Source organism: Idiomarina baltica OS145 (assembly GCF_000152885.1).
GTDB lineage: Bacteria > Pseudomonadota > Gammaproteobacteria > Enterobacterales > Alteromonadaceae > Idiomarina > Idiomarina baltica.
This window is the reverse complement of sequence record NZ_CH672408.1, coordinates 107,543-165,213: the sequence shown is the minus strand read 5'-3', so window position 1 is coordinate 165,213 and position 57,671 is coordinate 107,543. Positions and strand designations below refer to the sequence as shown.

Here is a 57,671-nt window from a genome sequence, read left to right as displayed (position 1 = left end):
TTGACCACCAATCGGGTTAGCAGAGCCGTGTAGTAGCTGTGCCATCGTGGTACCACCAGCAAGCGAACGATAAATATGAATATCATCAGAATTTATCACATCACCAATGCGTACTTCTGAAGTCACTGCTTCTGAACCTTCGTTCACCCCTTGGTCGATGGCAATGTGCGAATGTTCGTCAATGATACCCGGGGTTAGATGCATACCGGTGCCATCGATTTCACGAACACCACTTGGCGTGCTGAGGTTTTTGCCGATTGCAGCAAAGTTGCCGTCACGAACCAACACATCGGTATTTTCTAATATGCCTTGATCGGTTGCGGTCCAGACAGTTGCATTTTTAATTAATACATCTTCACGCTCTGGTAGGCCTTTTTGCCCATAGGCAACGTTCGGGAACGTTAATTCGCTGACGAACGTCGGCTCTGCTTGTTCTGCGGCCTGTTCATCTTTGTTCGTTGCTTGATAGTTCAACGCTAACCGTTGTTCGCTACCGCTTGGCGCCACAGCCACTAACTCAGCTGCATTCTGCGCTGTCTGCATCAACTTAAAGCGCCACGTACCTGACTCACCGGCGACATCCAGATCAGCCACAAAAGATAGTTGATCAATGCCGGAATCAAGATGACGTAACTGACTACTCTGATCGCCTAACTTAACGTCGCCCGAGAAGCTTGGTTGTGCCGTCACGCTCAGCGTTAACGAGTTACCTGACCAGTCAGTCGTATATTCACCCGCGAAATCCACTTGTTCACGAGGAATCAAATCAATTTCTTGACCTTGTGTCCAAACCGATTGGATCACGCCGTCTTTGAACAAATCACCTTTAGCCATAACAAAGTCGGCCATGTAGCCTTGTTGCAGCTTACCTGCTTTATCTTCGATTCCCGCGATTTTGGCAGGGATGGTAGTCAGTGCGGCTAAGGCTTGGCGTTCGGTTAAGCCGTTTTCCATGGCTTTCTTTACATTAGGCCAAAATTGATCGGCTTTATCTAAACCGTACAGCGTTAATGCAAAGTCAACGCCTGCGTTGGCGAGCATACCGGGGTTAGCAGGTGCGCGTTCCCAGTGCCGGAGTTTCGCAAGATCAACATCAAGGTAAGCATCTACGCCTGAGACGTCTGGGGCTGCGGGGAAGTTGACCGGCACAATTAGATCAGCATCCGTTGCTTTCACTTGTTCTAAACGCGCATATTCGTAGCCTGAGGCTAGGTAGATCGCAGGCACATTAAATTGATCAAATACTTTATCAGCGCGTAATAGCGATTTTTCATCTTCTATTTTGAAAACGATACCGGTTTGCTCAATGTCCTTTAATGCATCAAGTGCCGCATTAAATTCGACCGGTCCGTTATATGCTTCCTTACCGTAGGCTTTTTCGTACCACTGTGCGTCTGATAGCGTTTGTCGTATGAGCGCAATACTCCCCATTAACGAAGTGGGATATTGTTGTTGCGACGTTCCCTTATCGAACGAGCCAAATTGACGCGTCGAGGGTTGGTAGATCGTCTCATTCGCAATTTTGTCAGCTAACGAAACGGTGGCTCCGTAACCTTGCAAAATACCATCTAAACGTGCTGTTTGAACGCTAGTGAAGCCGCTAGCTATCCATTTTTTAGCCGCATCGGGCGTGTTTTCGAACGTTGTGTACCAGTGCTGCTGCGCGTGGATGGCGTCGTTGGCTGCGTTGCCACCTTCACGGTGGTTGTTGTAAATGGGCGTTTCAGACCAATCTGGTTGAGACGCTTGCTCAACACCATAATCGGTGTAAGCATCGATGAAGCCTGGATAGATATGATATCCCGTACCATCAATCACTTTTGCGCCTGCTGGTACTTTACCGTTCTTAGCGACAGAAACGATCTTACCGTTATTGATCACTAAGGTCGCATTAACAATAGATTGCCCAGGCTCCGTGGTAATGGTGGCATTCTGAATAGCAACGAGCGATGGTGTATTGTCGCGCATGCCATTGACGCGTGTCGTTTGATCGGCACTCACGGACGTTGCGAAAACGCTCGTAACCGCCAAAGCCAACGCGCTCAGCTGGTGCTTCGCATTCATGGTTGTTCCCCAGTAGTTATTATTTTCATGTAAAGAGTTAGACAAAATTGTAAATTAAAGCGTATGTAACATACGTAACAAGACATAACAGATAGAATGTGCAATATTATCGTTAAATAATCTAGCGCAGAGGATATAAAAATGAAAAATACAACAGTTTCAGCTGTATTGGCTGGTGTCATGTGTTTAGGCGTGTCGACTTTCGCACATGCGGACAAACATGCATTCAACGATGCTGAGTCAGCGGTGAAATACCGTCAAAGTGCATTGTCCATTATGCGAGATAACTTTGCCGCAATGGCCGCGATGGTGAAGGGTGAAGAGCAATACGATGCCGCAGTGTTTAGCAACCGCGCTAGCGACTTCGCTCGCCTGACTCATATCCCATGGGATGGTTTTGCTGTTGAAGGCGCAATGCCTGGTGACGATACCGATGCATTACCGGCTATTTGGGACAATTGGGAAGATTTTGAGTCGCGCGCAAATCAACTCATCACAGATGCGGATAGCCTCGTTGACGCAGCCGCTTCGGGCTCGATGGATGAGATTAAGCCTGCATTTATGGCCGCGGCGAAAAACTGTAAAGGTTGCCACGACCAATATAAAGATTAAGTTGTTGCGGGTGATGCTGTTAAAGCAGCATCACCAATATAAACCAAACCGCAAGCGCGATTACCAAGCCTTGCCAACCCGATTTTAGTCTCGGCACTTGACTAGCCGTGTATCGATACCCGGTAATCATGGCTGCCAGCAGCCGGTAGCCGAGTATGCGATAAAGTAAAATCGCCAAAATATGTAATGCTACCAACCCCAAAATGACGTTAAATTGCGTTTTATGCCAGTCGGTCAAAAAGTCCGCTACATCAGGCGATACCCAGTCATTGAGTGGACCGGAAAACAGTATTCCATCAGTCGCAAAAAGTCCGGTGCCTATTTGAATCATCAATATCAGCAACAATAGTAAAACCGAATAAGCGCCTGCTGGGCTATGTGTATTGCCTGACTCATAGCGTTTGCTAAATAGCGCACCTAAATGACTCAGAACCCGTTTGGGTGAGGTGACAAACGCGCTAAAACGAACGTTTTCACTACCGAAAAAACCCCAACCAACACGGGTGATTAATAGAGCTGCAAGGGCAATCGCAATATCCTGATGCAGATCCATTCGTCCTTCTTCACCGGTCCACCACAGCCCAGCAACGGCCGCGACCATTAACCAATGATAAATACGGATGAAACTATCCCAGATTTTTATGCGCTGAAACTTCTCGTTCACAGATTATCTCCTGACTAGGCAAATCTTACGTTCAGTGCTAGGGTAAAACGAAATGCTCAAGAACGGTAGTATCATAAGGACGTATATCATGAATATCTTAATTGCTGATGATGACTTTATCAGCACGGAAGTATTAAAGGCGATGCTGGCACAGTATGCGGGAACACTATATCACGCCGAGAATGGTGCTCAGGCTTTGCAAGTGGCGCAACAAAACACGATTGATATTTTCTTTATCGACTACGAAATGCCGGACATGAATGGCGATGAAGTCGCGCGACGTCTACGCGCAGAACCTCACTACACCGAAACACCGATTATTGCCATCACCAGTCATCAAAGTGCGACTGAAATGGAAGCCTGCCGAGATGCAGGAATGGACGCAACACTGCATAAACCTGCTTCTCCAGACGCACTTGCCGAACTGATGAGTCAATATCAAGTTAGCCGGTAGCCGCCCCTCTAAAGCGCTGGTCATCCGATAACTGGACGAGCGCTTCACTTTCTTGCAGAAACTGTTCTGCAAACTCGCCAAAATACCCATTCACTTGTTGAAATGTTTCGACGAAGTTCGCTTTGTCACCCCGCTCTAACACATCCAAAGTATGTTGAAAACGCGCTAAATAACGTTTGATAACATCGAATTGTTCAGGATGGGACTGAATGATATCAGCATACAAATCGGCATTTTGGGCAAAGAGACGTCCAACCATCATTAATTCCATCCGATAAATCGGCGAACTTAATTGTAAAAGCTGCGCTATGTCCGCCTGTTCTTCGGCCATATGTGCACCGTACACAAAGGTGCTCAAATGCCGCATCACTTGAATCCAGCCCATACTCGAATCATGTGCCTGAGAGTCAACCCACTCTACATGTGCACCCCAATTAGTGAATTGCGCGATAAGCCACTGGTACGCTTCCGCTTTACGTCCCTCACATGCAACCACAAGCTGTTTAGCGAGGTTAGGTACTGAGGGACCAAACATCGGATGCAGTCCTACGACAGGACCTTCATGTTGCGCTAACATCTGCTGCAGAGGTTGATGCTTAATACTGGTTAAATCAGCTAAGACACAGTCATCGGGTAACTTAGGAAGTTCGCTGATAACCTGTGCTGTGATATTAACCGGCACAGCGATAACAACCAGTTGGGGGTGATGCTCGGTAATATCACTCAATGCATCACCTTTATCAATCACTTTGACCGTGTAACCGGTTTGTTTAAACAAACGACAAAACAGCGTGCCTAGACGACCACGTCCACCGACAATAACGACTCGTCGTTCCAAATCAGACGAGGTAGGTGTCGCTTGCGCGGTTTGTGTACGATAGGACTCACGAATAATACGGCGCAATACATCCTCGATTAGATCGGGGCTGAGTTCCATCTGCTCAGCTTGCTGACGCCGCGCAGAAATCATCTGCTGTTCACGTTCAGGAACATAGAGCGGTGCTTGAAGGTGCCGTTTCACATCACCCACTTGTTTAGTTAACTCAGAGCGTTGCTTGATTAACTCAATCAATTGGGAGTCGGTGTTATCAATCGCTTGACGCAATTGTTCTAGTTGCTGCTTAGCATCGTTATTCATGCGCGTTTCTCACTTCCCCGGCTACGACTTTATAATACGCTGGTATGCGACCTGTATTGCTTGCATCTCGCTCACTGATCCCCCTTTATCGGGATGGCATTGATGTACCCGCTTGCGATACTGGCGTTTGACTTCGCTCATATCCGAAGTGGGCGCTAGCTCAAGCTGTTGCCAGGCTTCATCAAGTGCCATACTTTGACGCTTAGGCGTCGAACCAGTCATACGAGACCAAAAATCATTTAATAGTTGTTCCACATCCTGTTGTGTTGTTTCAGTAAAGTTGGACCAATCTAAGTAATAGTCCGCTAGCGGATCGTTTGCTTTCAAAGAAGTCATGCCGCCGGCTTTATCTAAGTTCGTCGAGCTTGGCCTTGCTTGTATTTCGAGCGTGTGAATCTCGAGAGCCGTATGTCCGAACCATTCTTGGCGAATCAAATACAGGCAATGAAACAGAATAAAGTGCGTTTCGAATAGTGCCTGAGTATCTGACAGTGCTTGACCGTCAAAAATAACGTAAGGCTCGGCTTTGAGCGCTTGGATTAACTCGTACTCGGTCCAACGTGACTGTTTATTAAGCAGTTCTTCTAACGCTGCTTTTAGTATTTGAATCGATGCTTGCATGGAACCAGTCTAGCACAAACAAAAAAAAGCCCGGCAACTGAATTGCCGGGCTTTTTCTGCATCGAATGCTGCTTACAGCTTCTCGCGGATACGTGCAGACTTGCCCGAACGCTCGCGTAGATAGTAAAGCTTCGCACGACGTACTGCACCACGACGCTTAACAGTGATGCTGTCGACCAGTGGGCTGTGCGTTTGGAAAGTACGCTCTACGCCTTCACCGCTAGATACTTTACGAACGGTGAATGCAGAGTGCAAACCACGGTTACGAACACGGATAACAACGCCTTCAAACGCCTGAAGACGCTCACGGTTACCCTCAACTACTTTTACATTTACACTAACCGTATCGCCTGGAGCGAATGCCGGTAAATCTTTCTTCATTTGCTCTTCTTCAAGAGCCTTAATGATGTTCTGGCTTACTTTTGCCATGGTATATCTCCTTTCCTAGATAAACTGTACGTTAGTCTTCGGACTCTTGTTGTTGAATAAACTCATTCAGCAACTGTTCCTGCTCGTCAGTCAGAGCTAGGCGATTAATTAACTCTTTGCGTTGCAACCAGGTTTTACCCAGAGCTTGTTGCAAGCGCCACTGTCGAATTTTTTCGTGGTTCCCGCTCAAAAGAACAGTCGGAACCTGCTGACCATTATAAGTCTCGGGCCGCGTGTAATGTGGGCAATCCAGTAACCCATTGGCGAACGAATCTTCGGCTGCCGAATCTTGGTGACCGAGGACACCAGGTACCATTCGAGCCACCGCATCGATAAGCACCATTGCTGGTAACTCACCGCCACTGAGAACGTAATCACCTATTGACCATTCTGCATCGACATATTGGTCAATCACACGCTGATCAATGCCTTCATAACGACCAGCGATCAGTATCATGCGATCATTTTGCGCTAATTGCGTCACGCCACCATGATCAAGTGTTTGCCCTTGCGGTGATAAGTAGATAACCGGTGTATCTTCACCCAACGCGGCTTTAGCTGCATTAATCGCATCGACTAAAGGTTGCACCATCATTAACATCCCGGGACCACCGCCGTATGGGCGATCATCAACCGTGCGATGTTTATCATGAGTAAAATCGCGTGGGTTCCATACCGAAACCGTTAGCAAATCTTCCTTGATAGCCCGACGTGTCACACCATGTTCAGTGATCGCCGAAAACATATCTGGAAACAAACTAATGACACCAATGTGCATTGTTTGCCTCAAAAATCTGCGGGCCAGTCCACCTGAATTTGCTGCTTCTCGTTGTCCACGTCCAGTACATACTGGCTTTGCACAAACGGAATCAGTCGCTCAGACTTTCCAAACGCATCATTTGAGTTTGCCGTCACGACCAATACATCATTGGCTGCGGTCGGCATGATTTGCTCTACTACACCCATATCGTAGCCTTGCTTATTTACCACACGTAATCCGATAAGATCACGCCAGTAAAATTCGTCATCAGCTAACTCAGGCAATTTCTCTGCGTTAATGCAAATGCTCAAACCGGTTTTTGTCGCTGCTAATTCGCGGTCGTTGATGCCTTCTAACTGAGCAATAAGCCCGTTGTTATGACGACGCCACTGAACCACATTAATGACTTCTTCCGTCGTTTGGCGAGCTGCATTCCCCTGCAGAGTCCAAGGGGTATAATCAAAGATATCTTCAGGGTTCTCTGTAAATGACTGAATTTTCAACCATCCTTTGACACCGTAGACGGCACCGATGTGGCCCACGACTAATGCGTCTGATGTTTGTTTCGTCATTACTTCGCTCCCTAATGCCTAGTTAATTACGCCGCTGCGCGCGCGTCTTTAACCAAACGTGCAACACGCTCAGAAAGCGATGCACCTTGAGATACCCAGTGTTCGATACGATCTAAGTCAACACGAAGGCGCTCTTCTTGACCACGAGCTACCGGGTTAAAGAAGCCTACGTTCTCGATGAAACGACCGTCGCGAGCGTTGCGACTGTCTGCGACTACCATTTGGTAGAAGGGGCGTTTTTTAGCGCCACCACGTTGTAAACGAATGGTTACCATTGCGTTCCTCAATTTTTCTGTGTAAATGTAAAACGTAATTGCTATAAACAGCAAAGCCCTCCGATAGGTTCGGAAGGCTCGGCAATTCTACTGATTTTTACAACAAATGCAAGCTTATCGGGCGATAAAGGCGAGGTTGGGATTAACGGCCTCCAAACATCCCAGGCGGTAGTTTGCCGCCCATGCCACGCATCATTTTTTGCATGCCACCACCTTTCATCTTCTTCATCATTTTTTGCATTTGCTGAAATTGTTTCAACAGCTTGTTGACGTCTTGCACTTGGGTGCCAGAACCCGCCGCAATTCGACGCTTGCGCGATCCCTTGATGACGTCTGGATGTTGACGCTCTTTAGGTGTCATCGAGTTAATGATGGCTTCCATGCGTAGGGTCATTTTGTCATCCATTTGCCCCTTGATTTGGTCGGTCATTTTGCCCATACCGGGCATTTTTGACATCAACCCCATCATTCCGCCCATTTCACGCATCTGAGCTAACTGATCACGAAAGTCTTCCAGCGAAAACTGACCCTTCTTCATAACCTTGCGAGCAACCTTTTCGGCTTTCTCGCGGTCAACTTTTTGCTCGACCTCTTCCACCAGCGACAAGATGTCGCCCATACCAAGAATACGCGACGCTACACGGTCTGGGTGGAACGGTTCAAGGGCATCGGTCTTTTCGCCAACACCTAAAAACTTGATGGGCTTACCCGTTATATGACGAATCGATAACGCAGCACCACCCCGCGCATCACCGTCGGTTTTGGTCAAGATAACCCCGGTCAATGGCAGTGCTTCGTTAAATGCTTTCGCCGTATTCGCAGCGTCTTGACCTGTCATTGAGTCAACAACGAAGAGTGTCTCAACCGGCTTGATCTCGGTGTGCAGGTGTTGAATTTCCTGCATCATATCTTCGTCGATCGTTAAGCGACCGGCAGTATCCACGAGCACCACATCAACAAACTGCTTTTTAGCTTCCGCAATCGCGCCTTGAGCAATTTCAACCGGGCTCTGTGCTGTTGTCGATGGGAAAAACGATACATCCACTTGTTCGGCCAAGGTCTCGAGCTGTTTAATCGCCGCCGGACGATAGATGTCCGCACTGACCACCATGACTTTTTTCTTCTGGCGCTCTTTAAGGTATTTTGCCAACTTACCAACTGATGTTGTTTTACCCGCACCTTGCAAACCCGCCATCAAAATCACCGCAGGCGGTTGCGTGCTTAAATCAAGCGGTACGTTAGCTTCGCCCATCGCGGCTTCAAGCTCTGATTGGACGATTTTAACAAACACTTGGCCTGGCGTTAGGCTCTTGTTGACCTCGGTGCCTACCGCACGCTCTTTTACTTTGCCAATAAATTCCTTCACGACAGGCAAGGCAACGTCAGCCTCAAGTAACGCCATACGCACTTCGCGCAACGTTGACTTGATATTGTCTTCTGTCAGACGACCTTTGCCGCCAATGCTTCGCAACGTCTGGGTGAGACGTTCGCTTAAATTCTCAAACATAACCGCGATCTCTTCTGTTGTCGCAAAACGAGCTAATTTATATTATGGGGATAGTATATCTGAAAACCAACAAAGTTTCGCCCTTAGAGCGCTTGGGTTTAATTAATCAAGGGCGTATACTCATTCGTACTTTAGTTAAACTAGGGAAGCAACCGCAGTGCTTATTTCCGCATTACTCAGTGCGACACTCGTGCTTTATGTCGCCAGTGCGCTATTTATGCTGCAACAGGTTTTCAGACCACGTTCTCCGCTCACTATCGTTAGTTGGGTATCAGCTATTTTGGCATTAATCTGCCATGGCGGCTTAATTTACATGCGCTTAGCCAGCGATGAATTCGATCACCTAAACGTATCTTCTAGTTTATCGATTGTTGCTTGGCTGATTGCGTTGTTGTCGCTGTTCCGTGTCAAACAATCCAATAGTTTGTTACTTAAACCCGTTATCTATTTGTTTGCGGCCCTTTCAGCCCTGTTGCTCGTACTAACACCAGCGGATCTTGGCGCTTATATTGGTTTTGGGCATGGACTGGTTATTCACATTGTCCTTTCATTAGTCGCGTATGGGGTACTCGCCCTAGCCACGTTGTACGCGATTCAAGCCAGCTATATTAACTATTTACTTAAAACCAAAAAAACCAGTGGCCTGTTTAAACAGCTTCCACCGTTAATGAATATAGAACGCTATTTCTTTAGGTTGCTGTCCGCGGGAACTCTATTATTGATTCTCGCAATTGCATCAGGCTTTGCTTTTCTAGACGATATGTTCGCACAAAACCAAGCCCATAAAACGATTCTTGCGATGGCTGCAGCGCTCGTTTATATCGTAACTTATGTGGCGCATAAGGCGACAGGATTACGAGGCAAACCAGTGATGGTATTAAGTATTTTAGGAACAGTCCTACTTACATTAGGGTATTTTGGCAGTCGCTTTGTCAAAGATATCATTCTCAGTTAAGTCTAAGCTTGACTTAATGGCTGAAAACACTAAATTGTCAGATTCGCAACGACTAAGAGGGTAGTAAGTTTGGACGATATATCGACGAGTATGTTACTCGTAATACTCGTAGTTCTCATCGCTCTTTCTGCATATTTTTCCGGCTCGGAAACGGGCATGATGTCGATCAACCGCTATCGGTTAAGGCATCTGGTGCAAAACAATCATCATGGCGCACGTCGAGTGCAGTTCCTGCTGGAGCGCCCTGACCGGTTAATCGGCCTGATCCTGATTGGTAATAACTTGGTGAATATCGCGGCTTCCTCCATTGCCACTATTTTATGTATTCGTTGGTTTGGGGATGCAGGTATTGTCATCGCAACGCTTGCACTTACGCTGATCATATTAATTTTTGCGGAAGTGACACCAAAAACTATTGCAGCTTTACATCCTGAACGAATCGCATTCCCCAGCTCTCTGATTTTGCGACCGCTACTTATTGGCATGTATCCTTTCGTGACCAGTGTAAACTTTATTACCAACACATTTATGCGAATATTAGGCGTTGACCCTAAACGCGCACAAGTTGGTGATGCACTCAACTCCGAGGAGCTTCGTGCGGTGGTGAACGAGGCAGGAAACATGATTCCAGCATCTCACCAAGAGATGCTTTTGAGCATCTTAGACTTGGAAAAGGTAACCGTCGAAGATGTCATGATTCCACGCAACGAAATCGTTGGTATTGACATCAACGATGACTGGTCTCGGATCATTAAGAAAATCGAGCATGCGCAACACACCCGAGTACTGCTATACCGCAACGATATCGATGATGCCGTGGGATTTTTACACGCACGCGATGTCATGCGTCTCATGACCAAAAACCAATTTGAAGCCGATAAAGCGACACTCGTTCGTGCAGCACGGGATATTTACTTTATTCCCGAAGGCACACCGCTTAACGTACAGCTACTTAAGTTTCAGCACCGCAAAGAACGTATTGGCTTGGTCGTTGACGAGTATGGCGATATTCAGGGACTCGTTACTCTCGAAGATATTCTGGAAGAGATTGTCGGTGACTTTACCACATCGATGGCACCGCAACCGAGCGAAACAGCCGTTGCCCAGCCTGACGGTAGCTATCTAGTTGAGGGAGCTGCGAACCTTCGTGAGCTTAACAAAGAAATGAATTGGCACTTTCCTACGGATGGCCCGAAAACGCTCAGTGGATTGGTGATAGAACAGTTCGGAGACATTCCCCATGCACGACTGAGTCTACGACTAGGCGGTTACCCGGTGGAACTCATTGAAGTCGGTGACACGATGATTAAACAAGTGCGCGTTTTACCTCAGCACTTTAAAGAACCTAGTTCGGCCAGCGGTGAATAATGCCGCTGGCTAGTATGTGACGCTTACCAGTCAAAAAACAAGTTATACAGCCAACCATGTTTCAGATCGTCCTCACAGGTTTTGAGTTGCGTAGCGTATCGCAGTGAACGACTTTTCACTTGTTTTGATACTTTCACGAGCCAAGGCTTACTGAGGTAGGTTTTACGAGCATATCCCCCCCACCCCTCGTGGTAATTCAAATACTGCGCATAAGCATCCCACTTCGACACGCCGTTGATTTCATAGCTCTTATAGATAAACCATCCCATAAAATCGACTGCATCCTCAAAGTCGCTTCTGCTCGCCCAACCGTTTCCCGTTTCGCGTTGGTAATCTTCCCACGTCATATCCTTGGCTTGCGAGTAACCATATGCCGAGCTCACCCGACCCCAGGGTATAAAGCCAAGAAAATAGTACCGCGGTGGCACAGCATCATGTTTAAAGGAGCTTTCTTGGTACATCATCGCCATGGGAACATGGATGGGCACTCCCCAACGTTCGCGGGCATCAGCGGCCGCGTGATACCAGTCGTTGTGCTCCTCAAAAATATCACAGATGTTTTCAGGTGACTGAGGCGGGGGTGTCGCGCAACCTGTTAACGCAGCCGTTAAGACGACAGAGGCTATCAATGAGCTACGTTGATAAAATTTTTTTTGCATGATTTTGAACTTTTTAATGACACACGTATCAGAGTAAACGTTATGTTGTGTTCACCCCTGAACTGTTTGGCGCAGCGGCTTTCCGTTGCGCCTTTTTCTATTATGCATTACTAAGACTCAGTAGTTCACTAACGCCCTGAACACTTCGCTTTTTCGAAATAGTCACGCAAGAACGTATCAAAATCAACTACATTATCCGACGCTTTACGCTCCGCAAACTTTTTCTCCGAGCTTTGCTTCCATTGTAAAAAGTCGTTTTTAGTAAAAAATTCATACGAGGCTTCACTGAACATCCGCTTATATTTAAGCGCTAGCTCTTTTCCAAGTCGACTTGCGTCCCAATTGTTGCTACGCAATATCTCCAGTACTTGCCCCGACAAAGTAAGCTCAGGATTCAGGACACAGGGATATAGCGACTCGATAGCTTCAACATACCCAGACTCAGAGTGTGGAGACAAATCCATCGTACGCGCTAAAGCAGCAAGTTCGGCAAAGAGTTCTTCAAGCCAATCAGTCATCAGGCGATCATGCCCATTTTGCCTCAAACTCAGCGATGGATTACGTCCTTGCATCACTACTTTGTTAAAGTTCTGGTCTGTTTCTTGTTGGGCATCCCAATCCATTGGCGCGCTTTCTGACAGCAGACAGTAGAGCAGCAACAGATCCAAGAATTTTATTTGTTGCGCGGTAATACCCACTTCACTAAATGGGTTTACATCCAATGCGCGAACTTCAATATACTCGACCCCACCGCGCTCAAGTGCTTGTGTCGGTGTTTCACCACCTTTTGCCGTGCGCTTTGGTCGAATAGGCGAGTAAAACTCATTTTCAATTTGCAAAATATTACTGTTCAACTGACGGTACTCACCCGCCTCTTTAACACCAATGGATTTAAAGTTTTGCGATGGTGTTGTAATAGCACGACGTAAGCCTGCAACATACTCGTCTAAGTTGTTGTAGGTGATTTTTAAACTGGCTTGCTCTTTATTGGTGTAACCCAGATCACTCATGCGCAGCGAAGTGCCGTAAGGCAAATAGCAGGTACCTTTACCCAGTTTAGCGAAGTCCCATTCGGTTAACTTACTCTCTGTTTGGGTCTGTGTAAAAAAGGACTCGCAGAGTGCCGGTGAAGCACCGAACAAAAATGGGATAACCCACGATAAACGTTTATAGTTTCGAATCAATGCAAAGTACTTTTCCGAACGAAATGCGGCGTTATCTTCAATCTGTTCATCTTTAGCGATTGCTGTCCACAATGCTTCTGGCACAGAGAAGTTAAAATGCACGCCAGAAATAATCTGCATGGTTGCACCGTAGCGGTGGGTCAAGCCCACGCGGTATAAAGACTTCATCCGTCCAGAATGTGAATCGCCAAATTTGGCAACCCTAATATCTTTATCCGAGCCAATATAACACGGCATACTCAACGGCCACAGCAACTCATCACCGAGCGACTGAAAGGTATGAGTATGAATGTCCTTAAGTTGCGACAAAGTCGTGCGAATAGATTCAGCAACGGGTGTGATAAACTCCAATAGATTTTCTGAGTAATCCGTCGTAATGGTGTCGTGCGTGAGCGTTTTACCGAGTGCTTCTGGATGATCCGTGGGTGCCAGCGTACCATTTTCTAATACGCGTAAAGCTTCACGCTCGATGCCACGATGAATACCTTCCCAAATAGCAGATGAGTGGTTTTCTGTGAGCTCGGTGATTTTTCGTTCGAATTGAGTTTGCAAAAGGGACTCCGATACTACCTTTTTTTGACGCATGCGGTTAGCTTACTTAGATTTACTTCACACGTCCATGATTGGCTTAATAAACTTGGCGTTAAGGCGATGTCATGGCACACTTAACAAGCACCTTTTTATTTCACAGCGTTTGGCAAGTGGCGAATGACAACATTCTGGACACGGTTTCAAATAGGCTTTATTGCCTTTCAACTCATTAGCATCATTAGCTATCTGATTTTACCCGCACCGTTTAGTGATTACGTATTACTGACTTCGGTTGTTGTTGGATTAATAGCAGGCACCGTCATCTACACTTGGACGCGTCAGACATCGCTGACATCACCGCTGCGCCAACCTTTTCTAACCGCAAGTTCACAACAACTTTTGCAACAGGTGTTTAACGATCTACCAACGCGTGTCTATTGGCGCAATAGCGATTTAGAGTTTCTTGGTGGCAATGATGCTTTTCTGCGCGATATTCAATGCAGCACTGAAGCGCTTGAAGGAAAGCGTGATGACCAATTAGCATGGTTGGCGAAAAACCCCATACTGCAGGAGCGTGACCGTCTCACGCTCGAGCACGGCCTAGCGTCATGCAATGCGGAAATTGAGTTGAATTTAGCAAATAACACACGCTATATAGAGCACTCCAGCGTCCCTCTCTATGACGACCAAAAAAATGTCATCGGCATCATCGGTAGTTACTACGATATTTCGTCAATTAAGTCGGTTGCAGAGCAAATGGAGCAAGCGAAGGAGTCAGCAGAGCAAGCGAATGTTGCCAAAGGCGAGTTTCTTGCCAACATGAGCCATGAAATTAGAACGCCCATTAACGCCATTGTAGGCATGGCCAACCTTTGCCTAAAAACGCAGTTATCAGAAAAACAAAAGCGCTATATAAAAGTAATCGACTCATCGTCGCAAGCGCTGCTTGGCGTGATCAACGATATTTTAGATTTCTCAAAAATTGACGCAGGCAAGCTCAGTATCGAACGTATTCCTTTTGATCTACAAGACGTTCTGACCTCTTTAGCGGACATGTTTGCCTACAAAGCATATGACAAGGATCTTGAGTTTATCATCAACCTACCCGCCAATATTCCGACCCGACTATTTGGCGACCCTTTGCGCTTGAATCAGGTATTAGTCAATTTAGTTAGCAACGCTATTAAATTCACCGAAGATGGCGAGATCAATGTTGCCGTTACGTTGCTCGATAAAAATACCGATAAAGTCTGGTTACGCATATCCGTCACCGATACAGGTATTGGGATGGACGAAGAACAACGTGCAAACCTGTTTAAAGCGTTCACGCAAGCGGACTCCTCAACGACGCGCAAATATGGTGGTACGGGGCTGGGTTTAGCGATTTCACGCCGGTTAATCCAACTCATGGGTGGCGATATTGGCGTTACTAGCGGTGTGGGTCAAGGCTCCACGTTTTATATTGAGTTAACCTTGCCGATGCAACCTGAGCAAGACGACTCACACCACCAATACTTGATCCAAAAGTTACGTGGCAAGCGAGTACTCGCCATTGATGACAACCTGAGCACGCGTGAAATGATTCAAGAAATGCTGCGCAGCTACCAAGTCGATGTCCGTGTTTGCAGAACAGCCGAACAGGCGCTCGATATTCTACGCGAAGATCTAGAACCCTACGATGTACTACTAGTGGATTGGCGTCTGCCAGGAATGGACGGTCTATCGTTGTGCCAACGTGTGTATCAATCACTCGCTAGCGAGGCGCCTAAGATGATTCTAGCGACCGGATATTATGCTGAAGAGATGAGTGAGCAGGCAGCCGCAGCTGGAATATCCGATATTCTCTCGAAGCCTTTTACAGCAACCACACTCGGTCATAGTCTCGCCACCACGTTATATAAACGAGACGATAGCATATCATCAAAAGACGCTCCGGCGACCAACCTACCCGATGCGATTCAAGGCGCCCCTATCCTACTGGTTGAGGATAATGAGATTAACCAGCAGGTGGCGCTTGAGCTACTGAAAAGCCAAGGTTTTAAAGTTGATATCGCCGAACATGGGCAGGCAGCATTAGACGCCATCGAACAAAAACAGTACGCATTGGTGTTAATGGATATTCAGATGCCGGTCATGGATGGCCTTACTGCCGCCAAAAAAATACGCTCTTACTATGACTACAAACAGCTCCCGATCCTCGCGATGACAGCTAACGCCATGAGTGGTGACGAAGAGCGTTCACTCTCTGCGGGCATGCAAGGGCACATTGCTAAGCCGATCGATGAAAAGCAATTAATTAAGGCAATTATTAAGTGGTGTGTGCCCGGTCATTATGAAGATGAGCCGACACAACCAGCCGATTTAGAAGAAGCATCAGAACACGCCCAAGCAGATGAAAAGCGAATTCGTTATCCGCAGGTAAAAGGTATTCAGTTCGAACAAGCACTTGCTCGATTACAGCACAATGTTCCCTTATACCTTCGTCTTGTTGAGCAATTGTTTAATGAGTATCAGAACAGCGCCATGAAAGTGTCTGATTTCATTACACGCGGACAACATGAAAGCGCTCGTCGCTATTTTCACTCGCTAAAAGGTGCTGCCGCCAACTTAGGATTAGAAGCGTTGCAGACGCGAGCTGCGGACTTAGAAAAGCATATGGCAGCGGGTAATATAGATAAAGTTGCCGACACTATTACTGGGTTAGAAAAATCATTAAACCATGCGCACCAAGCAGCCAATGATCTAGCGGCGATTTATCAACATCAACAACAGGAGCAATCATGATTCGCTTTATGTTCATCATTCCGCTTGTTTTGAGTTTGCTTTGGTTGGTTTACTTAAAGGCTCACGGTTGGACTTTAAAACAAGGACAGAAAGGATTCATTTATATTGTCGTTGTTAGCGCAGTGATTGCAGTGTTTTACACAGTCATGATGTGGCTTACGGGTCGAGGTAACCTGTAAGCCACATCAATCTCAGACGTTAGACCAATGCAAGTAAAATACCCGCCGCAACAGCAGAGCCTAACACGCCTGCGACATTAGGTCCCATCGCGTGCATCAGCAGAAAGTTACTTTGGTTTGAGTCTAATCCAACTTTATTGACAACGCGGGCAGCCATTGGAACCGCCGACACCCCTGCAGCCCCAATTAATGGGTTGATGGGCTCTTTACTGAATTTCCCCATCAGTTTTGCCATTAAAATGCCGCTGGCGGTACCTATCGCAAATGCAATTGCACCAAGTATTAGAATGCCTAATGTTTGGAAGCTCAAGAACTGTTCGGCTTGCAACTTCGATCCAACTGCTAAGCCCAAGAAAATCGTCACAATGTTGATGAGATCGTTCTGCGTGGTCTTTGTTAAACGTTCAACGACGCCCGACTCTCGCATCAGATTACCTAAACAGAACATGCCGACCAACGGTGTTGCACTTGGCAATAATAATAACGTCAATAAAATAACGGCCAAAGGGAAGAAAATCTTCTCGCGACGTCCGACCGGCCGTAGTTGCTTCATCTTAATCTGTCGTTCGGATTCTGATGTGAGTAAACGCATGATCGGCGGTTGTATAATAGGCACTAGTGCCATATATGAATACGCCGCAACAGCAATGGCTCCGAGTAAGTCGGGCGCGAGTCGTGATGCCAAGAAAATAGCTGTCGGTCCATCGGCGCCACCGATAATGGATATTGCCGCAGCATCGGCCATCGAAAATTCAATGCCAGGCACAAAGTTTAGTGCAATCGCACCGAACAAAGTTGCAAAGATACCAAACTGCGCAGCACCACCCAGTAGCATCATTTTTGGATTAGCAAGCAGTGGACCAAAGTCGGTCAAAGCCCCCACCCCCATGAAGATAATGAGCGGGAACATGCCGGTATCAATACCTACTTTGTAGACGTAGTAAAGTACGCCCCCCGCCTCGGTAAAACCAGCAAGAGGGATATTGGCTAATATCGCACCAAAGCCGATAGGCAATAACAGCAGCGGCTCAAACTTTTTAGCAATGGCCAAGAACAGCAGGATACCGCCGACGATAATCATCGCAGTTTGCCCTACGGTAATCGCTGATAATCCGGTGGTTTGCCATAACAACGTAAGCTTATCCATGGATTACCCCAGCGTTACCAATTCATCGTCGACCGACACGGCATCGCCTTCCTTAACATGGACACTGCTGACAGTACCACCCTGCTCGGCTTTGATGTCGGTTTCCATTTTCATCGCTTCCATGACGATAAGCACATCACCCGCACTGACCTCATCGCCCTCACTGACATTGACCTTGAAGATATTACCGGCCAAAGGCGCAGCGACAGTCGTACCTTCTCCCGTCGGAGCGTTGTCATCGGAGCTGGATTGCGGCGCAGGTTGAACAGCTTCAAGCTCACCTGCAGCACTAACCGATACTTGGTAAGTCTTGCCATTGACCGCTACATCATAATGCTCGGTACCGCCCTGCGCTGGGCTGCTGGCACTTGCGCTCGAAGCACTCTGCTTAGGCTTTTCAGCGGCTTTAGGTTCATCCGCGGATGGCGCTGGTTCAAACGCATCGGGATTATCACGGTTCTGTAAAAACTTCAGACCGATTTGCGGAAATAAAGCATAGGTCAGCACGTCATCGACGACGTTATCTGCCAGCCGAATACCATCTGCTTTCGCTTTTTCATTCAGCTCTTGAGTCAGCTTTTCGAGCTCATCATCAATTTGATCGGCAGGACGGCAAGTAATCGCCTCGCCGCCTTCAAGCACACGTTGTTGCAACTCCTTGTTGACTGGTGCGGCAGTGGCTCCGTATTCGCCTTTTAATACCGCCGCAGTCTCCTTTGATATATTGGCATAACGCTCTTTACCTAGCACATTGAGCACCGCTTGCGTACCGACAATTTGCGAAGTGGGCGTAACCAATGGGATGAAGCCCAGATCCTCGCGTACTTTCGGGATCTCTTCTAATACTTGATCAAACTTATCCAGCGCGTTCTGCTCTTTAAGTTGGTTTTCCATATTCGTGAGCATACCGCCAGGTACTTGCGCCAATAAGATACGCGCGTCGACTCCTTTTAGAGAGCCTTCAAATTGAGCATATTTTTTCCGCACATCACGGAAATAACTGGCTATGTCCTCAAGCTCAGTAAGTGATAAACCGGTATCTCGATCAGAGCCTTCCGTCATCGCCACCAGCGTTTCTGTCGGCGAGTGCCCGTAGGTCATACTCATCGGCGATATAGCCGTATCCAGCATATCAATACCGGCATCAATGGATTTTTGGTAAGTCGCGACACTAAGACCGGTTGTCGCATGACACTGCATTGCGATTGGTAAATTGGTCTTTTCTTTTAACGCTGACACCAGTTCGAATGCATCATTGGGACGCAATAGACCTGCCATATCTTTGATACATAACGAATCACAGCCAAGGTCTTCGAGTTCCTGTGCCATCTCCACCCATTTTTCCAACGTGTGCACCGGTGACACCGTGTAAGACATGGTTCCTTGTGCATGGCCATCCACGTCTTTTGCCGCTTTAATTGCAGTCTTCAAATTCCGCACGTCGTTCATTGCATCAAAAATACGGAACACGTCGACACCGTTTTCGCGCGCGCGCTCTACGAAGCGACGCACGACATCATCAGCGTAATGGCGATAACCCAAGAGATTCTGACCACGCAATAACATCTGCTGGCGGGTATTGGGCATCGCTTCTTTAAGTTTTCGAATGCGTTCCCAAGGATCTTCACCTAAATAACGAATACACGCGTCGAACGTGGCACCGCCCCACGACTCTACCGACCAAAATCCAATCTTATCGATTTTGTCAGCGATAGGTAGCATATCCTCGAGCCGGAGCCGCGTAGCTAATAACGACTGATGGGCGTCTCTAAATACAAGCTCTGTTAACTTAAGGGGCTTGCTCATATGGAATTCTCCTCGTTATTCGCGTTATTTTTTGCGTTGGGTACGGTAGGCGTGAACGGCTGCAGAGATGGCTGCCACAGTATCATCAGAAGGTTGGTTGCCTGCTTTAGATTGCTTACGTGCGCTTCGCGGCGTCGGTTCATGGGTTGCACCTTTAGGCAGGTATTTTGCCATCATCGACATGCAAAAAATTAACAGCAATAAAAAGGCGATAACGGATGTCATCCCTACAGCCATAATTTCCGCAGCATTTATAAATAACTCAGACACGACTACTCCTTGCGGATTTCCGTACAATTGTTATAAAAATATTAAATACTATGCTAACAGGCTTAGCAAGCGGATAAAGGGGCATATACTGACTATTCAGAATATAAATGAGTGGAAATATAAAATTATTATTTATAAATCAATAGGATAAAGGATAAGAAATAAAAATCAGCAAATCGACTAGCGGATAACTTAATTAGCGGGATTACATGAAATACTTAGAGATGGCGCGCTCGGGAGGACTCGAACCTCCAACCGCCTGGTTCGTAGCCAGGTACTCTATCCAGTTGAGCTACGAGCGCGTATAATGCAGTGTTTGGTTATTGAAATATGGCGCGCTCGGGAGGACTCGAACCTCCAACCGCCTGGTTCGTAGCCAGGTACTCTATCCAGTTGAGCTACGAGCGCAAACATTATTTCAATCAACGTTAAGTATATGGCGGAGAGGGAGGGATTCGAACCCTCGATAGGGCTACAAACCCTATACTCCCTTAGCAGGGGAGCGCCTTCAGCCACTCGGCCACCTCTCCCTAACGTTGTGGCGTGCATTCTAGCGAGACTGACAATAATGTCAATTGCTTTTTTCCCTTTTTGTAACCAAGCGTGGGATATTTAACCATCTCGACGGTTTTTTAGTCAAAACCAGCCAAAAACTAAAAAAGCCAGCATTAAGCTGGCTTTAAGTCTGCGGAACAGTTAGTAGAAAAGTTATTCTTTATCCGGCTTCTCCTCATCCGTCTCTGACTGGATCCGCATATAAATTTCTTCTCGATGCACAGAGACGTCTTTGGGTGCGTTGACGCCGATTCGAACTTGATTACCTTTAACACCTAACACTGTGACCGAGACATCATCTCCTATCATCAGCGTTTCGCCTACACGGCGAGTCAAAATTAACATACCCTACTCCTTAAATACTGTTCCGCGTTCAGCTTGATTAAGAACGGTTCCTTGAACGTAAATAGCTAAATCTACCTTTGAGTGTAACAAGTTATCTTTTCATTACACTATACTGACTATAATAAATTCAAGTTATTTTTTGAATGACTGCTCTAACCAACTAGTAGCCGTAGCTAATGCCTCACTCAAATGTTCTGGGTTAGACCCGCCAGCTTGCGCCATATCGGGACGCCCACCACCTTTACCGCCAACGACATTGGCTGCTTGGTTAACTAAATCACCGGCTTTCACAATCGATGTTAAATCTTTAGTTACGCCCGCTATCAAACTTACTTTTGAGCCTTGCGCAGTTGCTAATAGTACGACGCCAGACCCTAATTGGTTCTTTAAGTCATCCACAATACCACGTAATGCTTTCGCTTCTGTATCCTCAAGCTGAGCGACTATGACTTTATGACCGTTCATTTCAACGGCTTGCTGGACTAAGCCACCGCCAGCTTGCTGAGCGAGTTTCTGTTGTAATTGTTCGGCTTTCCGCTCGAGTTCACGATATTTGCTTTGAAGCTGATCGACTTTACCGAGCAAACCCGTTTCGTCGGTTTTAAAGTCAGCCGTCAATTGATTGAGTATCGCTTGCTGGTTCGCCATAAATTCGAACGCAGCGGCGCCTGTAACGACTTCTAAGCGACGAACTCCAGACGCAATACCTGTTTCATGAGTAATTCGGAATAACCCAATATCGCCTGTTGCAGCCACATGTGTGCCGCCACACAGCTCCATCGAAAACTCACCCATTCGCACGACTCGAACATCGTCATCGTACTTTTCACCAAACAACGCCATCGCACCTGCTTTCTTCGCTTCATCGATATTCATCACTTGCGTTGTGAGTCGAACATTCTTGCGAATCTGTTCATTAACGACACGCTCAAGCTCGGTAATTTGCGCTTTCGTAAGCGGCTCAAAATGAGCAAAGTCAAAACGCATGCGCTCAGCCTCAACAAGCGAGCCCTTCTGTTGTACATGGTCGCCGAGAATGTCTCGTAACGCAGCATGCAACAGGTGAGTCGCCGAGTGATTACGACGAATGTTAGCGCGTCGTTCGGAGTCAATTTCTGCCGTAACAGCATCGCCTAGTTTTATCGTACAGTCCGCCTGACCATGATGCGCAATCGCTTTACCAATATATTGCGTATCCGTGACCTCAAAGCGACCTTGATTTGCTAGCAATACACCGGTATCACCGACTTGGCCACCGCTCTCAGCGTAAAACGGCGTGTTGGCCAGCACCACAACACCCTGCTGGCCCGCTTCAAGTGATTCAACCGCTGTTCCTTCATGAAATAGCTCAACTACAGTCGTTTGCGCTTTGTCTTCAGTATAGCCGTCAAAAACTGACTTCGTGGTCGCTTTTACCTGAGCATTATAGTCGACACCAAACTGTGACGCCTTCTGGGCACGCTCACGCTGCGCTTGCATCGCGGCGTTAAAGCCTTCCTCGTCAATCACCAGTTCGTTCTCGCGCGCGATGTCTGCGGTTAAGTCCATCGGAAAGCCGTACGTATCATAGAGCTTGAACACCACTTCACCATTTAGCGTGTTGCCCGATAGCTGCTTGATCTCGTCATTAAGAATCGCTAAGCCGCGTTCAAGTGTTTTCTCAAACTGCTGCTCTTCACGCTTCAATGCGTCTTCAATAATATGACGTTTTTCAACCAACTCGGGGTAGGCTTCACCCATTAGCTTGACCAGTTCGTCGACCAACTGGTAGAAAAACGTTTGTTTAGCACCCAGTAAATTGCCGTGACGGACTGCTCGACGGATAATACGGCGGAGCACATAACCTCTTCCCTCGTTCGATGGCATGACACCATCGGCGATTAGAAACGAGCAAGAGCGAATATGGTCAGCAATAACACGTAGCGATTTACTGCTTAAGTCACTGACGCCAATAATGTCGGCACTGCGTTTGATGAGTGCTTGGAACGTATCGATTTCATAATTGCTATGCACACCTTGCAGAATAGCGGCAATACGCTCTAATCCCATGCCTGTATCGATCGAGGGGTTGGGTAACGGCTCCATGGTACCGTCCGCTTGGCGGTTATACTGCATGAAGACCAAGTTCCAAATTTCAATATAACGGTCACCGTCCTCTTCAGGCGTTCCAGGAGGCCCGCCCCACACTTCTGGACCATGATCATAAAAGACTTCCGAACAGGGACCGCAAGGACCCGTATCCCCCATCGACCAGAAGTTATCTTTAACGCCTATACGGGAAATGCGATCCTCCGGCACACCGATGTGCTTAGCCCAAATATCGTAAGCTTCATCATCTTCTTCAAATACGGTGACCCACAGTTTTTCGGCCGGAAGTTGTAGCTCTTGGGTTAAAAAGTGCCACGCAAATTCAATGGCTTCGGTCTTAAAGTAGTCACCGAAGCTGAAGTTTCCAAGCATTTCGAAAAAGGTATGATGACGAGCCGTGTACCCGACATTCTCAAGGTCGTTATGTTTACCACCAGCGCGCAAGCAACGTTGTGCAGAGGTCGCTCGGGTGTAGTTTCGCTTATCAGTACCTAAGAACACATCTTTAAAAGGCACCATACCCGCATTAGTAAATAATAATGTGGGGTCATTAGCAGGAATCATTGAGGCGGAGGGTACCCGTTGGTGACCTCTTTGCTCAAAAAACTGAATAAATTTTTCTCGAATTTCAGCGCTTGTAATGCTCATTAAACACCCTGTTTTTTGCACGCATTTGTCATAATTTATGATCCCCTAGATTACCATGTGAAGGTTTTGATCACTAGTCATCATCATGCGCTTGTATTGCAAATTTGATGTGTTCTTGCGAAAAGCCGCGTTGCATCAAAAATCGTGCTCGTTTGGCCCAGTCTTTGCGATCACTCGGTTGTGTCGAGCCAAACTTGCTTAGATAAACCTGCTGACATAGCTCAAACCAGTCCACTTCTAATTGTTGCAAAGCTTGTTCAATAAGTGCTTTATCGACGCCACGCTGTTGCGTTGCCTGTGCCACAATTTTGGTTCGTCCTTGTCGCTGCATGACTTTTTCTCGTGCAAAGCTCTGAGCAAAACGTTCATCGCTTTGCCAGCCCTCTTCTTGCATGCGATCAACAACCTGCTCCACAAGCGGGCGTTCAAAGCCGCGTTGGCTCAGTTTGTAAATTAATTCAAAACGACTATGCTCTCGCTTAGTTAATAGTTTAAAACATTTCTCTCTGAGCACCTGCTCATCATCATGTGAACTTTTCAAACTGTATTTACTCCAACGTACAACCGAATAGCAAAGGATAAGCTCTATGAAACCATTTTTTCCTTCACGGAATATTATCATCGCTACCGCGATAGCAGTACTCGCCAGTGTATCATTCGGCGCTACCGCACAGACTAAAACCGCCGATCAAATTCGAGTGACCGGTGCAGCATCCGCGTCAGCAGTGCCAGATCAAGTCAGTCTTCAGTTTAGCATCGAGCAACGCGGCGATAAATTGAGTGCCATGAAAGGTTTAGTAGACCAAACGACAGAAAAGCTATTGCGCGATCTTGTCAAACGAGATGTCCCGGAGCGCAATATTCGTTCTTACCAGCTGCAGGTGTATCCCCAGTATCAAAATGACGACGGGCAAACTAAACAAGACGGTTTCGTGGTCATGCGCGAAATATCTATCACGCTACCCGACATCGAGCAATATGATCAGATCGTAGATTTAGCGCTCGCTCAAGGTGTCACGCGCGTGAGTCAGGTTCGGTTTGAGGTATCAAATCAAAAAGACTTGTATCAACGCGCTCTAGCAGATGCCTTTGCTGCGGCACGTGACAAAGCAGGTCAATTAGCGGGCGTCGCACAACGCGAATTAGGTTCAGTGTTAGAGATTACAGAGCAATCTTATCCACGCCCCGTCGTTTTCCATATGGCTGAGGCACGAATGGACGCCAAGTCTCCATCGATGCCCGGCGAGCAGCAAATTGAAGCTCGCCTAGAGGTCGTTTTCTCGCTCAAATAACAGGTAAAGCAATATCTGCTGGCACTTGGTGACTAACGCAGTGTAGTCCACCCCCACCCAGTACGAGTTCACGCGCTGGGTGGCTAACCACTTTCCTATTGCCAGCATAGCGTTGAATAACATCCAACGCAGGTTCGTCCGTACTGAGATCAAATTGTGGAACAACAATCACCTTGTCAGTCGCAATGAGATTCGTATAGCTACAACAAATCGGTAAGCTCAGATCGCGTACAAGACTTTGACTATCGCTAATAATGCCAGCTCGATCCTGGGCTAGCGGTTGTTGTGGCTTCGGTAATGGCAGAGGCACTTTGGTGATTTCCGGTGGAAGCTGTTCAATAACCTCTGCTAACTTTTGGCAAGTTAAAAAGTCTGGATGAGTCGGATCTTCAGTTGCACAATATAACAGCACGTCATCAGCAATGAACAAAGCGAGATTATCCATGTGCCCACTCGTTTCGTCAGCGCTCAGCTTGCCATCAAAAAAGTAAACTTCGAGCCCAGCTAAATTTTTCTCGACACGACGTGACAGTTGTTTCACAGTCAATTCGGGTTGTCTTGATTTCAGCGCCGCCAAGCCCATCAAAGCCACTTGGCCATTATGAGTCAGCATGCCCCCCTCGCCAATCAATTTGGATACTGGATACAGCTGTTCAGCAAATAACTGTTCAGGCAACTGGCTGTCTTGCTCTATGGTCTGTTGCACATCCCCCCAACCGTCAAATTCCATCAATAGCCCACGCCATTCGCCTGACTCTTCTTGATACCAAAGCGGCAGAATATCGCGCATCCAAATATCATCGTATGAGACCGTCTGCGGAGTCAGTAAACAAATAGGGTGGTACTGCCGTAACAGCTGCGCGAGCGATTCGATACATTTACGCGCAGGGCGCGCAGACTGTCGCCACACGTCACGACGGTAGGGCTGAGCCAACACAATCTGCTGGCCCGGAGCAAAATCTGGGCGCCAATAAACCATCATCAGCCTGCTTATTTACGCTTATTCTTGTTTACACGTTGTGCTTCGCGTAAGCGGTCCTTGCGCTTAGACGTCGCTTTACGGATTTTTGCGAACTTACGCTGCTTAGATTCCTGATGACGCGGATCAACGAAGGATTTATCTTCTGGCTGCAATCCCACCTTTGCGCGTAATTCATTAACCTGATCGAGTTCAAGCTCACTCCATCCACCTTGGGGGAGGCCTGACTCAAGCTTGATATCGCCATAACGCACTCGAATCAAACGGCTCACTTGAACTTCTTGGCTTTCCCACAAGCGTCTCACTTCACGATTCCGACCTTCTTTAAGTGTCACGTGGTACCACCGGTTCATGCCTTCACCGCCGCCGACCGCTTTGATGGTATCGAAGTGCGCCAGTCCATCCTCGAGTTGAACCCCCTTTTTGAGGCGATTAATCATCGCGTCGGTCACCTCACCGAATATACGTACGGCGTATTCCCGCTCGACTTCTTGACTCGGGTGCATTAACCGATTAGCAAGCTCGCCATCCGTCGTAAAAAGAAGCAGGCCAGAAGTATTCACATCCAAACGACCGACAGCAACCCACCGTGCTCCACTCATCCGCGGAAGACGCTCATAAACTGTTGGCCGACCTTCGGGATCTTTTCGAGTGCACAATTCGCCTTCTGGCTTGTGATAGGTCAAAACACGGCAGACAACTGAGTTTTCCGACTTAATCACGACCTCATGACCGTCTATACGGACTGACGCATCGGCATCAATTCGCTCACCCACCTGCGCTACCTTGCCATTCACACGGATGCGGCCAGCACCGATCATCGCCTCAATTTCGCGTCGTGAACCATAGCCAGAACGGGCCAATACTTTTTGTAACTTCTCAGTCATGAAGATCGTCTCTCTCAGTTATCGCTGTCTCAGCGGTAGTCTCATCAGAAAAATCAATCGATGGTAATTCTGACAAGTTTGTTAAATTAAAATCATCCAAAAATTGCGCAGTGGTGCCATAAAGCTGCGGTCGTCCAGGCACTTCTTTTTGCCCAACAACCGCGATCCACTGTCGCTCTTGTAATGTTTTAATAATATTCGAACTTACGCTAACACCCCGCACCTGCTCAATTTCACCTCGCGTAATTGGCTGCCGATAAGCAATGAGAGCCAAGGTTTCTAACAAGGCTTGCGAATAACGTGTAGGCCGCTCTTGCCACAAGCCAGCGAGTAACTCGCCAAACTCTGGGCGTGTCTGAAAACGAAAGCCAGATGCTACATTAACTAACTCAATGCCACGGTCATGGTAGTCGTCTTGCAAACTTTTAATGGCGCCTTTCACCCCATTCAATGATACACCTTGCGCCTCAAACAGCTCATACAGGCGCTGTACAGACAGCGGCTGAGGGTGCGCAAACAATGCAGCTTCAATCAGTTGTTTCAATTGCTTCTTGTTCATCAAAAGAGGCTTTTCTGCGTAGATGAATTTCGCTCATGGGTGTTACTTGTGATAATTCTATCATTGATTCCTTCACAAGTTCCAAAATTGCTAAAAAACTTACCACCGCGCCAGCACGACCCTCGCTTTTATTAAATAACTGCCCAAAGCGCAAATACGGTTGCGTTTGTAATCGCTGCAAGATCTGGCTCATGCGCTCGCGAGTCGATAGCTGTTCACGCTGAATATGATGGTGCGCATTTAATTTAATTTGGTTAAGAATACGGCTAAAGGCCAATGTTAAGTCTTCGAGGCTCACTTCAGGTGGCGCTGTGGTAACATGATCACGCGCATTGCTGCTCACTTCGGACAACCACATATCACGGCCGATTTGCGGCTGTTCATCAATATACTCGGCACCGTGCCGAATCGCTTCGTACTCACGTAAGCGGCGCACTAACTCAGCCCGGGGATCGTCTTCTTCATCATCCTCTTGCGGGGGTTTAGGTAGCAATAGTCGACTTTTTATTTCAGCCAGCATCGCGGCCATTACAAGATAGTCAGCCGCCAACTCTAATTTCAACTCTTTCATCATCTCGACGTAGTGAACATACTGCCGAGTGATGGTTAACACGGGAATATCAACGACATCAAACTTTTGTCGACGAATTAAATACAACAGCAAGTCCATTGGTCCGGAAAAGGCATCAAGGATAACTTCGAGCGCATCCGGTGGAATATAGAGGTCTTCCGGCTTTTCAATGACCGGCTCTCCACGTACGAAGCCTAGCGGTAAGGATTGCTGTTCTGCCACGTCCTTGCTATGACTCCATTAAAATTCAAACGGCTGAGTATCACCTGAACCGCCACGAATGACCACGGGGGCGCCCTCAGATAAGTCAACCACAGTCGTTGGTTCTTCGCCTTTATGGCCGCCATCGACAATCAGATCGACACGCTTCTCGAGTTGTTCGCGAATTGTCTCAGGATCGGATTCCGCCAATTCATTATTACCGAGAATCAAGCTCGTCGACATTAAAGGTTCATTGAGCTCTTCCAACAAAGCCAGTGCAATACGATTAGTAGGCACGCGGATACCGATTGTTTTACGTTTTGGATTCAATAGCCGCTTAGGTACTTCTTTAGTGCCTTTAAGAATAAAGGTATAAGGTCCAGGCGTGTTATTTTTCAACAATCTGAATGCATCGTTATCGACTCGAGCGTAGGTCGACAACTCAGAGAGATCACGACACATCAAGGTAAAATTGTGTTCCTTGTCAATGTCTCGGATTTGGCAAATACGGTCGACCGCCTTTTTATCGCCAATTTGACAGCCAATTGCATAGCCCGAATCCGTTGGATAAACCACGATACCACCTTGACGAATAATATCGACGGCTTGCTGGATAAGGCGCTTCTGTGGATTCATCGGATGTACTTCAAAATATTGGCTCATAGCCCCTCCATACCCGAGTGTGGTCTTTAACTGAACCAGTCATTCCATATTGGCACACAAGCATCCGGCAGACAAAGATTTTTGCCTAAATCACGCCACTGCGAAGGATAATGAAAATCAGAGCCTTGCGAAGCCTTTAATTGGAAATCCTTAGCAAATTCAGCTAAAGCTGAGCGCTGACCTAAAGTTTGCTGACCGATGCTGACTTCAATACCATCAAGCCCCCAAGTTTTCGCTTCACCGATGAGCTTTCTCAGCCATTTGTTAGACAGTTGATAGGCATGTGGGTGCGCTAACACTGCGCTACCTCCGGCGTCATGTATCGCTTTAATCGCATGCCCAATTGAACACCACTGCGGCCTTACGTAAGCAAAATTACCTTTGCCGATAAATCGATCAAAGGCTTTTTGAACTTGATCAACATAACCGTGCTGAACGAGCTGATCGGCAATATGCTTTCGGGTAGGAATACCGTCGCTATCAATCTCAACATTGATATCACGGGCGGCAAGCTTTTGGATTATCGAATCGATGCGCTCCCGACGGCGATTTTGCTGCGTTTGCAGCAGCCGCTGTAAGCTTTCACTGCGTGTGTCGACATTCAAGCCAACAATGTGAATTTCAAAATTTTCCCACCAACAGGATAACTCAACCCCCGCCACCAACGTCATATCATAATGCGCTTGCTCAATATACTGCTGAGCTTCATCCACGCCGTCAATATTGTCGTGGTCAGTCAGCGCTAACACCGAAACACTGTTATTGTGTGCCCGATCAATCAACTCGGGCACAGTCAGGCTACCGTCAGAATGCGTACTATGGCAATGTAAATCGATTATCAAATTAAATCCTTGCTGCGAGTTCCGCCCCTTGACGAATCGCACGTTTCGCATCGAGTTCAGCGGCTACGTCAGCGCCGCCAATCAGATGCACGGGTTTGCCCTTTTGCTCTAGCGAAGATTGTAACGCGCGTAACGGAACCTGTCCTGCACAAATAATAATGTTATCCACTTCAATCAGTTGCTCTTTACCATCGCGCTCAATCAATAAACCCTCGGCTGTCACTTTCTTGTACGTCACGCCATTCCACATGTGCACTTTTTTACTTTTCAGTTCAGTACGGTGTACCCAGCCCGACGTTTTACCCAAGCCTTTACCCACTTTGCTCTCTTTGCGCTGTAGCAACCAGACTTCGCGAGGACTGGCTTCGGGGTGTTGCTCTTTTAAACCGCCACGCGCTTCATACGATTTATCGATTCCCCAACGCTCGCTCCAAGCCGATTCATCAAGTGTCAGTTGCTCTTCAGTCGTCAGATACTCTGCCACATCAAAACCAATACCGCCTGCACCAATCAGCGCTACACGTTGGCCGACCGCTTTATGATCACGCAAGACATCCAAATAACTCAATACATGGGGCTGATCGATACCTTCAATATCAACTTGGCGAGGTAGTACTCCGGTGGCCAAGATGACTTCGTCAAAACCACCCTCGGTGAGACTTTCAGCCGATTGTTCCGCACCCAAGACGCGTTTCACCCCCGCGTCTTTTAAGCGCTCATCGAAATAACGTAAGGTTTCGAAAAACTCCTCTTTGCCAGGAATTTGCTTCGCGTAATTAAACTGCCCACCGATGTCGCTCGCTTTATCAAACAGTGTTACATCATGCCCACGCTCAGCGGCGAAGCAAGCAAACGCTAACCCCGCAGGACCTGCTCCAACCACCGCGAGCCGTTTTGACTGTTGCGTTGGCTGCATTAATAACTCAGTTTCGTAGCATGCGAGTGGATTAACCAGACATGACGCACGCTTATTCGAGAACACATGATCAAGACACGCCTGATTGCACGCAATACAGGTGTTTATTTTTTCAGGTTGTTGACGTTGCGCCTTGATCACGAGTTCGGGATCGGCCAATAGCGGGCGTGCCATCGATACCATATCCGCTTGCCCACTGGACAATATATGTTCAGCAATTTCAGGCGTATTGATACGGTTAACAGCCACAACGGGTACTGACAGTGACTGCTTCACACGCTCAGTGATCCATGCAAACGCGCCCCGTGGTACCGACGTCACAATCGTTGGCACACGCGCTTCGTGCCAGCCAATACCGGTGTTGATGATGGTCACTCCGGCTTTCTCAAGCGCTTGTCCTAATTCAATCACCTCGTCGAGCGTATGACCGTCTTCAACCAAGTCCAGCATGGACAATCTAAAAATAATAATAAAGTCCTTACCCACTTGCTCTCGCACGCGATTAACGATTGCAAGTGCTAAGCGACTACGTCCGTTAAAATCGCCCCCCCACTCATCCGTGCGCTTATTTGTGCGTGGGCAGAGAAATTGATTAATTAAATAACCTTCCGAGCCCATAATTTCAACACCATCATACCCTGCTTTCTGAGCCAGCTTGGCACAACGCCCGTAGTGACTAATGGTATTGGTGATTTGTCGCTCACTCATCGCTTTGGGGCTAAAAGGCGTGATAGGCGCTTTAATTGCACTCGGAGCAAGAGAGAACGGGTGATAGCTATAACGTCCCGCATGCAAGATCTGCAGGCAAATTTTACTGTCATGCTTATGAACAGCATGCGTAACTTTGCGATGTTTAGCGACGTGCCACGGCTTTGACAGTTCACTCCCCAAAGGCGCCAGTCGACCTCTAAAGTTTGGACTAATACCACCGGTGACAATCAAGCCGACACCGCCCTTAGCACGAGCCTCGTAAAAAGCCGCCAGCTTTTCGAAGCCGTTTTTCTCTTCTTCGAGTCCCGTATGCATTGAACCCATGAGTACGCGGTTTTTTAATTGAGTAAAGCCAAGATCAAGCGGCGTGAAAAGCGTCGGATACTGTTGTGTGTTAGCTACCATCTTCATTATTCTCTATTTTAAACGGGCGTTTAATTTTAGCTCACTCTATACCTTTATAAGTATTTGCTCAAGCCTATCAGTAGTCGTGTTTGTTCGCACGATGGTCGCATTTGTTTTGACCCCTACGGGTAAAAACCTGCTAGTCTGATATGGAAAATTCCAAGGAGAGCGTTATGACTTTAGCAACAAAAACTATCGTAGGCACATTAACTGCGACTTTATTAACAACCGCCTCAGTCATGACATTAGATGCTCAAGCACAGACTCAAGACGTGACAGCGCACCAGCGTTTAATTCCGATTGAATCAAGTAAAACCACTGAGCACAGTGTCGAAATTCGTGGCGAAACTGTTGATTATACGGCAACGGCCGGCACCTTACCGGTATGGAACGACGAAGGTAAACCAACCGCCACGTTGTTCTATACCTATTATAAACGAGAAGACATCGATAACCGTGAAAAACGCCCCATCGTCTATTCATTCAATGGCGGTCCAGGCTCTGCTTCCGTGTGGATGCACTTGGCCTACACGGGTCCTAAAGTCCTCAAGATCAGTGATGAAGGTTACCCTGTACAACCATATGGTGTCGAAGATAACCCGTATTCAATTTTAGACGTCGCTGACATCGTATTTATCAACCCAGTCAACACGGGTTACTCGCGTGTTCTACCCAACGAAGACGGCGAAATGCCCTCACGTGACGCTCAACAAAAAATGTTTTTCGGAGTTAACTCCGACATCCAATATTTAGCCGAGTGGATGAATACCTTCACCTCACGTTATGACCGCTGGCGTTCACCCAAGTTCTTAATTGGTGAAAGTTACGGCACGACACGTGTATCGGGTCTGGCTCACGCTTTACAAAATCAACAATGGATGTACCTCAATGGTGTTGTCCTAGTCTCTCCGACTGAATTGGGTATTGAGCGTAGCGGTCCGGTTGAAGAGGCGAATCGTCTACCCTACTTTGCTGCCGCCGCGTGGTACCACGACGCATTACCAAGCGACCTACAAAAAAAGGATCTGCTAGATGTACTCGACGAAGCGGAGTCATACACACTCAACGAATATCTACCCGCGCTAGCAAAAGGTGCTTCACTGACCCAACAACAACGCGAGCAAATTGCCTCTCAGGTGGCACACTACTCTGGCCTTTCAGAAGAAGCCGTGTTGAGTAATAACTTAGCGCCAAGCACTTGGTATTTCTGGAAAGAACTCTTACGAGACCGCGATCGCACAATTGGTCGTCTGGACTCTCGCTATTTAGGTATCGATGGCAGCCGTTCAGGTGATAGTCCTGACTACAATGCTGAGCTGACTTCATGGTTACACTCGTTCACTCCCGCAATTAACTACTATCTACGCGAAGAGTTAGGTTACAAGACCGATGTGAAATACAATATGTTCGGTCCTGTGCATCCGTGGGATCGCACCAATAACAACACCGGCGAACAACTACGTGAAGCGATGGCAGCGAACCCTTACCTGAATGTGATGGTACAGTCGGGCTATTTTGACGGCGCGACCAATTACTTTGATGCGAAGTATACAACTTGGCAGTTAGACCGTAGTAAACTGATGCAAGATCGCATTAGCTTTAAAGGGTATCGTAGTGGTCACATGATGTATTTGCGCCGACCTGACCTACAAAAAGCAAATGATGATCTGCGTGAGTTCATTATGAACGCGCTTCCAAAAGAAGGTCAGCCAGCACAATACAAGTAATGCATTTTGGGTGTTGACACCGCGCTCTTTGCGCGGTAATTTGTCAATCACTGAATAGCAAACTAAAACGAATTGGACATTATTACGATGCAACTCGCACAATTTTCACTACAAGCTTGGTGGTGGCACTTCCCGAATTAGCGGGTGGTGGTTCTGTGCGCATACGTAAATAAGTACAGTTTCGAAAACCCGCTCAACGAGCGGGTTTTTTTATGCTTGTTGGGCGGTCTCAAAAGGAAGTAGTTAAATGAATTCAAACACTCAACAAGCGCCAGCAGCGGTTACATCGATTCAGGTCGAGTTACCCTATCAAGCCGATACTCAGAGCGTGTACCAACAGGTTTGCCAACCTCATGGTCGTCACGTGCTACTCGATTCAGCCGATATCGGCACTAAACAAGCGCTAAAAAGCCTGTTACTCATCGATGCCGCCCTCGAACTCAAATGCAACGGCCAGCGCGTTACCGTACAAGCACTAACGAATAACGGTAAGCCACTTAAAGCGCTGTTAGACCAACAGCTCACTGATTATTTGCTGGCGACCTCGGAGTCAACGAGCGAATTCAAATTCCCTGTTTCTAACCGTGATCTCGACGAGATGAGTCGCCTTAAAGAGGTCTCTAACTTCGAGCCATTGCGGCTTATCCAACACACGCTAGAGCGTCGTAACGCAGCTTCAAGCCACGATTTTGCGGTATTCCTTGCAGGCTCATTTGGCTACGACTTACTCGCGAGTTATGAGCAATTACCACAAGTTGAAACCGGCGAAAATCGTGCGCCTGATTATGTGTTCTATGTGTCTGAAACACTGCTAGCGGTCGACCATCAACGCCAGTCGAGTCAATTAATAGCTAGCTTGTTTACGCCCGAAGTGTCATCCGACGCATATGCGCAAATGAGTCAGCGCATCGGAGAGCTCGCAGCTCGGTGTCAATTACCGCCACGTCAGCAAACCCATTACACACCGCTAGCCGCAGACTACCAGAGTATTACAGCAACGCCGTCACAAGCGGTATTTAAGCAACATGTGTCGGAGTTGAAAGAACATATTCTCGATGGCGATATTTTTCAGGTGGTGCCCTCGCGTCGCTTTAGTTTACCGTGCCACGATGCACTTGCCAGCTACGCAGTATTAAAACAGACCAACCCATCACCCTACATGTTTTATTTAAGTCATCCAGATTTTACGCTATTCGGCGCTTCACCTGAGTCCGCTTTAAAGTACACCGCGGCGAGCAATCAGGTCGAACTCTATCCGATTGCAGGCACCCGGCCTCGCGGCAAACAGCCGGACGGTAACCTTGATCACGATCTCGATAGTCGTTTAGAACTCGAGTTACGCATGGATCAAAAAGAATTATCAGAACACCTGATGCTAGTCGACCTTGCACGAAACGACCTTGCGCGGATTTGCCAACCTGGTACACGCAATGTCGCTGACCTACTCAAAGTTGATCGTTACTCCCACGTAATGCACTTGGTCTCTCGTGTTGTCGGCCAACTACGTGAAGACTGCGATGCGCTTCACGCTTACCGCGCCTGTATGAATATGGGCACATTGATTGGTGCTCCCAAAGTCAGTGCGGCACGGTTAATTCGACAAGTCGAACAACAAGGCCGTGGTAGCTACGGCGGTGCTGTGGGTTACCTAGCTGGTAATGGTGATATGGATACTTGCATCGTTATACGCTCCGCCTTCGTGAGTGGCGGTCGTGCGGTGGTTCAAGCCGGTGCAGGGGTGGTACACGATTCTGATCCGCAGGCGGAAGTTGATGAAACAGAAAACAAAGCACGCGCCGTAATCGCCGCAGTGCAAACAGCAAATGCACAAGGAGAGCGCTCATGAAAGGTCGTATTACGCTCATCGATAATCTTGACTCGTTCTCTTATAACTTAGTTGATGAGCTCAGCCAACTCGGTTATGAACTAAAAGTGTATCGCAACACGATCAGTGCCGAACGCCTATTACGTGAACTCGATAGTTACTCAGGTCCACAAGTCGTATGTCTATCGCCCGGTCCAGGTAACCCTTCGCAGGCGGGAAACTTGATGGACATGATCGACGCATGCCAAAAACGGTATCCGATGCTCGGTATCTGTTTAGGTTTTCAAGCTCTGGCTGAAAAAAGCGGCGCCCGAGTCGACCGCTGTGGCGAGGTCGTGCATGGCAAAACCGCACAAATGTTGTTTCGCTCTCACCCACTGTTCGCGAGCCAACCGCAACAAAATCATTGCGTCATCGGTCGTTATCATTCGCTCAGTATTTACGACTTACCAGCGACCATTAACGTAATCGGCGAATGCCAAAGCGTCAACGGAATGATTCCGATGGCGGCGGAGTTTACCGAGTTGAATGCTGTGGGCTTTCAATTTCACCCTGAATCTTTATTAACACCGACCGGCAAACTTATGTTGCAGGATGCGGTTCACTACCTTTTTACACAGTTTAGTCAAGGACACAGTCATGAATGAGATCACCACCCTGCTTGAAGGTCGACCTCTGTCCCAGGACGAGAGTCAAAAGCTATTTCGTCACCTGGTAAAAGGTGAGCTCAATGATGCACAAATCAGTGCCGCATTGGTCGCCATGAAATTACGCGGTGAAACGCCAGCGGAATTGGCCGGTGCAGCGCGCGCTGTGCTCGATGTGAGCAAGCCTCTGACCAGCACCAACGGTATACTTGCGGACAGTTGCGGTACCGGTGGTGATGGATCCAACAGTATTAATCTATCGACCACATCGGCGTTAGTTGCCTCTTCAATGGGGTTACCCATGGCAAAGCACGGTAATCGCAGCGTATCATCGCGCTCAGGATCAGCCGATGTATTAGAGTCTTTGGGTCTGCGCGTTGATCTCGATCCGCGCGAGGCTTCAAAGCAGTTAGCTGATCACGGCTTTTGCTTTTTATTTGCGCCGCATTATCATCCCGGTATCAAACATGCGATGCCCGTGCGCCAAACTCTGAAAACGCGTACCCTTTTTAACCTTATCGGTCCGCTAGTGAATCCAGCACGGCCCAACATTCAGTTATTAGGCGTGTATAGTCCAATTTGGCTACAACCGATGGCCGAAACCTTACAGCGTCTTGGCACTGAGCGAGCTATGGTCGTACATGGCTCTGGCGTTGACGAGTTTGCTTTACACGGCACGACGGAAGTTGTTGAGTTACGTGATAACCAACTTGAACAATACACACTGTCGGTCAGTGACTTTGGCTTGAATGAAGCACCACTGAGCGAGCTAAAAGGCGGCGATGCCGATTTTAATGCCACGGTATTAAAACGTATCTTAGCAGGGCAAGGTTCCCGCGCTCAAAACCATGCCATTGCAATAAACACAGCACCATTGCTAGTGATGGCGGATAAGTTTTCAGACTACAAACAAGCGGCCCAGGCAGTGCTTGAGCATCTTGCGAGCGGCGCAGCCATGACACACTTAGAGGCGATTCAAGCGGTACAAGGAGGCATCTATGTCGAGTAATATTCTGACTGAAATTATTGCCCGCAAACGAGTGCAGAACGAGCAGCAGGAGCAACACTACCCGATGCCGAGTGACAAACACGCGCTATCGCGCAGTGAGCGTAGTTTGTACGATGCGTTGAACCAGCCTCAAGCGGGCTTTATTTTAGAGTGCAAAAAAGCGTCCCCTTCCAAGGGACTTATTCGCCCCCATTTTAATCCAGTGGAGTTGGCAAAAACCTACCAACCCTATGCTGCCGCGATTTCGGTATTAACTGAACCTGAGTATTTTCAAGGCAGCTATGAATACCTTGCGGCTGTCAGTCAACAGGTTAACCTACCGATATTATGCAAGGATTTCTTTATTGATGAACAGCAAGTTTATCGAGCACGCTACTTTGGCGCTGATGCGATCCTACTCATGTTATCGGTACTCGATGATGTGCAGTATCAACATCTACACGCAATCGCGGACAATTTAGGTTTAGATGTACTGACGGAAGTCGCCAATGAGACTGAGATGCGTCGCGCCGCGCAGTTAGGTGCGCGCATTATTGGTATTAATCACCGTGATTTGACCGACCTCAGCATCAACCCGAATCGCAGTCATGAGCTCGCACCTTATGCTCCCGAGGGTGCCTTACTTGTTGCTGAGTCGGGCTTTAGCCAACACAAAGATATTCGCCGCTGCAGTGATGTCGTAAATGGCTTTTTAGTCGGAAGTGCATTAAGTGCTGAAAACGATGTCGACCTGGCTTGCCGTAAGTTATTGTATGGTGAAAACAAAGTCTGTGGACTAACTCGAGCGGAGGACGCCTTAAACGCTCATGCAGCCGGTGCGGTATTTGGCGGACTCATCTTTGCCGAGCGTTCACCTCGATGCATTGAACCAAGCCAGGCCGAGGCGATTATCCGTCAAGTTCAGGGTCTTCAGTATGTCGGCGTATTTGCCGACCAGCCGCTATCCTTTGTTGTTAATACAGCTTTCGAACTGGGTTTACACGCAGTTCAATTGCACGGACATGAAGATATCGACTTTACCGTTGAACTCAAGAACCGCTTTAAGCAAGCCGGTATCGCACACGTACAGATTTGGAAAGCGGTCACCGTTGACGCACCATTCAGACTCAATGAACATCCATTGCGTCACTCAGTTGACCGCTTTGTACTCGATCATGGTCAAGGGGGTACCGGCAAAACCTTTGATTGGCAGTTACTGAACGAATTAGATACCGATGAACGAGGACGTTGTCTCCTCGCTGGTGGCATTAGTCCCGATAATGTTTGCGACGCAATTGAACAAGGCTTCAGTGGTGTCGATGCAAGCTCTAAATTAGAGTGGCAAGCAGGCATCAAAGGCGCACGGTTAATTTCTTCTCTTTTTAAACGCATTCGCCACTACGGTGCCAATGCAAACTCAAATCAGTCACAGGAGGCCGCAGCATGAGCCAATCACTTTCAGCTTATTTTGGTGATTTTGGTGGTCAGTTCGTACCTGAAATCCTTCTACCTGCGCTCGAGCAGCTAGAAAAAGCCTTTATCGATGCGCAACAAGATGAGGCGTTCCAACAGGAGTTTCGTGGGTTACTGAAAAATTATTTAGGCCGACCGACGCCTTTATCACTGTGTCGTAACTTGCCACTTGAAAGCCCTAACGGCACAAAAATATATCTCAAACGTGAAGATTTGTTACACGGTGGTGCGCATAAAACTAACCAGGTACTCGGACAAGCATTACTTGCCAAGCGTATGGGTAAAACACGGATTATCGCTGAGACCGGCGCGGGGCAGCACGGTACAGCGACCGCACTCGCCTGTGCATTGCTCGACCTCGAATGCATTATTTACATGGGCAAAAAAGACGTCGAACGTCAGCAGCCCAATGTATTTCGTATGGAGTTGATGGGCGCTAAAGTAGTGCCTGTCGATACCGGTAGCGGTACATTAAAAGACGCGGTGAACGAAGCATTACGTGACTGGACGGCTAGCTACCCAACCACTCATTACTTGCTCGGTACAGCAGCCGGAGCTCACCCCTTCCCAACAATTGTGCGTGAGTTCCACAAAATGATTGGCGAGGAAGCCAAGCAGCAAATCATTGAGCAAGCGGGTCGTTTACCCGACGAGGTTATTGCCTGTGTCGGGGGCGGTTCGAATGCCATTGGCATGTTCACTGATTTTATCGACGAACCTAATGTAGCTCTCGTGGGCGTTGAACCCGCAGGTAAAGGCGTCGATACGCAACACCACGGAGCTACACTTACTGCGGGAAGTCCTGGTATCTTGCACGGCTGTTTGACCTACTTGATGCAAACCGACGAAGGGCAAGTGGAAGAATCCTACTCGGTCTCAGCGGGTTTGGATTACCCGGGCGTAGGACCACAACACGCGCACTTAAAGGCCATTGGTCGTGCACGTTATGAGTCGGTTACAGATGATGAGGCATTGGCGGCATTTCAACTGCTTTCCCGCCATGAGGGCATTATACCCGCGTTGGAATCTGCACATGCGCTCGCCTATGCGCTAAAACGCGCAGCTGAGCCTGATGCTCCAGAAATTCTATTGGTCAATTTATCGGGTCGTGGTGACAAAGATATCGATCACGTCCGTCGTATTTTCAATGCTCAAGAACAATCATAGGGTGTCCACACATGAGTCGTTATGAACAACTATTTGCAAACCTAGACAAGCAACATCAAGGTGCTTTTGTGCCTTTTGTGACGCTGGGCGACCCGACTCCTGAGGTCAGCGTTGAGGTGATTAAGCGATTGATAGATGCGGGCGCCGATGCATTGGAGCTGGGTCTTCCATTTTCTGACCCGGTCGCCGATGGTCCTGTAATCCAGCGCGCTAACGTTCGCGCGCTTGAGGGAGGTACGCGGTTTGAAGACTGCTTATCGATTCTAGAGCAAGTGCGAGCGTACGCTCCAGAAATCCCGATTGGCTTGTTGGTTTACGCAAACCTGATTTTTGCCAAAGGTATCGATACCTTTTATGAAAAAATGGCCGCTGTCGGCGTCGACTCGGTGCTTGTCGCCGATTTACCAACCAAAGAGGCAATTCGCTTTTCTCAACCGGCTATCGATCGTCAAGTAGCGCCCGTGTTTATTTGTCCGCCGGATGCTTCAGATTCGTTGATCGAGGCGATCGCTAAACAAAGCCAAGGCTATGTTTACTTGCTTAGTCGCTCTGGGGTTACGGGAACAGAGACACAAATGCAGGTGCCGGCCGAGAAACTCATTTCACAACTGCGTTCAGCCGGCTCAGCTCCGATTATGCTGGGTTTTGGTATCTCTCAACCTGAACATGTAACAGCCACGATTAAGGCGGGCGCTCAGGGCGCTATCAGTGGTTCCGCAGTCGTTGCTATTATCGAAAAAAACCTCGACAATACAGCACAAATGCTCGATCAACTTGGGCAATTTGTTGAGTCGATGAAGTCAGCCACATCGTAGTAGGAGTATCCATGGCGCTGGTATTAGAGTATTTACCATTAGTTGTCTTTTTTGTTGTTTATCAGATGGTCGATATTTTCGCGGCAACCTGGGCTTTAATGGGATTAACGATTGTACAGTTAGTCGGTCTTAAGCTGCTTAAGCAACCTATTACTACGCGTCATTGGATCGTGTTAGGTGCCGTGCTGGTTTTTGGCGGCATCACCGTTTTTCTACACGATGATTGGTTTGTTAAAATCAAAGTATCCATTATTTATGTGCTGATTGCCGCATTGTTAGCTGGCACACTTTGGATAAAAAAAACCAGTCCACTAAAAAGCCTATTTGATGCAGACATAAAAATGCCAGATAGCGCTTGGAACCGACTCACATATGCTTGGGTTATTACGTGTTTGGCTATCGCCGCTGTGAATGTTTATGTTGCTCAGTATATGTCACAAGATGCTTGGGTTAATTTTAAAGTCTTTGGCATTATTGGCATTTCGTTGGTGCTTGTCGTTGCTACGGGAATGTATATCTACCGACACGCTGAGGACATGGAAGGAGATAAATAAGCCATGTGGTTTGTGATTTTTGCAGAAGATCATGACGATTCACTCGCCAAGCGCAAGCAAGCGCGTCCAGCGCATATTAAACGCTTAGAGGCATTAAAAGAGCAAGGACGTTTACTTGTCGCAGGCCCCTGCCCTGCGATCGCCGAAAAGGATCCGGGCATCATGGGTTTCACAGGCTCAGTCGTAATCGCTGAATTCGACACCCTTGAACAAGCCGAACAGTGGGCACACGCTGACCCATACTGGGATGCGGGCGTCTACCGTTCAGCGCAGGTTAAACCGTTCAATCCGGTACTCCCCTAACTCTGTATGCAATCCACACGACTCAAATATGCTAACCGCGCATTAGCAATTAATTATTTCCCTGCCGCAGGGGCGCAACAACATGTTGTGATTGCGCCAGCCCTTGGCGTAAAACAACGGTTTTATCATCGATTTGCGCAGTGGTTGGCAGAACAGGGTATTGCCGTGACGTGTTTCGATTATTACGGCATTGGCGACTCTATAGATAAGCCGCTCAGTAAAATTGAGACCGATATTATCGATTGGGCGACCTTAGACCTTGATAACGTGCTCACTTGGGCACAGGAGCAGCTCCCCAGCGCCGAGTTAATTTGGCTGGGCCATAGTTTAGGCGGTCAACTTTTGGGATTAATTCCTCACCCCGAGCGTATTGATAGGATAGTCACGGTGGCTTCCGGAACCGGGTACTGGCGACAAGCCAGCTCTCAAGTCAGACGCACATCTTGGCTGTTGTGGTATTTGGCGATACCACTTGCGACACCGATTGCGGGTTATTTTCCAGGTAAGCGGCTCAACATGGTGGGTGACATGCCAGCGCAGGCAATGCGTCAATGGAGCCGTTGGTGTCGCAGCCGCAATTATTTATTTGATCATTTATCGACGGCACAACTCAAAGGCTATCAACGTTTAACCCAATCGTATCATGCCTTCGCTATTAGTGATGATGAGTTGTTGGTAGAGGATAACGTTCGTGCACTTTTACAACGTTACCCTAATACACAACAAAAGCTCACTCATTTGACTCCTCAACAAGCAGGTCGCCGCATCGGACACTTTAATATCTTTAAACCGACGCACCAGCAGACGCTTTGGCAAAAAGCGTTGTTACCTGCCATTAAAGCAGATCAGACAGCGCGTCTTGTAACTGAGGAAAATTAAAGTTAAAACCCGCTTGCTCGAGCTTTTTCGGCACGACCGCTTGCCCTTCCAATAACATCGAAGCCATTTCTCCCAACATTAGTTTCAAAGCAAACGCTGGAACGAATAACACATGGGGTCGATGCAACGTTTTCGCTAAGGTTTGGCTAAACTGTTTATTCGTCGTTGGATTAGGTGCCGTCAAGTTAACGGGTCCGGAAATACTGTCGTCCTGCAGAATAAATTCTATCGCACGGATCATATCCTCAATGTGAATCCACGACATCATTTGTTCCCCGGAGCCCATCGGACCACCTAAACCGAATTTATAGGGCAGCGACATGCGTGGCAATGCACCTTGGCTACTATCGAGTACGACGCCAGTGCGTAAACATACGACACGCGTGTGCTCCTTGACTTGTAGCGCAATGGACTCCCATTGCTCGCAAAGTTCGACGGCAAAGTCGTGTCGGTTCGCCGTAGCGGATTCGTCCACCGGCTCGCTGTTTCGCGGACCATAGACACCAATTGCAGAACCACTGAGCAAGATAGGTGGCGCTGGGCAAGCGCGTATTCGCTGCACTAGCTCTTCAGTGACTTGCCAGCGACTATTCTGCAATTGCTGTTTACGCTCGGCCGACCAGCGCTTATCGGCAATTCCAGCGCCTTGCAGGTTAATCACCGCATCAAACGAAGCGAGCGCCTCAGCAGTTGGCAGTTCACCCACAACATCGACATTACAACCTCGAAATTGCTGCTTGACGCGCTCTACTGAGCGCGTCGTCACCGTAAATGAATGTTGTTGGCTGAAGTAGCGAATAAAGCGCGAGCCGATAAGCCCAGAGCCACCAGTTATAAGAATATTCATACTTCGCCTCCCATTAAATCAATTTACGTATCAATTGTGCCGTGTTGCGGCGAACCAAACGCGAACACGCGAGTCGACCTAACAAGGCAACGACAACAGCGCCTGAAATAGGACCCACCAACCACAAACGCCAATGCCAGGTGGCATCCATGTTAAACACTTGAGTCTGCAAAATGAGCAGCGATAAATCCATCGCAATGGTCGCTATTAGACCACTTATAGCCCCTAACATAAGAAATTCATAACTGATACTTCGACTTAGCAACTTACCTGAAGCACCCAAAGTGCGTAGAATAACCAGTTCCTTCTGGCGCTCCTCCATGCTTGCCTGTACTTGCGCTATCAATACCAAGGCGCCTGCAATCATCACCAGAACTAAGACGAAAAGAATCGCAATACTGACCTGCGAGATGACTTCACGGATTTGGTCAATAATCGCGTCTAAGTCAATCAAAGACGCCTCGGGAAACGGTCTAAATAATTGGTATAGCTCATCTTTACGCTCACTGTCTAAGTGAAAGCTGGTTATATAGGTTGCAGGGAAATCAGCGAGTGTGCTGGTATTAAAAATCATGTAAAAGTTGGGCTGAAGCGAACCCCAGTCCGCTTCTCGCAGACTCGTTACCGGCACGGTAAATACTTCGCCGCCGATATTAAAGGTCAGCGTGTCGCCTACTTTGATTTCTAATCGTTCTGCCGCTTGTTTTTCAACGGACACCTGTGGCTCGGCATTATCGCCCCACCACTCGCCGCTCACAATTTCATTGTTGGGCGGTACCGTATCGCGCCATGTCAATGAGAGCTCACGACCAAAACCTTCCTCACGATCGCCCCGCTCGACTTCCTCGCGGTTTTCTTTGGTCACTTCATCAATCAGTTCAGTACCGTTATGGTGGGTTACCCGACCCGGGATTAGCGGATATTGATCGGTTGCTTCGATGTCTTCTCGAGCGAACATAGCGCGCAAATCGTCAACTTTCTCTTCAGCGATATTCAGCGCAAAATAATTCGGTGCATCCGCTGGCAGTTGGCGCTGCCAATCCGCAAGTAAATCATTGCGCATGACGATAACCAACAGCAACAACATAATGGCGGTTGAAAAACTCAGCATCTGTACGCTGTTTGCTGACGCGCGCCGTTGTAAGCCGGCCATCGCTAAACGCCAAGCACTCCCTGCTTGCATGCCTGCTTTTCGACCCGCTCCGATCAGTAGACGACCAATCAACAACAGGATACCCGCAGCAAAAGCCCCACCCACGAACAAGGCCGTCGATAACCACCATTGCTGTGAGTACAGCACCAATAACCCATAAATCGTGCCGCCGCTTAATATCCATTGCAGCCAGCGAATCGCCTGTACACCGACCATTTGACGGTGTAGTACACGTAACGGTGGGATAGAAATCAATCTAAATAGCGGGTAAAGCGTAAACATCACCGCACTAATCAGGCCCGTTGCAATAGCGAGCGCATAAGGTCGCCAACTGGCTGATGGTAGTGAAGCGCCCAACTGTTCAGCGACCCAGTTAATCACGTAGGATTGAATGAGCCACCCTAACAAGATGCCAATACCGACGCTGATTCCCGTAAGCAATAGCAAGTGAAGCACAAAGATCTTACGGATCTGCTGTTTGCCCGCTCCTAAGGTTTTAAATATGGCCACCACGTCATAATTACGCTGGCAGTAGCGTTGGGCGGCTACGGCAACAGCCGTTGCTGCAAGTACTACACCTAACAGACTCGCCAGCATCATAAAGCGTTCAGCGCGATTTAGGGCGCGCGCCAAGGGGCTGTCGCCGTCTTCGATACTGCGCCAGCTATGAGTGTCATCATTCAATTGTGGGAGAAGCCAATTCTCGTAGTTATCCAGTTGCGTTGGCGTTCCGGCGAATAAGACGTTGTAACGTACGCGGCTTCCCGGTTGAATCAACCCGGTCTCAGCTAACTGTGAATAACGAATGATGACATTGGGACTGTCGGTGAACACTGAGAAACCGACATCAGGTTCGTAAGTCACCACCTTAGTCACTTTAAAGCGGCTATTCCCCACTTCAATAAAGTCGCCCATTTCAAGCGATAACGCTTGGAATAGACTCGATGCGACCCAAGCTTCTCCAGCCGGGGGGAGAGTGTTGGTGACTTGCCCTTCAACAAAGGGCTTATCGGCTACTTTAAGCTCACCTCGTAGCGGATAACCATCAGATACCGCTTTGATATCGACGAGCTCAAGCTTATCGTTAGCAAACGCCATTGAGTTAAATATCACTCGCCACGCGCTCTGAATCCCCTCCTCATCCGCTCTATCAAGCCACTCTTGAGGGATATCTCTGCGTGAACTTAATACTCGATCAGCTGCGAGAAATTCACTACTGCGTTCGAGTAATCCGGATTGTAGGCGCTCACTAAATAACGACAGTGATAAAACCGCGGTCACCGATAAAATGATAGCGAGCGCCATGATCGTGAGCTCACCGCGCTTGAGCTCCTGCTTGAGTAAGCGAAACGATATTTTATGCCACATCTCGCGACGCCTCCGCTAGCTGCCCAGCCTCCATGTTTAGGATACGCTGACAGCGTTTCGCTAACGTGGTGTCGTGAGTCACCATTACTAAAGTGGTGCCGTAATCCTTGTTCAAGTCAAAGAGCAACTGTTCGACTTTGTCACCGGTTTTACTGTCGAGGTTACCGGTGGGTTCATCAGCAAATAAAATCTTTGGCTGACCAACAAACGCGCGCGCAATAGCGACGCGCTGCTGCTCGCCGCCCGAGAGTTGATTAGGGTAATGGTGCCAGCGGTCAGCGAGCCCGACCTTTTCTAACAGCTCACGAGCTTCCTTTTCAGCGCCTTTGTGGCCAGCAAGCTCTGCCGGTAACATCACGTTTTCTAACGCGCTTAAGCTAGGCACTAGCAAAAACGACTGAAAAATAAAGCCTACTTTATCGGCGCGCAGCTTCGCACGTTGTTCCTCATCCAAATCGCTTAACTTTTCGTTTTCTATAAGAACATCGCCGTGGGTGGCAATGTCTAACCCAGCGAGTAGTGATAGTAACGTTGATTTACCTGAGCCGGACGCTCCAACAATCGCAACAGTCTCGCCAGCATTGATTGCGAGGTCAATTGGTTGCAAAATCTGTAATGGTCCCTCAGAGGTTTCGACTATCTTTTCGAGTTGTTGAGTTTGAATGAGCATAAAATGAAAAATTTCCTATTAAAGTTAGCTTGTATTACTTTGATTTTTATATCTATACGTAGTGTTGCGGCAAATGTTTCACTTGTTGTATTAGGAGATAGCCTAAGCGCAGGTTATGGTCTTTCGCAACAACAAACTTGGGTAGCAGAATTGCAAAACCGTTGGCAGCAGGCGTACCCGAACATTGAAATAGTCAATGCCAGTATCAGTGGTGAAACCACTCGTGGCGGTCTCAATCGTTTACCAGGCATTATTGAGCGCCACCAACCGGATGCTATTTTTATTGAGTTAGGCGGCAATGACGGGTTGCGTGGATTCGATTTAGCGACGGTGGAAACGAACTTGTCTAATATGATCGAGCAGGCACAGGCGAAAGGGATTAAAGTGGCGCTCAGTCAGGTCATGGTACCGCCCAACTATGGTCCGCGCTTCTCAAAGCGATTTCAGGCGGTGTTTACGCGTGTGGCAGAAAAGTATGATGTAACACTGGTGCCATTTTTTATGACCGAGTTAGTAGAGAACCCAGACTTCGTGCAAGATGATGGCATCCACCCCACTGCAGCAGCGCAAGACGCTATTGCGGATTTCCTCTCACCGTACTTGCTTGAGCTGGCTAAAAACGCCGAGGCATCGGGTTAAGCGTTGATAAATTGCAGACACAAAAAAACCACCTCGAAGGTGGTTTAGTGTTGGCGTCCCCTAGGGGATTCGAACCCCTGTTACTGCCGTGAAAGGGCAGTGTCCTAGGCCTCTAGACGAAGGGGACCCAGAAACTGTTTGTGATGCTTTTGAATGGCGTCCCCTAGGGGATTCGAACCCCTGTTACTGCCGTGAAAGGGCAGTGTCCTAGGCCTCTAGACGAAGGGGACGCAATCAAAACTGCATCGTGTTAGTAAAATTGGCGTCCCCTAGGGGATTCGAACCCCTGTTACTGCCGTGAAAGGGCAGTGTCCTAGGCCTCTAGACGAAGGGGACGCAATCACTAACGTTGCTATCAAAATTTCACTTGGTGGAGCTAAGCGGGATCGAACCGCTGACCTCTTGCATGCCATGCAAGCGCTCTCCCAGCTGAGCTATAGCCCCACTGCTTTAGCAGCGAAACTGCCTTGACAGCGGGGCGCATTCTATTGCGAGGAGCGCTTAAGTGTCAACTGTTTTTTGAAAAAATATCGCTAACTGGCGATTTTTATATCAAGTTGATTATTTTACATGCAAATCGCAGATTATGCGTTCGCTTCGCGCTCAGCAATGAACGCAAGTGCCAGATCAATACGCTCGATAACCTTTTGCTGATCCAACTGAGCTAAGGTAACATCCAACGAGGGTGAGTTGCCCCCACCGGTTGCTGCAACGCGCAACGGCATGCCAATTTTGCCCATGCCCACGCCAAGCGCTTCAGCCGTGCCATTAATCGCTTCTTGAATTGATTCAGCAGTCCAGTCCGTTAAGCCTGACAGACTTGCCCTCACCGCTTCTAATGGTTCTTTAGCTACAGGGCGCAAGTGTTTCTTAGCTGCTTTTTCTTCAAACTCAGTCACTGGTTCATAGAAATAACGGCTAATCGCGGCCATTTCTTTCAACGTTTTCACACGATCAGCTTGCAAACCAACAATGGCTGTCAGTGCTGGACCCGTCGACGTATCGACGCCGAGTTGATCAAATTGCCATTTTAGCGCATCAGCCACTTGTTCAGCGGGCAACGTCTTCATGTAATGCTGGTTTAACCAATTAAGCTTTTCGGTGTTAAACGCAGAAGCCGCTTTATTCACGTCCTCTAGTTTAAACAGTTTAACCAACTCTTCTTTACTGAATATCTCTTGATCACCGTGCGACCAACCTAAGCGTGCCAAATAATTAATGACCGCTTCGGGCAAGTACCCGTCATCGCGATAGTGCATCACACCCACCGCACCATGGCGTTTAGATAATTTTTTACCGTCATCACCCAGAATCATCGATACGTGCGCGTAATAAGGCACCGGCGCGTTTAACGCTTTTAAAATATTAATCTGGCGCGGCGTATTATTAATATGGTCTTCGCCTCGCACCACATGCGTAATACCCATTTCCCAGTCATCCACGACAACACAGAAATTATAAGTTGGCGTACCATCACTGCGGGCAATGATTAAGTCATCAAGTTCTTGGTTTGAAAACTCGATACGACCGCGGATCAAGTCATCAAAAATCACGCTACCCTCTTGCGGGTTACGAAAACGAATCACGTAACTATCACCAGACGCATTTGGATTATCACGGCAATGTCCGTCATAACGAGGTTTTTCGCCACGCTCCATTTGCTCTTCGCGCATTTTTTCCAACCGCTCGGTCGAGCAGTAACATTTATAAGCTTTGTCTTCTTCAAGCAATTGATCGACTAATTCTTTATAGCGGTCAAAACGCTTAGTTTGATAGTAAGGACCTCGGTCCCAGTTCAACCCTAACCATTCCATACCTTCTAAGATGGCATCAATCGCCGGCTGCGTTGAACGCTCCCGATCGGTATCTTCAATGCGCAAGACAAACTCACCACCTTGGGCCTTTGCGACCAGCCAAGAGTAAAGCGCTGTGCGAGCACCGCCAACATGTAAATAGCCAGTCGGGCTTGGAGCGAAACGCGTAACTACACTCATTACTGTGTTCCTTTATTTAATTCAGTGATTAGACGTGTTGAATTTTACCAGTCCTAGCCCAAAAGCGCATTATTCAATTAAAATGATTAAAAAGTCAGCAAACAGAAAAAACTTTGCATTTTTTGTTTGACACTTTGGCGCGTATCCCTATAATGCCTCCTCGCAACGACGCAGAAGTGCGATGACAAAACTGGATGGTTAGCTCAGTTGGGAGAGCATCGCCCTTACAAGGCGAGGGTCACTGGTTCGAGCCCAGTACCATCCACCACTTCTTCCCCTTCGTTGTTTTCCTTGGCGTTGGATGGTTAGCTCAGTTGGGAGAGCATCGCCCTTACAAGGCGAGGGTCACTGGTTCGAGCCCAGTACCATCCACCACCTTTTTTTACTCTCCGAATTATTCTAAGTAAATCCACGACTTCAACCGTTATCGGTTAGCTTCACCTTCAAAAAGTCTATTAATACTCTGACTTTCGCAATTCGATGTCGCGACTCGGGATACAATGCCCAAATACCATCGTCCGGTTGACGATACTCTGTCATCACTTCCTGTAAGACACCGGCTTCAAGCTCATCAGCGACATAATAATCAGGCAGAATCGCTATCCCCAGGCCTTTACACACCGCATCTTTTATCGCTAAGCCACTATTACAATGAACTAATGCGTTTGGTTGCACTGTCTTTACTTTTCCATCCACCTGAAAACGCCAACTTTTGAGCGTGCCCGTTAAACAACGGTGATCAGCCAGCGAAGCTAAGTGAGTTGGTTCTCCAAAACGTTCAAAATACGCCGGCGCCCCCACTAGAAAGTGCCGGCGACGACCGAGCGGACTCGCCTTTAAACGCGGCGTGCCCAAATGCCCTAACCGTATCGCTAAGTCATAATGTCCCTCTATCAAGTCGAGCGTGTCGTTGGTGAGGTTAAAGTCGAGTCGACAATCGGGGTACTGATTTAAAAAATCATTTACTAAAGGAGCAATCACGTGTTCGCCGTAAAATACTGGAGCGGTCAGTCTGATTAACCCTTGTGGTTTTTCTGATCGCTGTTGGATAGCCTGATCCGCATCATTGAGACTCGCCACTAAATGTTGGCAATGCGGTAAATAGAGTGAGCCCTCCTCCGTTAAACTCACGCTGCGCGTGGAGCGATAGAGTAATGGTAATTTAAGCCGTTGCTCTAGCGCTGCAATATTACGGCTCACTTGCGCAACGGACAGACCTAACTGCTTCGCTGCACTGGTGAAGCTGGATGTTTGAGCCACCGCAACAAACTCACTGATTCCTTGCCATTGTTTCATTATTACGTATCTGCAAAAGTTATTTGTAAAAAGTTTAGATTACCTTTAAAACAGAAAAAGTTAAACTTGTTCCTGTCATTAACGTATAACTAGCCAATCACATACTGAATAAAGGAAGCTAAGATGGAAACAATTAAGTCGCGTGCAGCCGTGGCGTGGGGCCCCGGCGAACCGTTGAAAATGGAAGAAATCGATGTAGCACCACCTAAAAAAGGTGAAGTGCGCGTCAAAATCATTGCGACAGGCGTTTGTCATACCGATGCTTATACGCTATCAGGCGCTGATCCTGAGGGCATCTTCCCAGCCGTTTTAGGCCACGAAGGCGGCGGTATTGTTGAATCGGTCGGCGAAGGCGTGACTTCTGTCGAGGTGGGCGACCACGTGATTCCACTTTACACCGCCGAGTGTGGTGAATGTAAATTCTGTACTTCAGGGAAAACTAATTTGTGCCAAGCCGTGCGTGCAACGCAGGGTAAAGGCTTAATGCCTGATGGTACCACTCGTTTCTCAAAAAACGGCGAGCCGATTTACCACTACATGGGTACTTCGACATTTTCTGAATACACCGTGTTACCTGAAATCTCTGTCGCGAAAATCCCAAAAGAAGCGCCCTTAGAAAAAGTGTGTTTGTTAGGTTGTGGTGTCACTACCGGCATGGGTGCAGTTAAGAACACAGCTGATGTACAAGAAGGTGATACGGTCGCGGTATTTGGGCTTGGTGGTATCGGTCTAGCCGTCATTATCGGTGCCGTACAAGCGAAAGCGTCACGCATTATTGCGATTGATGTGAACGAAGATAAGTTCGAAATTGCCAAGCAGCTCGGTGCGACTGATTTTGTTAATCCAACAGATTACGACAAGCCTATCCAAGAAGTGATTGTCGATATGACCGACGGCGGTGTCGACTTCTCGTTCGAATGTATCGGTAACGTCGAAGTCATGCGTTCGGCGCTTGAATGCTGCCACAAAGGTTGGGGCGAATCGGTAATTATTGGTGTCGCCGGCGCAGGTGAAGAGATCTCAACCCGCCCATTCCAACTGGTCACCGGTCGCGTATGGCGTGGAAGCGCTTTTGGTGGCGTCAAAGGTCGCAGCCAATTGCCCGACTACGTGCAACAGTACATGGATGGGAAGTTTGATTTAGATACCTTCATTACTCACAACATGTCACTTGAAGAGATCAACGAAGCGTTTGAGCTCATGCACGAAGGTAAGTCGATTCGTTCAGTTATCCACTACTAAGCGACAAAGGTATCCACTATGGAAATCGTAAGCGAAGTACGTACGTTTGGCGGCCGTCAAGTCCGCCTTAAGCACCGCTCTTCGACGCTCAACTGCGACATGCAGTTGAGCGTGTTTCTGCCGCCTCAGGCTGAACATCATAAAGTACCGAGCCTTTACTTTTTGTCTGGGCTCACCTGCACCGATGAAAACTTTTCCACCAAAGCAGGCGCACAACGCGTTGCCGCGCAATTGGGAATCGCACTGATTATTCCAGACACCAGTCCACGTGGCGACGATGTGCCTGATGAGGATCGCTATGACTTTGGCAAAGGTGCAGGTTTTTATCTGAATGCGACCGAAACGCCTTGGGCTAAACACTATCAAATGTACGACTACATTCTTGATGAGCTCCCAAAATGCGTAGAGGCACAGTTCCCGCTAACGGATAAACGCTCGATTGCCGGTCACTCCATGGGTGGCCATGGCGCGCTTGTCATTGGTGTGCGGAACCCAGAGCGCTATCAAAGTATTTCGGCATTCTCACCGATCACCCATCCGACTCAATGCCCCTGGGGTGAATATGCGTTTACGCAATATTTGGGAGGCAACCGTGATGCTTGGAAAGACTATGATGCGGTTGAACTTATCAAAGCTTATGGGCAAGTCAGACCGATTCGCGTCGACCAAGGTTTAGCAGACAACTTTCTAGAAGAGCAACTCAAGCCTGAGGCTTTGCAAGCTGTATTCGACGAAACAGATGGACCGGGCGCTATCTATCTGCACGAAGGCTACGATCATAGTTACTACTTTATCAGCAGTTTCATTGAAGAGCAGTTACGCTTCCACGCGCATTATCTGCTCTAACACGCTCGCCCTTATTGCGCGGATTTATCGGTGTCTTCGGACACCGATGATTCAGGCTTTTCAGCAAGATGACGCCGATAAAAGCGCCATTGCCGCGACTTACTGACGTACCAAAGACTAATAAACCATGCCAAGATAATACTCGCTTTCCCCCAAGAAAAACTGCCATGCTGATGCATTAACAAACTACTAATTAATATCGCATCTAACACGAGGGAGACCAACATCAGGGGCTGAGCAGCTCGCATCACATGATTAGCCCAGTTGTAACCATCCTCTTTGGCGAAACTTGTTGCCAACAGAACGAGTAACGCAGGCAAGCCGACCACCAGCATGAGACCAAATTGTTCTGAGCTTTTATAAAATAACGAGAGTAAACGCGTGCGATCTTCATTGAAGGTAAGCGAGACAATACCTGCGAGATAGCCACGGCATAAAAAGAATGTGACCCAAATGAAAAATAGAGGGGTGCTCGCGCGCCCCTCTTTATCCAGATAGCGCGCTCGTTCGACGAACGCCGCTCCGTTGCCAGATCTTTTCATGAAAATAATAACCTACCGTGTTTACCAATGGCTCAATTAATGCCACGGCACCACCCATAACGATATCGCCTGTCATCACCCAAACCACTGTAAAAGCGATTGAGAAATGCATCACGGCAAAACTAGCTGTCTTTATCATAATGCCCTCCATTCCTGTCTAACGAAATGATAGCAATTACGATTTACATTTCTAATTATAAAAACCGATTAAACTGCTCGTTTAAGTTGTTCACGTAGTGTTTTGATATCGTCACGTAACTGTGCCGCCTTCTCAAACTCAAGGTTTTGAGCCGCTTCATACATTTCTTTTTCTTTTGCTTCGATTTCTTTAATCACCGCATTCGTATCTTTGATCATCACGGTGCGTGGATCATAACCTGACGCCACCTCGGCAACGGCTTTCGCCGCACGGTTTTTACGGTTTGCACCGCCTTGCCCTAAGTCCATCACGTCGGTGACTTTCTTATTCAATTTTTGTGGCGTGATACCATGCTCTTCGTTAAATGCAATTTGCTTTTCACGACGACGATCCGTCTCCTCAATCGCGCGTTGCATCGAACCGGTAATCCGATCGCCATAAAGAATCGCCTTACCATTCACGTTACGTGCTGCACGACCAATGGTCTGAATCAAAGAACGATCAGAGCGTAAGAAGCCCTCTTTATCAGCATCAAGAATGGCGACTAGGGAAACTTCCGGCATATCAAGACCTTCTCGCAGCAAGTTAATGCCGACTAACACATCAAACTCACCGAGTCGCAAGTCGCGAATAATCTCCATTCGTTCGACCGTATCAATGTCTGAGTGAAGATAGCGTACACGGATGCCGTGCTCATCGAGGTAGTCACTTAAGTCTTCGGCCATCTTTTTGGTCAATGTTGTCGCAAGTACACGTTCTTCTTTTTCCACGCGCAAACGGACTTCAGACATTAAATCATCGACCTGCGTCGCTACTGCCCGCACTTCAATAATGGGATCCACTAAACCTGTGGGTCGCACGACCTGCTCAACCACCTCGCCACTACTGCGTTCAAGCTCATATTTCCCAGGTGTTGCAGAGACATAAACTGTTTGTGGTGCGATAGCCTCGAATTCATCAAACTTTAACGGTCGGTTATCCAACGCACTCGGCAGTCGAAAGCCATACTCCACCAGATTTTCCTTTCGTGAGCGGTCCCCCTTATACATAGCGCCGACCTGCGATACCGTCACATGAGACTCATCAATGATAAGCAGCGCGTCATCAGGTAAGTAATCCATCAAGGTGGGTGGTGGCTCGCCCGGAGCACGTCCAGACAGATAACGTGAATAGTTTTCGATACCGGAGCAATAGCCAAGCTCCAACATCATTTCAATATCAAACTGAGTGCGCTGATTAATACGTTGCTCTTCAAGCAATTTATTTTGTTTCAGCAATACATCTCGACGATCTTTTAACTCGTCTTTGATTTTCTCAATTGCTTCGACTAAAACTTCACGTGGCGTGACATAGTGTGTCTTTGGATAAATAGTCGCACGCGCAACATCCGCTTCGGTCACTTGCCCCGTGAGCGGCTCAAAAAAGCTGATACGGTCGACTTCGTTATCAAATAGTTCAACGCGCACTGCAAGCTCTTCCGATTCAGCGGGGAAAATGTCAATGACCTCACCGCGCACACGATAGGTGCCCCGCTCGAAGGCCGCATCGTTTCGCTTATACTGTAGCTGCGCCAAGCGCCGCAAAATATCGCGCTGGTCAATAATGTCGCCACGACGCAAATGCAGCATCATCTTCATATATGATTCGGGATCACCCAAACCATAAATCGCCGAAACCGAAGCCACCAACACAACATCACGGCGCTCCATCAACGCTTTTGTCGCTGACAGACGCATTTGTTCAATGTGGTCGTTTATCGATGCATCTTTTTCAATAAAGGTATCAGTGGTGGGCACATAGGCTTCGGGCTGATAATAATCGTAATAGGACACGAAATATTCGACAGCATTATTAGGAAAGAATTCTTTCATCTCACCATAGAGCTGTGCTGCCAACGTTTTGTTGTGGGCTAGGATAAGCGTCGGGCGTTGCGACTGGGCAATCACGTTAGCCATGGTAAACGTCTTACCCGAGCCTGTGACGCCGAGTAAAGTTTGATGGGCAAGACCCGCGTCTAAATTCTCTAGAATTTTTTCAATCGCCGCAGGCTGATCACCCGCAGGCTGGTAACTCGATATTAATTCAAATGCTTTACTCACCAACCCTCCTCAACGCTCGCGTAAACCATATATAAGCGATAGCCGCTGTGATGATATTAGCCACCACACCGCCAATAAATAAGCCGTGTAGGTCCGCTAGTAGACTACCTAAGTAGGACAAGGGTACGAAAAAAACAAATAAGCGGATGACACTTAAGCCGAGCGCACGCATGGGTTTATGAATGGCATTAAAACTCGAGTTCGAGAGAATGATCCAACCCTGGAAGCCATAACCGATGGGCATTATGTAGATAAACAATTCAACGATACGCGCCACTTCTTGCTCTTTCGCAAATGCCATCGCAATCCACGGTGCCGTTATTGCCATCGCCGCATAGATAACCAGTTGAATGGCAAATACCGCTTTTAAGGCTTTGCCATAGGCCTCTCGTACCCGATCAACTCGGTTGGCACCAAAGTTTTGGCTAATCAACGGCGGCAACGACATGGATAGCGCCAGAATAATGATACTCGCGAGCGACTCGAGTCGAGTGCCAACGCCAAATGCCGCCACTGCCGCCGCACCATAAGATGCAATAATAGCCGTCATGACCGACATCGCGAGCGGAGTCAGAATATTGGCGCCTGCCGCTGGCAGACCAATTTTCAGAATAGCGCGAGCAGCATCGACCCATTCGCGAAACAACCCGCGTGTCGTTTCGATACGTACCCGAATAAGCTGCTTACGATTAAGTAACCAAAACACGAGAACCACACCACTCAACCACGAAATCACGCTCGCTAAAGCGGCTCCCTCAATACCCATCGCAGGGATCGGTCCCCAACCAAAAATAAGGATCGGATCAAAAATGGCATTCGCCAAACCGCCCGAGGCCATAATCAATGATGGTGTTCGTGTGTCGCCCGATGCGCGCAATACCGCATTGCCGACCATTGGCGTGACCAACATGACGCTGCCCGCAAACCATAGCGTCATATATTCACGGATCAGCGGCAGTAAACGTTGTTGTGCTTGCAGGAGGGTAAAAATACTGTCCATGAAAATATAGCCAACGGCTGACAGTATCAGAACAAGTAAAGCGGAAACCGAGAGTGCAGCAAAACCATCGAAATGAGCTTCTTCGGGTTTATCCCGACCGTACTTACGCGCGATAACAGCGGATGTACCAATACCCAAGCCGATGGTGAGGCTAACAACCGTAAAGGTGATTGGAAAGGTAAAGCTGACGGCAGCAAGTGGGTCAGTACCTAACAGACTAATAAAGAAAGTATCTACGACATTAAAACTTATCAGCGTAGCGACACCAAAGATAACGGGCCACGTCATTTCCCATAGCGTTTTTCCAACCGGCGCGTTGATAAGACTTCGAGATGCGTCGGTTGTAGCCATGAAAATACCTCCTGTTGAATTAACCTCATTAGTGTACAGCAAACATCTATTGTTTGGCTATGTTGATAGACTTTAACGCGACCGATCCGTATAGTAGAGAGCTGTTTACATAAGCAAAATCGGAAGGAATACGTAGTGGACTATCAGCTCTCAAAGCGCGTTAATTCTATCCAACCTTCTCCTACGCTGGCAGTAACGCAAAAAGCCAACGAATTAAGAAGCGCGGGTAAAGATGTGATTGGTTTAGGTGTGGGTGAACCCGACTTTGATACACCCGATTTTGTCAAACAAGCTGCTATTAAAGCCATCGAAGACGGCAAAACCAAGTACACTGCGGTTGATGGTATTGTCGAACTTAAACAAGCAGTTTCCGATAAGTTTAAACGTGATAACCAGTTGGAATACGGTCTTGATGAAATCATCGTCTCGGCAGGCGGTAAACACAGCATTTTTAATTTACTGAGTGCTTGGCTCAACCCGGGTGATGAAGTGGTGATACCGGCGCCTTACTGGGTTTCTTATCCAGATATGGTAAAGCTGGTTGAAGCAGAGCCCGTGATCGTCCATACCGATTTAGAGCAGCGGTTTAAAATCACTCCTGAGCAATTGCGCGACTCATTAACCGAAAAAACCCGTTTAATGTTTATCAACAGTCCATCTAACCCGAGTGGTACAGCCTACTCAGCAGAGGAACTACGTGCACTTGCTGATGTACTGGTTGATTTCCCAAATGTGCTGATCGCGACAGATGATATGTATGAGCATATTTTATGGGATCGTAGCCAATTCGCTAATATTGTGATGGTTGCGCCTGAATTACGCGACCGCACAGTTATCTTATCCGGTGTTTCGAAAGCCTACGCAATGACCGGCTGGCGTATTGGTTATGCAGCAGGTCCAGCACCTATCATTGCGGCGATGAAAAAGATTCAGTCTCAGAGCACGTCAAATCCAGCCAGCATTAGCCAACATGCGGCAGTAGCCGCTTTAAATGGCGACCAAAGCTGCATCGATACAATGGTCAGTGCGTTTAAGGAGCGCCACGATTACTTGGTGAGTGCACTTAACGAGATAGAGGGTATTGAGTGCGTAAAAGGTGATGGCACCTTCTACACTTTCGCGCGTATCCAAAACCTAATTGAAAAAGCAGGTGTTGCAAACGATGTTGAGTTGTGTGAAAAACTGCTGACCGAAGCTAATGTCGCATTAGTGCCCGGTTCAGCCTTTGGCACTGAAGGCTACTGTCGACTCTCATTTGCAACAAGCCTCGATACACTAAAAGAAGCGGTCGCTCGCATCAATCAATTTGTCAAAGCATTAAAATAAAACATCTATTTATCAGCATTAAAGCCCTATTAGCGTACTAATAGGGCTTTTTTTATATTTTCATCTAAGAAATAAGGCGCGATCCCGCTATCAAAATCGAGAAACACACAAGACATTTTTATTACAACAACCCCACTTTT

The 57,671-nt window shown here is 47.8% G+C and carries 54 protein-coding genes, 9 tRNA genes and 1 other annotated feature (1 of these 64 cut by a window edge); of the genes, 23 read left to right on the top strand and 40 right to left on the bottom strand.

All coding sequences use genetic code 11. The annotated features are described in order from the left end of the window. Positions 1 to 2,064 carry the 5' portion of an amidohydrolase family protein gene (locus OS145_RS11395; protein ID WP_006956633.1) on the bottom strand. The gene continues 1,014 nt to the left of window position 1, outside the view, so 2,064 of the gene's 3,078 nt are visible here — the first part of the coding sequence; it begins with the start codon at positions 2,062 to 2,064; its stop codon lies beyond the left edge, outside the window. Positions 2,065 to 2,205: 141 nt separating this feature from the next. Between OS145_RS11395 and OS145_RS11390 the strand changes: the two genes are divergently transcribed. Further along, complete coding sequence (locus tag OS145_RS11390; RefSeq protein WP_006956621.1) at positions 2,206 to 2,676, top strand: c-type cytochrome; 471 nt, start codon at positions 2,206 to 2,208, stop codon at positions 2,674 to 2,676. 19 nt (positions 2,677 to 2,695) lie between these two features. On the opposite strand, the gene OS145_RS11385 is transcribed toward OS145_RS11390, so the two are convergent. Continuing rightward, positions 2,696 to 3,340, bottom strand: coding sequence for a cytochrome b/b6 domain-containing protein (locus OS145_RS11385; protein ID WP_006956620.1), 645 nt, complete (start codon positions 3,338 to 3,340; stop codon positions 2,696 to 2,698). Between the two features lie 88 nt (positions 3,341 to 3,428). On the opposite strand from OS145_RS11385, the gene OS145_RS11380 reads away from it, so the two are divergent. Continuing rightward, positions 3,429 to 3,794: a response regulator gene (locus OS145_RS11380; protein ID WP_006956619.1), complete on the top strand. Its 366-nt coding sequence runs from the start codon at positions 3,429 to 3,431 to the stop codon at positions 3,792 to 3,794. Here the strand turns inward: OS145_RS11380 and tyrA are convergent. The 7 genes from tyrA to ffh all read right to left on the bottom strand — a co-directional run bounded on the left by tyrA (position 3,784) and on the right by ffh (position 9,096). Then, positions 3,784 to 4,932, bottom strand: a complete 1,149-nt coding sequence (tyrA, locus tag OS145_RS11375) for a bifunctional chorismate mutase/prephenate dehydrogenase (RefSeq protein WP_006956618.1) — start codon at positions 4,930 to 4,932, stop codon at positions 3,784 to 3,786. The two genes, OS145_RS11380 and tyrA, sit on opposite strands and share 11 nt — an antisense overlap. 21 nt (positions 4,933 to 4,953) lie before the next feature. Next, positions 4,954 to 5,553, bottom strand: coding sequence for a DNA-J related domain-containing protein (locus OS145_RS11370; RefSeq protein ID WP_006956617.1), 600 nt, complete (start codon positions 5,551 to 5,553; stop codon positions 4,954 to 4,956). A 72-nt stretch (positions 5,554 to 5,625) separates the two neighbouring features. Next, positions 5,626 to 5,982 carry a 50S ribosomal protein L19 gene (gene rplS / locus OS145_RS11365; RefSeq protein ID WP_006956616.1) on the bottom strand — a complete coding sequence of 119 codons (357 nt, stop codon included), beginning with the start codon at positions 5,980 to 5,982 and terminating at the stop codon, positions 5,626 to 5,628. A gap of 31 nt (positions 5,983 to 6,013) precedes the next feature. Next, entirely contained in the window at positions 6,014 to 6,760 is a 747-nt protein-coding gene (trmD, locus tag OS145_RS11360; RefSeq protein ID WP_006956614.1) for a tRNA (guanosine(37)-N1)-methyltransferase TrmD, read from the bottom strand. Positions 6,761 to 6,768: 8 nt separating this feature from the next. Further along, complete coding sequence (rimM, locus tag OS145_RS11355; RefSeq protein WP_006956613.1) at positions 6,769 to 7,314, bottom strand: ribosome maturation factor RimM; 546 nt, start codon at positions 7,312 to 7,314, stop codon at positions 6,769 to 6,771. Positions 7,315 to 7,340: 26 nt separating this feature from the next. Continuing rightward, complete coding sequence (gene rpsP, locus OS145_RS11350; RefSeq protein ID WP_006956612.1) at positions 7,341 to 7,589, bottom strand: 30S ribosomal protein S16; 249 nt, start codon at positions 7,587 to 7,589, stop codon at positions 7,341 to 7,343. Positions 7,590 to 7,731: 142 nt separating this feature from the next. Then, on the bottom strand, positions 7,732 to 9,096 hold the full coding sequence (ffh, locus tag OS145_RS11345; protein ID WP_006956611.1) for a signal recognition particle protein: 1,365 nt from the start codon (positions 9,094 to 9,096) through the stop codon (positions 7,732 to 7,734). A gap of 157 nt (positions 9,097 to 9,253) precedes the next feature. On the opposite strand from ffh, the gene OS145_RS11340 reads away from it, so the two are divergent. Continuing rightward, positions 9,254 to 10,051 carry a cytochrome C assembly family protein gene (locus OS145_RS11340; RefSeq protein ID WP_006956610.1) on the top strand — a complete coding sequence of 266 codons (798 nt, stop codon included), beginning with the start codon at positions 9,254 to 9,256 and terminating at the stop codon, positions 10,049 to 10,051. Positions 10,052 to 10,120: 69 nt separating this feature from the next. Next, the gene (locus tag OS145_RS11335; RefSeq protein ID WP_040488136.1) at positions 10,121 to 11,419 is read left to right on the top strand and encodes an HlyC/CorC family transporter; all 1,299 of its coding nucleotides are present in this window, start codon (positions 10,121 to 10,123) and stop codon (positions 11,417 to 11,419) included. A gap of 23 nt (positions 11,420 to 11,442) precedes the next feature. Here OS145_RS11335 and OS145_RS11330 read toward each other — a convergent pair whose 3' ends face one another. Both OS145_RS11330 and gshA read right to left on the bottom strand, forming a co-directional pair. Continuing rightward, positions 11,443 to 12,078, bottom strand: coding sequence for a transglycosylase SLT domain-containing protein (locus OS145_RS11330; protein WP_006956606.1), 636 nt, complete (start codon positions 12,076 to 12,078; stop codon positions 11,443 to 11,445). Between the two features lie 128 nt (positions 12,079 to 12,206). Further along, a complete protein-coding gene (gshA, locus tag OS145_RS11325; protein ID WP_040488159.1) occupies positions 12,207 to 13,814 on the bottom strand; it encodes a glutamate--cysteine ligase in 1,608 nt (535 codons plus the stop codon). 156 nt (positions 13,815 to 13,970) lie between these two features. Between gshA and OS145_RS11320 the strand changes: the two genes are divergently transcribed. Further along, entirely contained in the window at positions 13,971 to 16,577 is a 2,607-nt protein-coding gene (locus OS145_RS11320; protein ID WP_006956602.1) for a response regulator, read from the top strand. Continuing rightward, positions 16,574 to 16,756, top strand: a complete 183-nt coding sequence (locus OS145_RS11315) for a hypothetical protein (protein WP_006956601.1) — start codon at positions 16,574 to 16,576, stop codon at positions 16,754 to 16,756. The genes OS145_RS11320 and OS145_RS11315 overlap by 4 nt, the downstream gene beginning before the upstream one ends. A gap of 19 nt (positions 16,757 to 16,775) precedes the next feature. Here the strand turns inward: OS145_RS11315 and OS145_RS11310 are convergent, their stop codons facing one another. The 9 genes from OS145_RS11310 to OS145_RS11270 form a co-directional block, all read right to left on the bottom strand. Then, positions 16,776 to 17,903 carry a sodium ion-translocating decarboxylase subunit beta gene (locus OS145_RS11310; protein ID WP_006956596.1) on the bottom strand — a complete coding sequence of 376 codons (1,128 nt, stop codon included), beginning with the start codon at positions 17,901 to 17,903 and terminating at the stop codon, positions 16,776 to 16,778. Positions 17,904 to 17,906: 3 nt separating this feature from the next. Next, entirely contained in the window at positions 17,907 to 19,709 is a 1,803-nt protein-coding gene (gene oadA / locus OS145_RS11305) for a sodium-extruding oxaloacetate decarboxylase subunit alpha (protein ID WP_006956595.1), read from the bottom strand. 24 nt (positions 19,710 to 19,733) lie between these two features. Then, on the bottom strand, positions 19,734 to 19,979 hold the full coding sequence (locus OS145_RS11300; RefSeq protein ID WP_006956593.1) for an OadG family protein: 246 nt from the start codon (positions 19,977 to 19,979) through the stop codon (positions 19,734 to 19,736). 225 nt (positions 19,980 to 20,204) lie between these two features. Beyond that, positions 20,205 to 20,281 (bottom strand) — tRNA-Arg (locus tag OS145_RS11295). Between the two features lie 29 nt (positions 20,282 to 20,310). After that, positions 20,311 to 20,387, bottom strand: a tRNA-Arg gene (locus OS145_RS11290). A 29-nt stretch (positions 20,388 to 20,416) separates the two neighbouring features. Further along, positions 20,417 to 20,509, bottom strand: a tRNA-Ser gene (locus OS145_RS11285). 178 nt (positions 20,510 to 20,687) lie between these two features. After that, positions 20,688 to 20,879, bottom strand: coding sequence for a carbon storage regulator CsrA (gene csrA, locus OS145_RS11280; RefSeq protein WP_006956592.1), 192 nt, complete (start codon positions 20,877 to 20,879; stop codon positions 20,688 to 20,690). Between the two features lie 132 nt (positions 20,880 to 21,011). Further along, positions 21,012 to 23,615, bottom strand: coding sequence for an alanine--tRNA ligase (gene alaS / locus OS145_RS11275; protein WP_006956591.1), 2,604 nt, complete (start codon positions 23,613 to 23,615; stop codon positions 21,012 to 21,014). 73 nt (positions 23,616 to 23,688) lie between these two features. After that, positions 23,689 to 24,156 carry a regulatory protein RecX gene (locus OS145_RS11270; RefSeq protein ID WP_006956590.1) on the bottom strand — a complete coding sequence of 156 codons (468 nt, stop codon included), beginning with the start codon at positions 24,154 to 24,156 and terminating at the stop codon, positions 23,689 to 23,691. Between the two features lie 46 nt (positions 24,157 to 24,202). On the opposite strand from OS145_RS11270, the gene OS145_RS11265 reads away from it, so the two are divergent. Continuing rightward, the gene (locus OS145_RS11265; RefSeq protein ID WP_006956582.1) at positions 24,203 to 24,907 is read left to right on the top strand and encodes an SIMPL domain-containing protein; all 705 of its coding nucleotides are present in this window, start codon (positions 24,203 to 24,205) and stop codon (positions 24,905 to 24,907) included. Here OS145_RS11265 and OS145_RS11260 read toward each other — a convergent pair. Genes OS145_RS11260 through OS145_RS11230 form a run of 7 tightly spaced genes read right to left on the bottom strand, consistent with a single transcriptional unit; the run spans position 24,900 to position 31,641 of the window. Then, on the bottom strand, positions 24,900 to 25,889 hold the full coding sequence (locus OS145_RS11260) for an agmatine deiminase family protein (protein ID WP_040488135.1): 990 nt from the start codon (positions 25,887 to 25,889) through the stop codon (positions 24,900 to 24,902). The genes OS145_RS11265 and OS145_RS11260 overlap by 8 nt on opposite strands. 8 nt (positions 25,890 to 25,897) lie before the next feature. Next, positions 25,898 to 26,773, bottom strand: coding sequence for a 23S rRNA pseudouridine(2605) synthase RluB (rluB, locus tag OS145_RS11255; RefSeq protein ID WP_006956577.1), 876 nt, complete (start codon positions 26,771 to 26,773; stop codon positions 25,898 to 25,900). Then, entirely contained in the window at positions 26,766 to 27,332 is a 567-nt protein-coding gene (gene scpB / locus OS145_RS11250) for an SMC-Scp complex subunit ScpB (protein ID WP_006956576.1), read from the bottom strand. The genes rluB and scpB overlap by 8 nt, the downstream gene beginning before the upstream one ends. Next, positions 27,301 to 28,125, bottom strand: a complete 825-nt coding sequence (locus OS145_RS11245; RefSeq protein WP_006956575.1) for a segregation and condensation protein A — start codon at positions 28,123 to 28,125, stop codon at positions 27,301 to 27,303. The genes scpB and OS145_RS11245 overlap by 32 nt, the downstream gene beginning before the upstream one ends. 18 nt (positions 28,126 to 28,143) lie before the next feature. Next, positions 28,144 to 28,767, bottom strand: a complete 624-nt coding sequence (locus OS145_RS11240) for an L-threonylcarbamoyladenylate synthase (RefSeq protein WP_006956574.1) — start codon at positions 28,765 to 28,767, stop codon at positions 28,144 to 28,146. 26 nt (positions 28,768 to 28,793) lie between these two features. Beyond that, on the bottom strand, positions 28,794 to 29,609 hold the full coding sequence (locus OS145_RS11235; protein WP_040488133.1) for a PHP domain-containing protein: 816 nt from the start codon (positions 29,607 to 29,609) through the stop codon (positions 28,794 to 28,796). 1 nt (position 29,610) lies between these two features. Next, the gene (locus OS145_RS11230) at positions 29,611 to 31,641 is read right to left on the bottom strand and encodes an NADPH-dependent 2,4-dienoyl-CoA reductase (RefSeq protein ID WP_006956566.1); all 2,031 of its coding nucleotides are present in this window, start codon (positions 31,639 to 31,641) and stop codon (positions 29,611 to 29,613) included. Between the two features lie 173 nt (positions 31,642 to 31,814). Between OS145_RS11230 and OS145_RS11225 the strand changes: the two genes are divergently transcribed. From OS145_RS11225 to OS145_RS11180, 10 genes are all read left to right on the top strand, one after another. Beyond that, positions 31,815 to 33,368 (top strand): S10 family peptidase, encoded by a 1,554-nt coding sequence (locus OS145_RS11225; protein ID WP_006956565.1) that lies wholly within the window; start codon positions 31,815 to 31,817, stop codon positions 33,366 to 33,368. 111 nt (positions 33,369 to 33,479) lie between these two features. Continuing rightward, positions 33,480 to 33,582, top strand: a sequence feature (Trp leader region). 33 nt (positions 33,583 to 33,615) lie between these two features. Then, the gene (locus OS145_RS11220; protein ID WP_006956563.1) at positions 33,616 to 35,214 is read left to right on the top strand and encodes an anthranilate synthase component 1; all 1,599 of its coding nucleotides are present in this window, start codon (positions 33,616 to 33,618) and stop codon (positions 35,212 to 35,214) included. Next, a complete protein-coding gene (locus OS145_RS11215; RefSeq protein ID WP_006956562.1) occupies positions 35,211 to 35,840 on the top strand; it encodes an anthranilate synthase component II in 630 nt (209 codons plus the stop codon). The genes OS145_RS11220 and OS145_RS11215 overlap by 4 nt, the downstream gene beginning before the upstream one ends. Then, complete coding sequence (gene trpD / locus OS145_RS11210; protein WP_006956561.1) at positions 35,833 to 36,849, top strand: anthranilate phosphoribosyltransferase; 1,017 nt, start codon at positions 35,833 to 35,835, stop codon at positions 36,847 to 36,849. The genes OS145_RS11215 and trpD overlap by 8 nt, the downstream gene beginning before the upstream one ends. Then, positions 36,839 to 38,275 (top strand): bifunctional indole-3-glycerol-phosphate synthase TrpC/phosphoribosylanthranilate isomerase TrpF, encoded by a 1,437-nt coding sequence (gene trpCF, locus OS145_RS11205; RefSeq protein WP_006956560.1) that lies wholly within the window; start codon positions 36,839 to 36,841, stop codon positions 38,273 to 38,275. Before trpD ends, trpCF begins: the two co-directional genes overlap by 11 nt. Further along, positions 38,272 to 39,468, top strand: coding sequence for a tryptophan synthase subunit beta (gene trpB / locus OS145_RS11200; RefSeq protein ID WP_006956559.1), 1,197 nt, complete (start codon positions 38,272 to 38,274; stop codon positions 39,466 to 39,468). Before trpCF ends, trpB begins: the two co-directional genes overlap by 4 nt. A gap of 11 nt (positions 39,469 to 39,479) precedes the next feature. Beyond that, a complete protein-coding gene (gene trpA / locus OS145_RS11195) occupies positions 39,480 to 40,283 on the top strand; it encodes a tryptophan synthase subunit alpha (RefSeq protein WP_006956558.1) in 804 nt (267 codons plus the stop codon). An 11-nt stretch (positions 40,284 to 40,294) separates the two neighbouring features. Beyond that, complete coding sequence (locus OS145_RS11190) at positions 40,295 to 40,837, top strand: inner membrane-spanning protein YciB (RefSeq protein WP_006956557.1); 543 nt, start codon at positions 40,295 to 40,297, stop codon at positions 40,835 to 40,837. 3 nt (positions 40,838 to 40,840) lie between these two features. After that, positions 40,841 to 41,140 (top strand): YciI family protein, encoded by a 300-nt coding sequence (locus tag OS145_RS11185; RefSeq protein WP_006956556.1) that lies wholly within the window; start codon positions 40,841 to 40,843, stop codon positions 41,138 to 41,140. 6 nt (positions 41,141 to 41,146) lie between these two features. Further along, entirely contained in the window at positions 41,147 to 42,019 is an 873-nt protein-coding gene (locus tag OS145_RS11180) for an alpha/beta hydrolase family protein (RefSeq protein WP_006956555.1), read from the top strand. Here the strand turns inward: OS145_RS11180 and OS145_RS11175 are convergent. The 3 genes from OS145_RS11175 to OS145_RS11165 are packed head-to-tail and all read right to left on the bottom strand — an operon-like array spanning position 41,976 to position 46,057. Next, positions 41,976 to 42,866 (bottom strand): TIGR01777 family oxidoreductase, encoded by an 891-nt coding sequence (locus tag OS145_RS11175; protein ID WP_006956554.1) that lies wholly within the window; start codon positions 42,864 to 42,866, stop codon positions 41,976 to 41,978. The genes OS145_RS11180 and OS145_RS11175 overlap by 44 nt on opposite strands. A gap of 13 nt (positions 42,867 to 42,879) precedes the next feature. Beyond that, a complete protein-coding gene (locus tag OS145_RS11170) occupies positions 42,880 to 45,387 on the bottom strand; it encodes an ABC transporter permease (RefSeq protein ID WP_006956553.1) in 2,508 nt (835 codons plus the stop codon). After that, complete coding sequence (locus tag OS145_RS11165) at positions 45,377 to 46,057, bottom strand: ABC transporter ATP-binding protein (protein WP_006956552.1); 681 nt, start codon at positions 46,055 to 46,057, stop codon at positions 45,377 to 45,379. The genes OS145_RS11170 and OS145_RS11165 overlap by 11 nt, the downstream gene beginning before the upstream one ends. A gap of 3 nt (positions 46,058 to 46,060) precedes the next feature. Between OS145_RS11165 and OS145_RS11160 the strand changes: the two genes are divergently transcribed. Continuing rightward, on the top strand, positions 46,061 to 46,696 hold the full coding sequence (locus OS145_RS11160) for an arylesterase (RefSeq protein ID WP_006956551.1): 636 nt from the start codon (positions 46,061 to 46,063) through the stop codon (positions 46,694 to 46,696). Between the two features lie 51 nt (positions 46,697 to 46,747). On the opposite strand, the gene OS145_RS11155 is transcribed toward OS145_RS11160, so the two are convergent. The 5 genes from OS145_RS11155 to gltX all read right to left on the bottom strand — a co-directional run bounded on the left by OS145_RS11155 (position 46,748) and on the right by gltX (position 48,690). Further along, positions 46,748 to 46,823, bottom strand: a tRNA-Glu gene (locus OS145_RS11155). Positions 46,824 to 46,850: 27 nt separating this feature from the next. Continuing rightward, positions 46,851 to 46,926, bottom strand: a tRNA-Glu gene (locus tag OS145_RS11150). A 30-nt stretch (positions 46,927 to 46,956) separates the two neighbouring features. Further along, a tRNA-Glu gene (locus tag OS145_RS11145) sits at positions 46,957 to 47,032 on the bottom strand. 32 nt (positions 47,033 to 47,064) lie between these two features. Beyond that, positions 47,065 to 47,140 (bottom strand) — tRNA-Ala (locus OS145_RS11140). A 140-nt stretch (positions 47,141 to 47,280) separates the two neighbouring features. Continuing rightward, positions 47,281 to 48,690 (bottom strand): glutamate--tRNA ligase, encoded by a 1,410-nt coding sequence (gene gltX, locus OS145_RS11135; protein ID WP_006956550.1) that lies wholly within the window; start codon positions 48,688 to 48,690, stop codon positions 47,281 to 47,283. 192 nt (positions 48,691 to 48,882) lie between these two features. On the opposite strand from gltX, the gene OS145_RS11130 reads away from it, so the two are divergent. Further along, positions 48,883 to 48,958 (top strand) — tRNA-Val (locus OS145_RS11130). A gap of 31 nt (positions 48,959 to 48,989) precedes the next feature. After that, positions 48,990 to 49,065: transfer RNA gene (locus OS145_RS11125), tRNA-Val, on the top strand. Between the two features lie 42 nt (positions 49,066 to 49,107). On the opposite strand, the gene OS145_RS11120 is transcribed toward OS145_RS11125, so the two are convergent. Beyond that, on the bottom strand, positions 49,108 to 49,986 hold the full coding sequence (locus OS145_RS11120) for a LysR family transcriptional regulator (RefSeq protein WP_006956549.1): 879 nt from the start codon (positions 49,984 to 49,986) through the stop codon (positions 49,108 to 49,110). A 123-nt stretch (positions 49,987 to 50,109) separates the two neighbouring features. On the opposite strand from OS145_RS11120, the gene OS145_RS11115 reads away from it, so the two are divergent. Together OS145_RS11115 and fghA are read left to right on the top strand one after the other, a co-directional pair. Beyond that, positions 50,110 to 51,228: an S-(hydroxymethyl)glutathione dehydrogenase/class III alcohol dehydrogenase gene (locus OS145_RS11115; protein WP_006956548.1), complete on the top strand. Its 1,119-nt coding sequence runs from the start codon at positions 50,110 to 50,112 to the stop codon at positions 51,226 to 51,228. An 18-nt stretch (positions 51,229 to 51,246) separates the two neighbouring features. Beyond that, positions 51,247 to 52,074 (top strand): S-formylglutathione hydrolase, encoded by an 828-nt coding sequence (gene fghA, locus OS145_RS11110; RefSeq protein WP_006956547.1) that lies wholly within the window; start codon positions 51,247 to 51,249, stop codon positions 52,072 to 52,074. A gap of 11 nt (positions 52,075 to 52,085) precedes the next feature. Here the strand turns inward: fghA and OS145_RS11105 are convergent, their stop codons facing one another. The 4 genes from OS145_RS11105 to OS145_RS11095 form a co-directional block, all read right to left on the bottom strand. Further along, positions 52,086 to 52,616 (bottom strand): DUF2919 family protein, encoded by a 531-nt coding sequence (locus OS145_RS11105; protein WP_006956546.1) that lies wholly within the window; start codon positions 52,614 to 52,616, stop codon positions 52,086 to 52,088. Next, entirely contained in the window at positions 52,561 to 52,755 is a 195-nt protein-coding gene (locus OS145_RS13250; protein ID WP_083404989.1) for a DUF2061 domain-containing protein, read from the bottom strand. The genes OS145_RS11105 and OS145_RS13250 overlap by 56 nt, the downstream gene beginning before the upstream one ends. A 68-nt stretch (positions 52,756 to 52,823) precedes the next feature. Beyond that, positions 52,824 to 54,854: an excinuclease ABC subunit UvrB gene (gene uvrB, locus OS145_RS11100; RefSeq protein WP_006956544.1), complete on the bottom strand. Its 2,031-nt coding sequence runs from the start codon at positions 54,852 to 54,854 to the stop codon at positions 52,824 to 52,826. Next, positions 54,847 to 56,205 (bottom strand): MATE family efflux transporter, encoded by a 1,359-nt coding sequence (locus tag OS145_RS11095; RefSeq protein ID WP_006956543.1) that lies wholly within the window; start codon positions 56,203 to 56,205, stop codon positions 54,847 to 54,849. Before OS145_RS11095 ends, uvrB begins: the two co-directional genes overlap by 8 nt. A gap of 135 nt (positions 56,206 to 56,340) precedes the next feature. On the opposite strand from OS145_RS11095, the gene OS145_RS11090 reads away from it, so the two are divergent. Further along, positions 56,341 to 57,531: a pyridoxal phosphate-dependent aminotransferase gene (locus OS145_RS11090; protein WP_006956542.1), complete on the top strand. Its 1,191-nt coding sequence runs from the start codon at positions 56,341 to 56,343 to the stop codon at positions 57,529 to 57,531. Positions 57,532 to 57,671: the final 140 nt, after the last annotated feature.

What these genes read in the sequence shown, in the direction of transcription:
- OS145_RS11370 (WP_006956617.1), bottom strand. Translation starts at nt 5,553, where the DNA reads ATGCAAGCATCGATTCAAATACTAAAAGCAGCGTTAGAAGAACTGCTT.
- OS145_RS11265 (WP_006956582.1), top strand. Translation starts at nt 24,203, where the DNA reads ATGAAACCATTTTTTCCTTCACGGAATATTATCATCGCTACCGCGATA.
- ffh (WP_006956611.1), bottom strand. Translation starts at nt 9,096, where the DNA reads ATGTTTGAGAATTTAAGCGAACGTCTCACCCAGACGTTGCGAAGCATT.
- alaS (WP_006956591.1), bottom strand. Translation starts at nt 23,615, where the DNA reads ATGAGCATTACAAGCGCTGAAATTCGAGAAAAATTTATTCAGTTTTTT.
- OS145_RS11320 (WP_006956602.1), top strand. Translation starts at nt 13,971, where the DNA reads ATGACAACATTCTGGACACGGTTTCAAATAGGCTTTATTGCCTTTCAA.
- OS145_RS11175 (WP_006956554.1), bottom strand. Translation starts at nt 42,866, where the DNA reads ATGAATATTCTTATAACTGGTGGCTCTGGGCTTATCGGCTCGCGCTTT.
- OS145_RS13250 (WP_083404989.1), bottom strand. Translation starts at nt 52,755, where the DNA reads ATGATAAAGACAGCTAGTTTTGCCGTGATGCATTTCTCAATCGCTTTT.
- OS145_RS11165 (WP_006956552.1), bottom strand. Translation starts at nt 46,057, where the DNA reads ATGCTCATTCAAACTCAACAACTCGAAAAGATAGTCGAAACCTCTGAG.
- csrA (WP_006956592.1), bottom strand. Translation starts at nt 20,879, where the DNA reads ATGTTAATTTTGACTCGCCGTGTAGGCGAAACGCTGATGATAGGAGAT.
- rluB (WP_006956577.1), bottom strand. Translation starts at nt 26,773, where the DNA reads ATGACTGAGAAGTTACAAAAAGTATTGGCCCGTTCTGGCTATGGTTCA.
- OS145_RS11225 (WP_006956565.1), top strand. Translation starts at nt 31,815, where the DNA reads ATGACTTTAGCAACAAAAACTATCGTAGGCACATTAACTGCGACTTTA.
- rplS (WP_006956616.1), bottom strand. Translation starts at nt 5,982, where the DNA reads ATGGCAAAAGTAAGCCAGAACATCATTAAGGCTCTTGAAGAAGAGCAA.
- fghA (WP_006956547.1), top strand. Translation starts at nt 51,247, where the DNA reads ATGGAAATCGTAAGCGAAGTACGTACGTTTGGCGGCCGTCAAGTCCGC.
- OS145_RS11185 (WP_006956556.1), top strand. Translation starts at nt 40,841, where the DNA reads ATGTGGTTTGTGATTTTTGCAGAAGATCATGACGATTCACTCGCCAAG.
- OS145_RS11315 (WP_006956601.1), top strand. Translation starts at nt 16,574, where the DNA reads ATGATTCGCTTTATGTTCATCATTCCGCTTGTTTTGAGTTTGCTTTGG.
- OS145_RS11160 (WP_006956551.1), top strand. Translation starts at nt 46,061, where the DNA reads ATGAAAAATTTCCTATTAAAGTTAGCTTGTATTACTTTGATTTTTATA.
- scpB (WP_006956576.1), bottom strand. Translation starts at nt 27,332, where the DNA reads ATGAACAAGAAGCAATTGAAACAACTGATTGAAGCTGCATTGTTTGCG.
- OS145_RS11260 (WP_040488135.1), bottom strand. Translation starts at nt 25,889, where the DNA reads ATGATGGTTTATTGGCGCCCAGATTTTGCTCCGGGCCAGCAGATTGTG.
- rpsP (WP_006956612.1), bottom strand. Translation starts at nt 7,589, where the DNA reads ATGGTAACCATTCGTTTACAACGTGGTGGCGCTAAAAAACGCCCCTTC.
- OS145_RS11240 (WP_006956574.1), bottom strand. Translation starts at nt 28,767, where the DNA reads ATGAGCCAATATTTTGAAGTACATCCGATGAATCCACAGAAGCGCCTT.
- trpCF (WP_006956560.1), top strand. Translation starts at nt 36,839, where the DNA reads ATGTCGAGTAATATTCTGACTGAAATTATTGCCCGCAAACGAGTGCAG.
- trpB (WP_006956559.1), top strand. Translation starts at nt 38,272, where the DNA reads ATGAGCCAATCACTTTCAGCTTATTTTGGTGATTTTGGTGGTCAGTTC.
- OS145_RS11095 (WP_006956543.1), bottom strand. Translation starts at nt 56,205, where the DNA reads ATGGCTACAACCGACGCATCTCGAAGTCTTATCAACGCGCCGGTTGGA.
- oadA (WP_006956595.1), bottom strand. Translation starts at nt 19,709, where the DNA reads ATGAGCAAGCCCCTTAAGTTAACAGAGCTTGTATTTAGAGACGCCCAT.
- OS145_RS11215 (WP_006956562.1), top strand. Translation starts at nt 35,211, where the DNA reads ATGAAAGGTCGTATTACGCTCATCGATAATCTTGACTCGTTCTCTTAT.
- OS145_RS11310 (WP_006956596.1), bottom strand. Translation starts at nt 17,903, where the DNA reads ATGGATAAGCTTACGTTGTTATGGCAAACCACCGGATTATCAGCGATT.
- trpD (WP_006956561.1), top strand. Translation starts at nt 35,833, where the DNA reads ATGAATGAGATCACCACCCTGCTTGAAGGTCGACCTCTGTCCCAGGAC.
- OS145_RS11115 (WP_006956548.1), top strand. Translation starts at nt 50,110, where the DNA reads ATGGAAACAATTAAGTCGCGTGCAGCCGTGGCGTGGGGCCCCGGCGAA.
- trmD (WP_006956614.1), bottom strand. Translation starts at nt 6,760, where the DNA reads ATGCACATTGGTGTCATTAGTTTGTTTCCAGATATGTTTTCGGCGATC.
- OS145_RS11220 (WP_006956563.1), top strand. Translation starts at nt 33,616, where the DNA reads ATGAATTCAAACACTCAACAAGCGCCAGCAGCGGTTACATCGATTCAG.
- gltX (WP_006956550.1), bottom strand. Translation starts at nt 48,690, where the DNA reads ATGAGTGTAGTTACGCGTTTCGCTCCAAGCCCGACTGGCTATTTACAT.
- OS145_RS11330 (WP_006956606.1), bottom strand. Translation starts at nt 12,078, where the DNA reads ATGCAAAAAAAATTTTATCAACGTAGCTCATTGATAGCCTCTGTCGTC.
- OS145_RS11170 (WP_006956553.1), bottom strand. Translation starts at nt 45,387, where the DNA reads ATGTGGCATAAAATATCGTTTCGCTTACTCAAGCAGGAGCTCAAGCGC.
- tyrA (WP_006956618.1), bottom strand. Translation starts at nt 4,932, where the DNA reads ATGAATAACGATGCTAAGCAGCAACTAGAACAATTGCGTCAAGCGATT.
- OS145_RS11390 (WP_006956621.1), top strand. Translation starts at nt 2,206, where the DNA reads ATGAAAAATACAACAGTTTCAGCTGTATTGGCTGGTGTCATGTGTTTA.
- rimM (WP_006956613.1), bottom strand. Translation starts at nt 7,314, where the DNA reads ATGACGAAACAAACATCAGACGCATTAGTCGTGGGCCACATCGGTGCC.
- OS145_RS11120 (WP_006956549.1), bottom strand. Translation starts at nt 49,986, where the DNA reads ATGAAACAATGGCAAGGAATCAGTGAGTTTGTTGCGGTGGCTCAAACA.
- OS145_RS11105 (WP_006956546.1), bottom strand. Translation starts at nt 52,616, where the DNA reads ATGAAAAGATCTGGCAACGGAGCGGCGTTCGTCGAACGAGCGCGCTAT.
- OS145_RS11180 (WP_006956555.1), top strand. Translation starts at nt 41,147, where the DNA reads ATGCAATCCACACGACTCAAATATGCTAACCGCGCATTAGCAATTAAT.
- OS145_RS11230 (WP_006956566.1), bottom strand. Translation starts at nt 31,641, where the DNA reads ATGGTAGCTAACACACAACAGTATCCGACGCTTTTCACGCCGCTTGAT.
- OS145_RS11190 (WP_006956557.1), top strand. Translation starts at nt 40,295, where the DNA reads ATGGCGCTGGTATTAGAGTATTTACCATTAGTTGTCTTTTTTGTTGTT.
- trpA (WP_006956558.1), top strand. Translation starts at nt 39,480, where the DNA reads ATGAGTCGTTATGAACAACTATTTGCAAACCTAGACAAGCAACATCAA.
- OS145_RS11380 (WP_006956619.1), top strand. Translation starts at nt 3,429, where the DNA reads ATGAATATCTTAATTGCTGATGATGACTTTATCAGCACGGAAGTATTA.